This is a genomic window from Pseudomonas xionganensis, assembly GCF_009763245.1.
In the GTDB taxonomy this organism is placed as follows: Bacteria; Pseudomonadota; Gammaproteobacteria; order Pseudomonadales; family Pseudomonadaceae; genus Aquipseudomonas; species Aquipseudomonas xionganensis.
In genome coordinates this window covers 562,432-620,102 of record NZ_WKJZ01000001.1, presented here as the reverse complement: position 1 = coordinate 620,102, position 57,671 = coordinate 562,432, and the positions used below count along the sequence as shown (strand labels likewise).

Below are 57,671 nucleotides of genomic sequence, written 5' to 3'. Positions count from 1 at the left end.
GGTCGGACGCAATGCGGAAAATCGCCTGCGGGTGCTGGCCATCGAGGTGGAGCTGCAACTGGGCAGCCCGGCCGAGGGCCTGGAGCACCTGGGGCGCATCCTCGATCAGTTCGAGGGCTTCTGCACCGTGTCGCAAAGCGTGGCCGGAGCCATTCCCATCCAGCTGCGCGTGCTGGACAGCCAGGGGCAGCTGCTTAAGGGACCCAAGGCGTAGGCAGGCGAACAGGCCAGAACGCGGATGCAAAAAGCCCGGCGCAAAGGCCGAAATGCGGTTCAGTTAAGGTCGAGCGCGTTTCGCTCCCCTCGCCCATTCATGGGAGAGGGGCCGGGGGAGAGGGTTGAAAACGCCGCGAGCCTGGCCGTTTTCCCCTCTCCCTAACCCTCTCCCCATAGGGGCGAGGGGACTTTCGCGGCCGACCGAAGCTTATGTGAACAGCATGACGGCACAGAGGCCGGGCTTCGCTCCTGGGCATAGCCACCGCACAAAGGATGCAGCAGAGCACGGCGGCCCGAGCCTCAGAAAAGCGGCAGGGTATAGCTGACGATCAGGCGGTTCTCATCGGCATTGGTGCCGAAGTTGGAGCGGGTGCTGGCGTTGCGCAGACGCAGGCTGAGGTTTTTCAGGGCGCCTTCCTGGAACACGTACATCAGCTCGGTGTTGCGCTCCCATTCCTTACCCTCGGAGCGGTTCGCGCCCAGTTCGACGTTATCGCCGCTCAGGTAGCGGGTCATAAAGGTCAGGCCGGGGATGCCGATGTTGGCGAAGTTGTAGTCGTAGCGCAGCTGCCAGGACTTCTCGTCCTGGTTGGCGAAATGACCGATCTGCACATAGTTGACCAGAAAGGGGTCGGTGCCATCGAGGTAGGCGAAGCCGGTATCGCCGCTCATCTGCTGGTAACCCAGGCCCAGGCCGTGACCATAGGCCGAATAGGTGAGCATGGCGCCCAGGGCCTTGTTGTCGACGTTGCTGCGGCTGCCGTCGGTGGAGCGGGCGTAGCGCAGGTCGGTCTTCAGGCTCTGCTTGTCGGCGATGGGCAGTACATGCACCAGATTCAGGGAGTGCTGCTTGTACAGGTCCTCCAGCTCGGAATAGTAGTAACCGGCGGTCAGCTCCGGGCTGATCTTGTAGCTGCCGCCGATAAAGCTGAAGGAGTCGCTGGTGGCGCCACCCGTGGTGGTGATGCCGCGACGCCCGCCGGTGGTCAGGGCGCTGTCCTGGTAATCATTGGAGTGACGGTTGTTGACCTCGCGGATATGCCCGGCGTCCAGGGTCAGGCCGTCGATCTCCTGGGACAGCAGATGGCCGCCCTGGAAGATCTGCGGCAGCAGGCGGCCGTCACTGGAGGCAATCGCCTGGTTCTTGAACTGCATCTGGCCGACGCGCAGGGTGCTCTTGGACAGCTTGGCCTTGGCCGCAACGGCCAGGCCGGAGTAGTTGTCCTGGGAGCCGCCGGAGCGATCCGGCACCAGCAGGCCGCTGCCGGCGGTGCCGTCACCGGAATCCAGCTTGAAGCCGAAGGTGCCGATGGCGTCCAGGCCGAAGCCCACGGTGCCTTCGGTGTAGCCGGACTGGGCGCGCAGGATAAAACCCTGGGCCCATTCTTCCTGCTTGTGCTGCGTGGCACCCGGCTGGCGGAAGTCGCGGTTGAAGTAGAAGTTGCGCGCTTCGACACTGGCCTTGCTGTCTTCGATAAAGGCGGCAGTGGCCACTTGGCTCAGGGACAGGCCCAGGGTGCCGGCGGCGACGGCCAGCGCCAGGGAGGTCTTTGTCATTGTCATTTCTCCAGTTGGGGTGGGTTGCATATCGGCGCGCACAGCTACGGCAGGCGCACACCGAATTCGGGAGCTGGTTGCAGCCAGGCCGGCCCGCGCAGGGCAGCGGGCCGGGAGGGCAATCAGGCAGGAATCAGCTGGGCGCGCCGGGGTAGGCGACGGAATGGGGAAGACGGGCGAAACAGGGCGGGCAGTGCGCATGCATGGTGGAGGTCTCTGCGTTCTTATTCTGGGCGGTTAAGGCCGCCATCTTGTGCAGGGCACTACGCAGATACTGTGCCAGGCCTCGGATGTGCCAAGGTGATGGCTCTATAACGGGGGTTTCAACAGTTTTGCAGCGCTCAGCCGAGGACTCGGCAGCACATTCGGTCGGCGGATACTCGCCGAGCGCCATGGGTCACTGGGCGGATATTCGCCAATACGCGCGGGGGCGCCTTAATCCACCACGATCTGATTCTTGCCCTGGCTCTTGGCCCGGTACATGGCCGCATCGGCCCGGGCATAGAGGTCATCCAGACGCTGATCGGAGGGGCGCAGGTGGGTCAGACCCTGGCTCAGGGTCAACTGAAAACTCTGCCCGGCATGACTGAAATTCAGGCGGCGCACATCGCGCTGCAGACGCTCGGCGATCTGCAGGGCCAGGGCCGGCTCGCAGCGGGGGAACAGGGCGGCGAATTCCTCGCCGCCGATACGGCCGAACAGATCACCGCGGCGCAGGGTACTGGCCCCGGTGTAGGCCAGGCGTTGCAGCACCTGATCGCCCATCTGGTGGCCATAGCGGTCGTTGATCTGCTTGAAGTCATCCAGATCCAGCAGGAGAAAGGCCAGGGGGCTGCCGTATTCCCTGGCCTGCTCGAACTCGCGCTGAGCGCATTCGAAGAAATGCCGGCGATTGCTGCTCTGGGTCAGCACATCGGTGGTGGCCAGGCGGTGCAGTTCGCCCTCCAGCTGCTTCTTTTCGGTAATGTCCTCGGCGATGCCGACGATGACGTGTACCTCGCCGTCCGGGCTTTCGCGGCTGACAAAGCACTTGTCGCTGAGCCAGCGCAGCTCGCCGTCGCCGCGGATAATGCGGTACTCCCGGGCTTCCACGGCGCCGCTCTGCAGCACCTGGGCAAAGCTTTCGGCGGCGTAGTCCAGGTCATCCGGGTAAATCGCGTTGCGCCACTGCTCGTAGCCGGCAAGCAGCAGCTCTGCCGGGCGGCCGAAGATGCGCTCATAGGCCGGGCTGACGTAGATCACCCGCTGCGCGTCCCAGTCGAAGGCCCACAACACGGCATTGACGCTGCCCAGCAGGGTACTGAACAGCTGCTCACGCGCCTGCAATCGCGCCACCTCGGCACGGCAATGCAAGAGCGCCAGGGTCAACTCCTCATGTTCGAGTCGCTGCTTGTCCGTTTCATCCATCACGGCACCCATCCCGCCAATAGCCCGGCTATCCAGTCAGCATATGCCAGAAACAACAAACCCGCCTGACAGGCGGGTTTGTTGTTGGACGCACCGATCAGGCCGCGCTGGGGCGCAACGAGTAGGTCTTGAGCTGCTCGGCGAAGTCACGCAAGGACTGGATGCCACTGGCCTCGGCCTCGTGCACCCACTGCTTGATGGCGTCGAGCATTTCATGGCCGTTGGCGCTGGTTCTGACCCAGATCTGCTGCAGGGCCAGGCGCTTTTCGTAGATCACCTTGAGGGCCTGGCTCTGCTCCAGCATCTTCTGGATGCGCTGCTGATGGCTTTCATCCAGCAGGCTCGGCTCGCGGGCCAGCAAGCGCTTGGCGCGATGGAAATGATGACGCACCGAGGCATCGGCCTTGAGCAGCTCCTGCTTGACCAGCGGGGCGATCACCAGCTTGCGGTACTGCGCCATGATCTGGAAGCGGTTGTTGAGGATGGCCATGGCGGTGTCCATGTCCAGGCTGCGCTTGCCCTCGACGCGGTGGGCGATGGGCGCCACGCGCTGCACCTCGGCCAGGCCGAAGAAGCTGAACAGCTTGATCCAGGCCCAGCCCATGTCGAACTCCCACTTCTTCACCGACAATTTGGCGCTGTTCGGGTAGGTGTGGTGGTTGTTGTGCAGCTCCTCACCGCCAATCAGGATGCCCCAGGGCAGCAGGTTGGTGGCGGCATCGCGGCACTCGAAGTTGCGGTAGCCGACGGCATGGCCGAGGCCGTTGATCACCCCGGCGGCCCACACCGGAATCCACATCATCTGGATCGCCCAGACGGTCATGCCGAGCACGCCGAACAGGGCCAGGTCGATGATCGCCATCAGGGTCACGCCGCCGATCGGATAGCGGCTGTAGACATTGCGCTCGACCCAGTCGTCCGGGCAGTTCTTGCCATAGATGCGCAGGGTTTCCTGATTCTTCGCCTCCTCCTGATAGAGTTCGGCACCCTTGCGCAGTACGGTGCCCAGGCCCTTGATCACCGGGCTATGCGGATCGTCCTCGGTTTCACACTTGGCATGGTGCTTGCGATGGATGGCAGTCCACTCGCGGGTGTTCTGGCCGGTGGTCAGCCACAGCCAGAAACGGAAGAAGTGCTTGAGCGCCGGGTGCAGTTCCAGGGCGCGGTGCGCCGAGTAGCGGTGCAGGTACACCGTGACGCTGACGATGGTGACGTGCGTCATCAGCAGGGTGACCAGGATCAGTTGCCAGACCCCGAGGTCGAGTAAGCCGTTGTACCACATGGTGTCGAGTGCCTCGTACAGAAGAAGATGCGGCTGCTCAAATAGCATGCATCGCGGTTCATTATCCCTGACTCAGGTCAGAAAACCAGTTGGTCTTTTGCATAAGAATGCCGCCCCCGTCGCAGCATCTATAATGACCGCCAATACCCAAAGGACGCGCTGCCCCCTAATGAATCTCTCACAAAGCGCCTGGCGCCTGACCCTGATCTATCTGTTGGCAGCCGGAAGCTGGGTACTGTTCAGTGACGCCATGCTGGCCTCCCTCGGCCTCAGCATCGAACAACTGGAGCGTCTGCAACTGGCCAAGGGCCTGGGCTTCGTCCTGCTCACGGGGATGCTGCTGTACGGCATCCTGCACACCTACCAGTACCAGCAGCGCCTGGCCAATCGTGCCCTGCACAACAGCGAGCGGCGCCTGCAACGCGCCCTGCAGGCGGCCGGTGATGGCACCTGGGACCTGCACCTGGGCAGCGAGACCCTGCAATTTTCCGCCGGCTATGCCGAGCTGCTGGGCCTGAGCCTGGCCGAGCTGGGCAACAGTCACAAGCACTGGCTCAGCCTGCTGCACCCGGAAGACCGCGAGCTGTACCAGTACAACCTCAGGCAACTGCTCAGCGCCCCCACGGCGCAGCCCTACGATGTCACCTACCGCATGCGCCACAAGGACGGCAGCTATCGCTGGATCCAGGCCCGCGGCCAGTTGCTGGTGGACGACAGCGGCCACCCCGAGCGCCTGACCGGCACCGCCAGCGACATCACCCAGCGGCGCAATGATGAAGACAGCCTGCGCCAGGCCGCCGCGGTATTCGACGCCACCCAGGAAGGGGTGCTGGTCACCGATGCCCAACAGCGTATCGTGCACAGCAACCCGGCCTTCAGCCGCATCACCGGCTACAGCCAGGAGGAAATCATCGGCCTGCAGCCCAGCCTGCTGAAATCCGGCCGGCATGACGCCGCCTTCTATCACAGCATGTGGCAGGCCCTGGAGAACCGTGGCGCCTGGAGCGGCGAGGTGTGGAACCGCCGCAAGAATGGCGAGGTGTACCCGCAGTGGCAGAACATCCGCGCCATCCGCGACGACAAGGGCGAGATCAGCCACTTCGTTGCGGTGTTCTCCGACATCAGCGCGCTCAAGCGCTCCCAGCGCGAACTGGACTACCTGGCCCACCACGACCCCCTGAGCAACCTGCCCAACCGCCTGCTGTTCACCGAACGGGTCGAGCATGCCCTGGAGCGGGCCAAGCGTGACGACCGCCGCGGCGCCGTGCTGCTGGTGGATCTGGATCACTTCAAGCACATCAACGAAAGCCTCGGCCACAATATCGGCGACCTGCTGCTCAAGGAGGTGGGCGAGCGCCTGGCTCTGCAGCTGAGCCCGGGTATTACCCTGGCACGTCTGGGCGGCGACGAATTCGGCCTGCTCTGCGAGGACTGCACCAGCGCCGAAAGCGCCACCGGCATGGCTCAGCTGGTGATGAGCTGCCTCAAGCAGCCCTTCAATGTCATGGGCCAGGAGCTGTTTATCAGCGCCAGCATCGGCATCAGCCTGTTCGATTGCGACAGCCAGGACGTGGCCCAGGTGCTGCGCAATGTCGATTCGGCGCTGTTCAAGGCCAAGAGCAGCGGCCGCGAGGGCTACGCCTTCTACACCGAGGAGCTGACCCAGTACGCACGCCAGCGGGTCGAGTTGGTCAGCGCCCTGCGCCATGCCCTGGAGCACGATGAGCTGCGGGTCTACTACCAGCCGCTGATCTGCCTGAAAGACCAGCGCATGATCGGCGCCGAAGCCCTGGTGCGCTGGCAGCACCCCCAGCGCGGCCTGGTGCCGCCGGGGGAATTTATCCCGATTGCCGAGGAAAGCGGCCTGATCGGTGCCATCGATGCCTGGGTACTGGAGCACGCCTGCCGGCAGATGGTGGCCTGGCAGGCGGCCGGTACGCCGCTGCGTTTTGTCGCGGTGAACGTCTCCAGCCGCATGTTCAGCCGCGGCGAGCTGGATCTGCGGGTGGCGCGGATACTGGCCGAAACCGGCCTCGACCCGGCCCTGCTGGAGCTGGAGGTGACCGAAAGCGCGGTGATGGACAACCCCGACGCGGCCCTGGCCCTGCTTGGCCGCCTGCGCGAGCTGGGTGTGCGCCTGGCCATCGACGACTTCGGCACCGGCTACAGCTCCCTGGCACGGCTCAAGCGCATGCCGGTGCACAAGCTCAAACTCGACCAGAGCTTTGTCCGCGGACTGCCCCATGATCAGAATGATGTGGCCATTACCCGGGCGGTGATTGCCCTGGGCCACAGCCTGGGGCTCAAGGTCCTGGCCGAAGGCATCGAGCAGGCCGAGCAGGTCGAGTTGCTTTTGGCCCTGGGCTGCGATCATGCTCAGGGCTACTACTTTGGCCGTCCGCAACCGGCCGGCGAACTGCTGAACCTGTCCAGCGCCTGAACACGCTCGATCTTCCCCGCTATTGGAATGGCTTATGCGCGTACTGATTCTCGAAGACGATGCCTGGATTGCCGACCTGCTCAAACAGATCGTCCACAGCCTGCGCCCCACCGCGCGCATCAGCTGCGCCGGCCGCGTGGATGAGGCCCTCAGCGAATGGCAGCGCGCGCCGGTCGATCTGGTGATCTGCGACTGGAACCTGCCCGATGGCCCCGGCACCCAGCTGCTGGAGCAGATCCGCAAGCAGGACAGCCAGATCCCTCTGGTCATGATCACCGGCCGCGCCGACCGCAACAGCGTGCTGGAAGTACGCCCGCTGCATATCAGCGCCTTTATCAGCAAACCCTTCCAGATGCCCAAGGTACTCGACTGCCTGGATCGGCTCCTGCCCTCGGTGGACCTCGATGCGCCAGCAGAGCACGCTCCCAGCAGCAGCTTTGCCGAGTTTCTCGCCAGCCGGGCCAACGATGAGCTGGATATACCCCTGCAACCCGGCACCCTGGCCAAACTCAAGGCCCTCGGCCAGCAACCCGCCGACCTGCGCCAGCTGCTCGGCCTTGGGCGTGACGAGCCGGCCATCACCGCACGCCTGCTGGCGGCGGCCAATAGCGCCCAGTACAGCAGTGGCGGCGCCCTCTGCCTGAGTCTGCCCCAGGCCCTGCAGACCCTGGGCGCGGCCACCAGCCTGAATATCGCCCTGGGCCTGAGCCTGAACCCTGTCGCCGAGCTGGAAGACGCTGAGCTCAGCCTCCAGGCCCAGGCGCAATACGAGCAGATCCAGGCCCTGTGCCGCCGCCTGGCGGAACTGGCCCAGCAGTGCCGCCTCGATCCGGCACCGCTGCACAGCGCCGCCCTGCTGCATCGCATGGGTGAGCTGTGCGTGCTGCAGCAGGCCCAGCTGTGGCGCAACAGCGGTCAGGAACTGGATCTGGAAGCGCTCGACAAGAGCCTGCGCGGCAGCAGCAGTGAACTGGCTGTTCGCCTTAAGATGCACTGGCGCCTGCCCAACTCGCTGCGTGAGCTGATCGGCGCTTGCTATGCTCTACCGACCATCAACACCAAACGCGAAGCCATTGTCATGCACCTGGCCGCCAGCGAGCTGAGCCCGCAACAGGATGGCGCCAAACTGGCGCGCCTGCGGCGCCTGGCCGGGTTGAGTTAACCATCCATAACAAGAGCCCCGCATGGGTCAGACAAACGCCACCATCCGCGCCATCGTCCTGTTCGGCAGCCTCGGCCTGACCCTGTTGTTTGTCGGCCTGGCCTGGCGTGCCCTGGACGAGCGGGAAAGCCTCTGGCAGCTGCAACTGGCCAGCCAGAGCGAACTGCAACGCATGGCCCTGCTCAGCACCCAGCAGCGCCAGGATGCCGAGGCCCTGCTGCTGGCCGAAACCCTGGCCGCCGATGCCTGGCTGGTGGAACTGGTGCGCCAGGCCCATGAACTGCAACAGCAAGGGCTGGCCGCCGATCACCCGACCCTGCAGCAGATCCGCAATCAGCTCTACACCCGTTTGCTGCCACGCTGGCGCATCCTGCAGGACAACCACCCCTTCCGCCTTTATGTGCATCTGGGCGCCCAGGGTCAGGTGCTGCTGCGGGTGCACAACCCCAATGCCTTTGGCGACCTGCAGCTGAGCCAGCGCCCCATGCTGCGCGCCGTGCTCGCCGATGGCCAGGCGCGCAGCGGCCTCAGCCTGGGCTCACGCAGCTCCGGGGTACGCGCCATCAGCCCATTGCAGATCGACAGCCTGCAGGGCAAGCGCACCATTGGCGCGCTGGAGGTGGTGGTCGAGCTTTTTGATAACCTGCCCCAACTGGACCGCGAGCTGAACGCCGGCATCGCCCTGCGCCTGGCCCAAAAGGCCCTGGAGCCGGCACGCAGTGGTGAGTCTTTACGTGGCCTGGAGCGGTCCCCGGATGCCTGGCGCCTGGCCAAGGCCTCACGGCCCCAGGCCGAACGCTGGCAGGCCGCCGGCCTGCTGCCCGCTCCCAACGCCGGCGACAGCATTCGCCTGCTGGAAGATCAGGGCCGCCACTACCTGCTCAATCAGATCGTGCTGCCCAGCCTCGGGGTGAGCCCTACCAGCACGGAAGACGCCCAGGCCATTGCCCTGCTCTGGCATGACATCAGCCCCCTGCACCAGCGCCACCTGGACGAAAGGCGCCAGCTGATGGGTAAGTGGGCGCTGGCCTGGCTCGGGGCTTTGACCCTGCTGTTGCTGATGCTCTGGGCCACCCGCACCAGCACCCGGCAACTGATGCTCAGGCACCAGGCCAAGCTGCAGGAGCGCCATCAGGAAAGCGAACAGGCGCGTCAATTGCTGGCGCTGATCGCCGATGCCCAGGCCGCCTATATCCAGACCGACAACCAGCGCGAAAGCTTCGACGCCCTGCTGACCCGCATCCTGGATCTGACCGGCAGCCAGTTCGGCTTTATCGGCGAGGTGCTGCTCGATCCGCAGCAACAGCGCTACCTGCGCACCTATGCCATCAGCAATATCGCCTGGGATCAGGCCAGCGCCGATTTCTTCGCCGAGCGCGCGCCGCTGGGTCTGGAGTTTCGCAATCTCGACAGCCTGTTTGGCCGAGTCATTCGTGACGCCAAACCACTGATCAGCAACGCCCCGGCCAGTGATCCACGACGGGGCGGCCTGCCACCCGGGCATCCACCGCTGGAAGCCTTTGCCGGCTTGCCACTGTTTGCGGGCAACCAGCTGGTCGGCATGCTCGGCCTGGCCAATCGTCCGGAAGGCTACACCGAGGACTTCCCGTCACAACTGCAGCCTCTGCTCAATACCCTCGGCCAGTTGATTGAAGCCCTGCGCCGTGACATCCAGCGCCAGCAGACCCAGCAACGCCTGGAACGCCAGCAGAAGGCGCTACGCGCCCTGAACGAAATCGCCGCCCTGTCACACCTGGACAGTCAGCAGCAGTTGCGCGCCGCCCTGCAACTGGGCGCCGATTTCTATGGCATGCCAGTGGGGCTGATCAGCCATATCGAAGGCAACGATTACCGCGTGCTGGTTCAGGTATCGCCCCCCGGCGGCCTGGAAGATGGTCAATGCTTCCCCCTGGGCGATACCTACTGCAGCCTGGCCCTGGCCAGCAAGGATGTCCTGGCCATCGAACAGATGGGCCAGAGCGCCCATGCCCGTCACCCCTGCTATTCGCTGTTTCACCTGGAGAGCTACATCGGTATTGGCATCCGGGTTGCCGGTCAGCGCTTCGGCACACTGGCGTTCTGCAACCCCGAGCCCCGACCAAGCGTCTTCGATGACAGCGAGCATGAATTTCTGCGCCTGTTCGCTCGCTGGGTAGGCGCCACCCTGGAGCGTCAGCAGCAGGAAACCGCCCGGCAACAATTGCTGCAGCGCCTCGACGAATCCCAGCGCATCGCCCGTCTGGGGCATTGGGAAGCCAACCTGGACGACGGCAGCCTGTACTGGTCTGACACCATCTACGACATCTTCGGCTTTGACCCGAGCCACTACCAACCCAGTATCGACAACTTCAAACGCTGCGTGCACCCGGAGGACAAAGCCCTGGTTGAAGCCAGTGAGGCCCGCGTGCTGGCGGGCGGCATCCACGACGTCCGGCATCGCATCATTCGCCCGGACGGGGAAGTGCGCTGGGTACAGGAGCTGGCCCACCTGCATCCGGATGAACGGGGCCACTACGTACGCCTGATCGGTACCGTGCAGGACGTGACCGAGCAGGCCCTGGCGCAAGCCCAGCTGGACGCCCAGCGCCAGCGCCTGGAAAGCATTATCGAAGGCACCCATATCGGCACCTGGGAATGGAACGTGCAAACCGGCGCCACGGTATTCAACGAGCGCTGGGCCGACATTATCGGCTACAGTCTGGACGAACTGGCCCCCGTTGATATCAACACCTGGCTGAACCATGCTCACCCGGACGATCTGACCCAGTCCGGTGCCCTGCTGAACGCCCATTTTCGTGGCGAAGCCCCTTACTACGACTACCAATGCCGTATGCGCCACAAGGCTGGGCACTGGGTCTGGGTTCATGATCGCGGCCGGGTAGTGAGCTGGACTGACGATGGCCAGCCGCTGATGATGTATGGCACCCACGCCGATATCACCGAGGTGCGTCAGCAGCAGGAGGCGGTACGCGAAGCCCGCGCCTTCCTCCAGGCGGTGCTGGACTCGGCCACCGGGGTGAGCATCATTGCCACGGACCCGAACGGACTCATCACTCTGTTCAACAGTGGTGCCGAACGCCTGCTCGGCTACCGCGCCGAGGAGATGATTGGCATACACTCGCCCGCGCTGATCCACCTGCACGAGGAGGTGCAACAGCGCGGGCACATGCTTAGTGCAGAACAGGGCCGATCAATCAGCGGCTTCGAAGTATTCGTGCATCGTGCGCGCAGCGGCGAGCCGGAAACCCGTCAATGGACCTATGTGTGCAAGGACGGCAGCCAACGCCGGGTCAACCTCACCGTCAGCGCCATGTTCGACGAAGCCGGGCAGATCAGCGGCTTTCTCGGCATTGCCAGCGACATCACCGAGCTGCAACAGGCCACCCGCGCCCTGCAGAAAAGCGAGCGACGCTTTCGCAACCTGGTGTCGAGCCTGCCTGGTGTGGTCTATCGCTGCGACAGCGACACGGACTGGACCATGCGTTATATGAGCGATGCCGTCGCACAGCTCGCCGGCTACCCGGCCTCGGACTTTATCGACAACCGCGTACGCACCTTCTCCAGCATCATTGAGCCGGAAGACCTGCCCATCACCTACCAGGCCCTGGCAGCCATTGAGCGGCGGGAAAACTTCGAGCTCACCTATCGACTGAGACACGCCGATGGACATTCGGTCTGGGTTCGGGAAAAAGGCCGCGGCGAGTACGATACCGATGGCCAGTTACTGTGGATATCCGGTTTTATCTGGGACATCAGCGATCGCAAGGCCGCCGAGGACGCCCTGCTGGTCAGTCAGCAGCGCTTTAGCAACGCCTTCAATACCGCGCCCCAGGGCATGGCCATGGTAGGGCTGGATGGCCGCTGGCTGGAGGTCAACGATGCCCTGTGCCGCATGCTCGGCTACAGCCGCGCCGAGCTGTTGCAACTGGACTTCCAGCACATCACCCACCCCGATGATCTGGCTGCGGATCTGAACCTGATTGACAAGCTCGTGGCAGGCCAGATCAACAACTACCAGATGGAGAAACGCTATTTCGACAGCCAGGGCCGCACGCTCTGGATTCTGCTCAGCGTGTCCCTGGTGCGTGATGCGCAAGGCCAGCCGCTGCACTTTGTCTCGCAGATTCAGGACTTCAGCGAACGGGTCGAAGCCGAGCGAGCCATCCGCGAACGTGAGGAGTATCTGCGCACCCTGCTTGATAACGTTATCGACGCCATCATCACCATTGACGAGCAGGGGCTGATCGAAACCTTCAATGCCGCCGCCGAAGACATCTTCGGCTATGCACTGGACGAAGTACGGGGGCGCAATGTGCGCCTGCTGATGCCCGAGCCGTATTACAGCCAGCATGACCAGTACCTGGCCCATTACCTGGCTACCGGTGAAAAGCATGTCATCGGTCAGGAGCGTGAAGTCGAGGGGCGGCGCGGCGATGGTGAGATTTTCCCTATGGAGCTGGCCGTCTCGCAGATCACCCACCAGGGCCAGCGCCGCTTTATCGCGGTGATTCGCGATATCAGCGAGCGCAAGCGCATCGAACAGATGAAAAACGAGTTTGTCTCCACCGTTAGCCACGAGCTGCGCACACCGCTGACCGCTATAGCCGGCGCCCTGGGGCTGATCAACGGTGGTGCCCTGGGTGAGGTGCCCGCCAGCATGCAGGCCATGCTGCAGATCGCCCAGGGCAACAGCCAGCGCCTCAGCGAGCTGATCAACGACCTGCTGGATATGGACAAGCTGGTGGCCGGCAAGATGACCCTTGACCTGCAGCCGCACGCGCTGCAGCCCATGCTCAAGAACGCGATCACGCAGAACCAGCCCTATGCCGATCAGCATCAGGTACACCTGCATCTGCAGCCCGTACCCGTTGACCTGCTGGTTCGGGTAGACAGCCAGCGTCTGGCTCAGGTCATGGCCAACCTGCTGTCCAATGCCGCCAAATTTTCCCCACCTGGTAGTGCAGTGACCGTCGATGTCGTCCAGCAGGGCGGTCGAGTACGGGTCAGCGTAGAGGATCATGGTTCCGGCATCCCCGACGAATTCAAACCGCGCATCTTCAGCAAGTTCTCCCAGGCTGACTCCAGCGACAGCCGCAGCAAGGGCGGCACCGGCCTGGGCCTGGCCATCAGCAAGGAGCTGATCGAACGCATGGGCGGACAAATCGGCTTCGATTCGGTCGAGGGCCAGGGCAGTACCTTCTGGTTCGAGCTGCCGTTGGAGGAGGCTCCATGAGCATCCACAATGCTCCTCGCCAGTACCTGAACTGGGGAACCAGCCTGGGCCTGCTACTGATTCTTGGGTTAGCTGTCGAGCTGCTGCTGCAGCAATATGGCCTGCGTCAGCAGCAGGCCGAGCAGCAGCGTCTGCTGGCACATGCCAACGAGGTGCGCGCCGTACTGCTCGGCGAACTCAATGCCACCCTACACCTGGCCACCGGCCTGGCCACCTATATCCCGGCCAAGGCCGGACGGATCGACCCGGCCGAGCTTGAGCCCTGGCTAAAAGGGCTGTTTCAGCAGGGCCGGCATATCCGCAATATCGGCCTGGCACCGGGCAATCGCCTGACCTTTATCTACCCCCTGGCCGGCAACGAGGCGGCTCTGGGCCTGTATTACCCGGATACCCCCAAACAATGGCCAGTCATCGAGCGCATCATCGCCAGTGCCAAGCCAATGCTGGATGGCCCCTTGCTACTGGTTCAGGGTGGCCAGGGTCTGATCTACCGGGTGCCGGTATTTCTCCCCGATCAGAGCTACTGGGGCTTGATCAGCACAGTGATCGACTTCGACAGGCTGTACGCAGAAGTCGAAGCGGTAGCCCGGCAACGGGGGCTGAGCATCAGCCTGCTGCCCCTGGATGGCGCATTACCACAACAGAGCGCAGAGGCTGAAGCCATAAACCTGGTGGTGCCGGTAGCCGGCGCCAGTTGGCAGCTGCAGGCGCGCGCCCTGGAACCGCTGCAGCCCCTACCCCTCGGGTTACGCCTGCTCGGCTGGGGCCTGGCCCTGACCGTCAGCCTGCTGATCGGCCTGGCCCTGCACAGCCAGCAGCGTCGGGCCAGTCTGTTGCTGGCCCTGAACCAGAGTCAGCGCGACTTTCTCCAGGCATTCGAGCGGGCGCCCCAGAGCATGGCACTGGTGGATAATCGCGGCTGCCTGCTGGTGGTCAACCAGGCGTTCTGCCGCCTCCTGCAGCTACATGCCACGCAACTGGTGCGCCAGCCCCTTGAGCATTTCTGCGTGCCCGAGGAGCGGGCCGATTTGCTGCAACACCTGGCCGCCATTCGCCCAGGCCCCAACCGCAGCTGGACTCAGCACCTGCTGGATGCGCACCAGCAACGCATCGCCGTGGAATGCAGTGCGGCCATCCTCGGTCCGGTGGCGGATACTGATCAGGCGCGCATCCTGCATATCCAGGACATCCGCGAGCGCCAACGCCTGCAACGCCTGCAAAATGAATTCACCGCCAGCGTCAGCCATGAACTGCGCACGCCCTTGACCGCCATTGCCGGAGCCCTCGGCCTGATCAACGGCGGCGCACTGGGTGAAGTACCGCCGGCCATGGCCGAATTGCTGCAGATCGCCCAGGCCAACAGCCAGCGCCTGCAGGCGCTGATCAGCGACCTGCTGGACATGGAAAAGCTGCTGGCCGGCCAAATGCGCTTCGAGCTGCGCGAACAACCCTTGTGGCCCCTGCTGCAGGATGCCGTGGCCCACAACCAACCCTACGCCAGCCAGCATCAGGTAACGCTGCAACTACAAGAACCTGCCGCTCCGCTTTCGGTGCGGGTCGACGCCCAACGCCTGAGCCAGGTCATGGCCAATCTTTTGTCCAACGCGGCCAAGTTTTCTCCACCTGGTAGCCAGGTCACGGTCAGCGCAGAGGATCTGGGCGACCGAGTGCGGATCGCCGTGCGCGATCGTGGCCCGGGTATCTGTGAAGAGTTCCGGCCGCGTATTTTCAGCAAATTCGCCCAGGCCGACGGCAGTGACCGCCGGCAAAAGGGCGGCACCGGATTGGGCCTGGCCATCAGCAAGGAATTGGTGGAACGTATGCAGGGTGATATCGGCTTTGATACCGCAGCGGGCAACGGTACGACCTTCTGGTTCGAACTCCCTGTCAGCACCTCTCGCCAGGAGAGCAGCACTCTATGAGCAATCACCCCGGGCACCCCGCCACGCCGCTCAATGAAAGCGAACGACTCGCTGCGCTGCTGGCCTACGAACTGCTGGATACTCCGAGCGAGGCGATGTTCGACCGCATTACCGCACTTGCCGCGCAGATTTGTGGCACCCCCATCGCCCTGATCTCGCTGATCGACGCCGAGCGCCAGTGGTTCAAGAGCCGGCATGGCCTGGATGCCGAGCAAACCCCGCGGGAAATGGCCTTCTGTGCCCATGCCATCAACGGCCAAACGCTGTTTGAGGTAGACAACACCCTGCTTGACCCAAGGTTTTGCGACAACCCGCTGGTCACCGGCGCGCCAGATATCCGCTTTTATGCGGGGGTGCCGCTCAATGATGGTCAAGGCCATAACCTGGGCACCCTGTGCGTGATCGATCGCCAGCCACGCCATCTGAATGATGCTCAACGCCAGGCTCTACACCTGCTCGCTGAACAGGCCACACAACTGTTCGAACTGCGCCTGCAAGCGCGCCGACAGCATGAACAGGCGGCCCTGCACAAGGCCATGTTCCGCAGCGCCGGCGCGGCCGTACTGGTCACTGACCTGGATGGCCTGATCCAGCAGGCCAGCCCAGGGGTTTCCACGCTGCTGGGCTACCAGCCGGCTCAGTTGCAGCAGCAACCCCTGGAGCAGCTCCTGACCAGTACCTTACGCCGGCTGCCCGAGGATTCGCTGCGCAAGCCCCTGGCCCAGACGGAAGGCCTGGGCCAGGTCCATGAAGTGCAGTTACGCCACTGTGACGGACACCCTGTCCCCGTGCTGCTGACGTTGACGCCGATCAGCCTGGAAGATCAGCCTCCGCTAGGCTACCTGTGCATCGCCCATGACCTGAGCTACCGCGAAGAGGCCCTGCAGCGCCTGCAAAAAATCGCTGAGCACCTGCCAGGGATGGTCTATCAGTTCCAACTCGATCCCGATGGCCAGAGCCACTTCCCCTACACCAGCCAGGGGGTTGAAGAGATTTATGGCCTGAGCCCAGAAGCAGTCGCTCACGACACGCTGCGGGTTTTTCAAGTTATCCACCCCGATGATCAACGACGCGTCCAGGAGGGCATCTACCTATCCGCCCGTGACCTGAGCCTGTGGCATCAGGAGTATCGCGTTATGCACCCGCGCAAGGGCCTGATCTGGGTCGAAGGCCGCGCCTCACCCCAGCGCCAGCGCGATGGCAGCGTGCTGTGGCACGGTTTTATCAACGACATCAGTGCACGCAAGCAGATGGAGCGCCTCAAGAGCGAGTTTGTCTCCACCGTCAGCCATGAATTGCGCACGCCACTGACTTCTATCGCCGGCTCCCTGGGCCTGGTCAACGGTGGTGCCCTGGGCGAGGTGCCGCCATCGATGGCCGATATGCTGAAAATTGCCGAGCAGAACAGCCAGCGCCTACGTCAACTGATCGACGACCTGCTGGATATGGACAAGCTGATCGCCGGCAAGATGACCTTCAACCTTCAGCCGCTGGCACTGGAGACCCTGCTCGCCGAATGCTGCGCCAGCCACCAGGGCTTCGCCCAGCAACATGGTATTCGCCTACTGCATAGCCCCGGCCCCGGATTGCAGGTGTTGGCCGATCCCTTCCGCCTGCAGCAGGTGCTGAGCAACCTGCTCTCCAACGCCTTGAAGTTCTCGCCCGCCCAGGGCGAGGTGTTGCTGTCCAGCCAGCTGCACGGCGATGTCGTGCGTATCCTGGTCAGCGACCAGGGCCCCGGTATTTCGGCGGATTTTGCCGGGCGTATCTTCGAGAAATTCTCCCAGGCCGATGCCAGTGACCGCCGGCAGAAAGGCGGTACCGGCCTGGGCCTGGCCATCAGCAAGGAACTGATTGAGCGAATGGACGGACAGATCGGCTTCGACTCCACGCCGGGACAGGGCAGTACCTTCTGGATCGATATCCCCCTGCACAGGGAGGGCAATGCACCATGAGGCGGCTACAACAGACTCTGCAGCAGCGCCCAAGGCTGATGCCCGTGCTGGTACTGCTGGGCAGTCTGCTGGCGACCCTGTATGCCTGGCACAGCCTGCGCCAGTCCCAACAATCGGCGGCCGAATTGCATTTCCAACAACTCGGCGAGGAAGTGCTCGATGCCATCGAGCGGCGCATGAATAACCAGCGGCAGATCCTGCTCGGCACCGCCGGCCTGTTCGAGGCCAGTGAACAGGTCAGTCGCGAGGAATGGCGCCGCTATGTCACGCGCCTGGAGCTGGCCGTCCACTACCCGGGCATTCAGGGTGTCGGCTACAGCCAGGTCATTGCGCCCCAGCAGTTGCAGGACTTCGAAGCAGCACGGCGCCGAGAGGGCTTTCTCAACTTCGCTGTACGCCCGGCCGGCGAGCGGCCGCTGTATACCTCCATTCTCTACCTGGAGCCGTTCAGCGGGCGCAACCTGGCGGCCTTTGGCTTTGACATGTACTCCGAGCCGGTACGCCAGGCGGCCATGCTCAAGGCCGCGCGCAGCGGCCAGGCCCGCCTGACCGGTAGGGTCACCCTGGTGCAGGAGACCCATGGCCCGGTGCAGGCCGGTCTGCTGATGTACATTCCGCTCTATCAAAAGGGTCGGCCGACACATACGGTGATGGAACGACTCGAGGCCCTGCAGGGCTTTGTCTACAGCCCCTACCGGGTCAACGACCTCATGGCCGGCATCCTCGACGGGCGCAAGCTTGAGGTCGACTTCGCCATTTTCGCCGGCCCCACGGCCGACCCTGCACAGCTGCTGTTTACCAGCACCGAGCAGCTCGACCCACGGCTACCGGCACGCCATCAGGCCCAGCTGCAGCTGTTCGGCCAGACCTGGACGGTCGCCTTCCACGCCCAGCCCGGCTTTTTCAGCCGTTTCCAACAAGGGCAGAGCAGCCTGTTGCTGCTGGGCGGCACCATCAGCCTGCTGCTGTTTTTCCTGGTGCGCAGCCTGGCCCTGGGCCAGCAGCAGGCACAAAGCCTGGCCCTGGATATGACGGCCCAGTTGCGTCAGCGCGAAGTCGAATTGCGCTTGAGCGCCGAGCGCCTTGATCGGGTCCTGCAGGGCGGCCATGACGGCTGGTGGGATCTGGACATGGCCAGCCAGCAGTTTTTCGCCTCCCCCCGCGCCTGGCACATGCTCGGCTACCCTGAAGACGGCCCTAATCCTCCGTTGAAAGGCTGGCAGCAGCTTATCTGCCCGGATGATCTGCCCGCCCTGCTGGCCCGCCTGCAACCCCCGCAGGGCCAGCTTGAGCATCTGCTCAGCTACGAGTGCCGGCTGTTGCAGTGCAACGGTGAAAGCCTGCCCGTGCTACTGCGTGCCCTGGTCGAGTGTGCACCCGATGGTCAGGTGCTGCGGGTCAGCGGCACGGCCATGGACCTGAGTGAGCAAAAGCGCATCGAGCGGCTGAAAAACGATTTCGTCTCCACCGTCAGTCACGAGTTGCGCACCCCGCTGACCTCCATTGCCGGCTCCCTCGGCCTGGTCAACGGCGGCGCTCTCGGCGCGGTGCCCGACACCATGCGGCCGATGCTGGAAATCGCTCAGCAGAACAGCCTGCGCCTCAGCCACCTGATCAATGACCTGCTGGATATGGACAAGCTGGCAGCCGGCAAGCTCACGCTGGAGTTGACGCCCCTTGAACTGGATCAACAACTGCGCGATAGCGTGCAAAGTAACCAGGCCTATGCGGCCCAGCAGCAAATCCAATTGCTCCTTGATCCTGGCCTGAACGTGCAGGTGCGGGCCGATGCCCTGCGCTTGCAGCAGGTACTGGCCAACTTTATCTCCAACGCCATCAAGTTTTCCCCGCCCGGTGGCCAGGTGCGCCTGCACAGTACCCTGCGCGACGGCCGTGTGCGAATCAGTGTCAGCGACCAGGGCCGCGGGATTCCTGAGCACTTCCAGAACCATATCTTCCAGAAGTTCGCCCAGGCCGAGAGCGGTGATCAGCGCCAGAAGGGCGGCACCGGCCTGGGGCTGGCCATCAGCAAGGAACTGGTCGAGCGCATGGGCGGCCAGATCGGCTTTGATTCCCATGAAGGCCAGGGCAGCACTTTCTGGTTCGAGCTCCCGATACTGGACGACGGCAGATCCGCATTACATCAGCAGCGACCCGGCATTCTGGTGGTAGAGGACGACCCCGATATCGCCCGCCTGGTGCAACTGTTGCTGCAACGCGCCGGTTACCGCGTGCACCTGGCACACAGCCTGAAACAGGCCCGCCGAGTGTTGCAACGTGAATCCATTGATGCCATCACGCTGGATCTGGGGTTGCCAGACGGCCACGGCATGGAACTGATCCAGGAACTCAATCAGGATGTCGTCCTGCAGGCCCTACCGGTTCTGGTCATCTCGGCCAGCAAGGGGCAAGGGCAGAAACAACTCAGCCTGCAAGGTAGCCTGCATATCGTTGACTGGCTGGATAAACCCATTGACCCCAAGCGCCTGCTGAGCGGCTTGCACCAGGCACTCCGTGGTCTGGAGGCCAAACCACGCGTCCTGCACGTAGAAGATGACACCGACCTGCGTAGAGTGATTGCCGAACAGGGCCGCGAACTGGCCGATTTCATCCCCGCCAACAGCCTGGCCGAAGCACGCGAACATCTGGTCAGAGGTGATCTAGACTTGGTTCTGCTGGACCTTGGCCTGCCCGATGGCGATGGCCTGGAACTGCTTGCTGATATCCACCAGCTATATCCGGGGTTGCCGGTAGTGGTACTGTCTTCCTCGGAACTGTCCAGCGATCAACTGCAACTTGTGCAGGCGGCTCTGGCCAAGTCGCGCACCGATACCCAGCACTTCCTCGATATTCTGGCCCGCCTACTGCCTGCCAAGGAGACCTACCATGCCTGAACTCAAGCGCATCCTGCATGTGGAGGACGACCCCTCGATCCAGGCCGTGGCACGGGTCGCCCTGGAGGCCGTGGGCGGCTTTCAGGTGCTCAGCTGCTGCTGCGGCCAGGATGCCCTGGATCAGGTACAGGGATTTGCCCCCGACTTTATCCTGCTGGATGTGATGATGCCGGGCATGGACGGGCCGCAAACCCTCGAAAAACTGCGCCAGCTGGTGGATATCGGACAGATCCCAGTGGCCTTTATGACCGCCAAGGTGCAACCCAGCGAGATCGAGCACTACCGCAGCCTCGGCGCCCGCGACGTGATCATCAAGCCCTTCGACCCCATGCAACTGGCCACGCAGATCCGCGCCATCTGGAGCCAAGCCCATGGATAAACGGCAACAGCAGCTGGCGGATCTTCAGCAACACCTGCAACTGCTGGGCGAACAGTTTGCCCAGCGCCTGCGTGAGGAGCTGCCCCAACTGGCAGACAAGGCCGCGCAACTGCAACTAGCCGCCGATCCCAGCGAACAACTGCAACACCTCGGTGAGCTGCGCGAGCAACTGCACAAGCTGGCCGGCAGCGCCGGCACCTTCGGGTTTGCCGAGCTGGGCCAGCGCGCCCGCGAGCTGGAACTGCAGACCCAGCAATGGCTGAGCAGCCTGCAGCTGCAGCAACAGGGCCTGCAGGCCTTTGTCCAGGAACTGCAGCAACTCGCCAGTAGCCATGAGCAGCCGGCCACAGCCAACCCGGTGGCACCGACCAGCAGCGGGCTGAGCAAGGCGCCGCGCAGTGAAAGCGCCTACCGTATCTATATCCTCGAAGACCAGGCCAAGGTCGGCGAAACCATTCGCCTGACCCTCAACACCTTCGGCTACCAGGCCCGCCACTTTCTCACCACCGCCGAACTGGATACCGCGCTGGCCGAACAGTTGCCCGACGCCCTGATCGTCGACGTCAACCTGGGCAACAGTCAGCAGACTGGCCTGGACTACGCCGAAGCCCTGCAGAAGCGCCTGGAAGAGCCGCTGCCGCTGCTGGTGATCACCACCCAGAACGACTTTCATACTCAGCTGCAGGCCGCCCGTATCGGGGCCATGGGCTTTTTCAGCAAGCCGGTGGACGTGGCCAAGCTGGAAAGCCGCCTGGAGCGCTGCTTTGCCCAGCAGAATGGTGAGCCCTACCGGGTGCTGATCGTCGACGACGACCGTGATCTGTCAAGTCGCTACAGCCTGGTGCTGCGCGGCGCCGATATGCTAGTGGAGGTGGTCAACGATCCGCAGCAGCTGTTCGAGGCCATGGGCCGCTTCAACCCGGAAGTGCTGCTGCTGGACGTCAATATGCCCGACTGCTCCGGCCCCGAGCTGGCGCAGATGGTGCGCTTCAATGACGACTGGCTGCGCGTGCCGATCATCTACCTGTCGGCGGAAACCGATATCGCCCGGCAGATGAGCGCCCTGATCAAGGCCGGTGACGACTTCGTTACCAAGCCGATTTCCGACAACAGCCTGATCGCCACGGTGTTCGCCCGTGCCCAGCGCGCCCGCCTGCTCAGCACTGCCCTTGCACGTGACAGCCTGACCGGGCTGCTCAAGCACGCCGACATCAAGGAGCAGGTGGTCATCGAACAGGAACGCGCCCAGCGCAATGGCAAGCCGGCCAGCGTGGTGATGCTGGATATCGATCACTTCAAGCAGGTCAACGACAGCCATGGCCACGCCATTGGCGACAACGTCATCCGCGCCCTGGCCAACCTGCTGCGCCAGCGCCTGCGCCGTATCGACAGCCTGGGCCGCTATGGCGGCGAGGAATTTATGGCGGTGCTGCCGGACTGCAGTGGCGAGCAGGCCCTGCGCATCATTGATGAGATCCGCCAGCAGTTTTCGGCCATCCGCTTTGCCGGCGAACACAGCGAGTTCAGCGTCAGCCTCAGCGCCGGCATCGCCTGCGCTCAGGGGCAAAGCCCGGACGCGCTGATGGAGCAGGCCGACCGTGCCCTCTACCTGGCCAAGCACAGCGGCCGCAATCAGGTGCGGCTGGCGAGTTAGGCTATCGCCTGGCTATGGCAGCGCATCGGTTGGCTGCACTACGCGAACAGCCTGTAGGGCGGATGACGCTTTACCCATCCGCCAGCGCGGTAATGAATAACCCCAGCGTTTCCACCCTGCCCGCCAAGGCCGCTGCAACCTGCTCTGCCATGGCCTGTGGTGGATGTAAAAAGCGCCATCCACCCTAGCCTCTGGGCGCAGTCCGTAGGGTGGGCAACCGCGCAGCGTTGCCCACCACATCCCGCATAAAACGACCATCGCCTACTGCAGCAGCTGCCACCCCAGTCCCGCCAGGGCGCAGGCCCCCAGCACCTCGATCACCCCGCGCTTGAACACGAACAGGGCAATGGCCGCCGCCAGGGCGATCAAGGCCGCCGGCCAGTCGAAGCTGCCGGCAAAGCCCTGGGGCCAGAGCACGTGGTAAGCAAAGAACAGCGCCAGGTTGAGGATCACCCCCACCACCGCGGCGGTGATCCCGGTCAGCGGCGCGGTGAACTTCAGCTCGCCATGGGTCGACTCCACCAGCGGCCCGCCCGCGAGAATAAACAGGAAGGACGGCAGAAAGGTGAACCAGGTAACCAGGCAGGCCGCCAGCACCCCGCTGGCAAAGGCCGCCTCGGCGCCGAACACCGGCTGCAGATAGGCGCCGACAAAGGCGACAAAGGCGACCACCATGATCAGCGGCCCCGGGGTGCTTTCGCCCAGGGCCAGGCCGTCGATCATCTGGCTCGGGCTTAGCCAGCCATAGTGGCCGATGGCGCCCTGGTAGACATAGGGCAGCACCGCATAGGCGCCACCGAAGGTCAGCAGCGCCGCCTTGGTAAAGAACCAGGCCATCTGCGTCAGCTGCCCATCCCAGCCATACAGGCCGGTCAGCAGCGCCATGGGCAACAGCCACAACAGCGCCCCCACCGCCAGCAGCAGGGCCAGGCGCGACGCACGAAAGCGGGTGTGGGCGGCGGGCGGCGTATCGTCGTCGAGCAGCGCCGGGCCATAGGACTTGCCTGCCGCGCCATGCCCGCCGCCCAGGCTGAACTGCTGCGGCAACCAGCGCCCACCGAGATAACCCAGCAGAGCGGCGCCCAGTACGATCAATGGAAAAGGCAGGTTGAAGGCAAAGATGGCGACAAAGGCCGCCGCCGCCAGGCCCCACAGCCAGTTGTTTTTCAGCGCCCGCGAGCCGATGCGCCAGGCCGCCTGGGCCACGATGGCGGTAACCGCCGGCTTGATCCCGTAGAAGATCCCCGCCACCAGCGGCACATCACCATAGGCGATATACACCCAGCTCAGGCCGATCAGGATAAACAGCGAGGGCAGCACGAACAGCACCCCGGCGATCACCCCGCCCCAGGTGCGATGCAGCAACCAGCCGATATAGGTGGCCAGCTGCTGGGCCTCCGGGCCGGGCAGCAGCATGCAGTAGTTGAGCGCATGCAGAAAGCGCCGCTCGGACAGCCAGCGGCGCTTCTCCACCAGTTCCTCGTGCATGATGGCGATCTGGCCGGCCGGGCCGCCGAAGCTGATCAGGCCCAGCTTGAGCCAGAACAAGAAGGCTTCGAACAGACCAACGGAACGGGGCGGCTGGTCATCCGGCAAGGCAGCAGACATGGACGGCGCTCGCAACAACAGGGGGGCCAGGCACTATAGCGCTGGCAAGTGACAATTCAAGGGCAGTCCCAAGCGGCCAGACGTATACTGAGCAGGCTGCAGGCAGGCCCTGTCAGCCCCCTCCAACCAACCCGTGAAGGCCCCCGTGAACATCCGTGATTCGATCGTAAGCCTGCTGCTGATCTGCAGCTGCGTTGTCGTTGCATCGAACAGCCATGCCAGTACTAAACCCCCAGCCAAGCAGGAGTTGGCCGCCGGCAGCGCCCTGCTGGTGGATCTGAACAATGGCGAGGTGCTCTACGAGCGCAACGCCGATACCGTGGTGGCCATCGCCTCGCTGACCAAGCTGATGACCGCCATGGTCACCCTGGACGCCAAGCAGCGGCTGGATCAGCAGCTGCCCATCCGTATCGCCAGCAACCCGGACATGCGCGGGGTGTTCTCGCGGGTGCGCGTCGGCAGCGAACTCAGCCGCCGCGATATGCTGCTGTTGGCGTTGATGGCCTCGGAAAACCGTGCTGCCAATAGCCTGGCCGAACATCACCCAGGGGGCTATGGCGCCTTTATCCGCGCGATGAACGCCAAGGCCAAGGCTCTGGGCATGCGCCATACCCGCTTTACCGAACCCACCGGGCTGTCTGCGGGCAACCGCTCCAACGCCCGCGACCTGGTGCTGCTGCTCAAGGCAGCACGGCAGTACCCGCTGATCGAGCAGTTCAGTAGCCAGTCCGAGCAGGTGCAGCGCTTTCGCAAACCCAACTACAGCCTGGGCTTTCGCAACACCAATGCCCTGGTGCGCAAGGCCAACTGGAGCATTCAGCTGAGCAAGACCGGCTTTACCAACGAGGCCGGCCGCTGCCTGGTGATGAACACGCGGATGAACAATCGCCCGGTGGCCTTTGTCGTGCTGGACGCCTTCGGCAAGTACACCCATATGGCCGATGCCAACCGCCTCAAGCGCTGGCTGGAAACCGGCCGAGTAACTCCGGTACCGGCTGCCGCCATCAGCTACCGCGAACAGAAACTGGCCGAACGACGTCAGCAGGGACAGTAGGCCGCCGGCTCAGATATCGACGCCAGGCGCCCAGGGATTCTTGCCCGGGCGCCTGTCCTTGCCACTGCGCCGTGGCTCCTCGAAGCGCACCGAACTGCGTCGGTCTTCCAGCTGACGGCGATCTTTGCCCTTGGCCCGGGTATCAACCTGAAACTTGGCGGCATGGGGGCTGGGTTCGGCGGCTGGGGCGGCGGCTTCGGGCTGATCCTCAAGGGGTTCGAGCATCAAATCGTCGAGGCTCAGCTCCGCCAGGGACAGGCTGGGTTTTTCCTGATTATCCATGGACCTACTCCATTGCCCCGTGTTCGGGGTCGGTTCTGCGCGGGCAATGATCAGGCATTGCCCTTCTGCACAGATTAGTAGGCTTTGCCCCGCTGCGGCGAGCAGACGACCAAAGGCCGGCCTGGCAGCGGGTCGGGGTCAGGCGCGGGCGCCGCGTACCCCTTCGGCCAGAGCCGCGCACAGACTCAGCACGCCATCCACTGCCTGCTCGCTGCTGGCAGCGTTGGCGATCTGATCGATCAGTGCAGAACCCACCACCACGCCATCGGCCAGACGGGCAATGGTGGCGGCGTGCTCGGGCGTGCGGATGCCGAAGCCGATGCACAGCGGCAGGTCGGTGTGCCGGCGCAAACGGGTGACCGCTTCCTGCACATGCTCGAGGGTGGCGCTGCCGGCGCCGGTCACGCCGGCGACCGAGACGTAGTAAACGAAGCCGGAGCTGCCGTTGAGCACCTTGGGCAGGCGCTTGTCGTCGGTGGTCGGGGTGGTCAGGCGGATAAAGTCGATACCCGCAGCCTGGGCCGGGTCACAGAGGTCGGCGTTATGCTCGGGCGGCAGATCGACCACGATCAGGCCATCGACGCCGGCTTCCTTGGCATCGGCGATAAAGCGCGACACCCCGTACTTGTGGATCGGGTTGAAGTAGCCCATCAGCACCAGCGGCGTGGCCTGCTCGTCCTGGCGGAACTCGCGCACCATCTGCAGGGTCTTGGCCAGATCCTGCCGGCCTTCCAGGGCACGGATATTGGCCAGCTGGATCGCCGGGCCGTCGGCCATGGGGTCGGTGAAGGGCATGCCCAGTTCGATCACGTCGGCGCCAGCCTTGGGCAGCCCCTTGAGGATGGCCAGGGAGGCGTCGTAGTTGGGGTCGCCGGCAGTGACGAAGGTCACCAGGGCGGCGCGGTTCTGCTGCTTCAGCTCGGCAAAACGGGTTTGCAGGCGGCTCATGCGTGTTTCTCCTGTTCGCCCATGTGGTGCATCACGGTTTGCATATCCTTGTCGCCACGGCCGGACAGGTTGATCACCATCAGGTGCTCCTTGGGCAGCGTGGGCGCGCGCTTGAAGGCTTCGGCCAGGGCATGGGAGCTTTCCAGGGCCGGGATAATGCCCTCCAGGCGGCAGCAGGTGTGGAAGGCGGTCAGGGCTTCGTCGTCGGTCACCGAGGTGTATTCGACCCGACCGATATCGTGCAACCAGGCGTGTTCCGGGCCGATACCGGGATAATCCAGACCCGCCGAGATGGAGTGGGCGTCGATAATCTGGCCGTCGTCGTTCTGCAGCAGGAAGGTGCGGTTGCCGTGCAGCACGCCCGGTACGCCGCCATTCAGGCTGGCAGCGTGCTTGCCGGTGGCGATGCCGTAACCGGCGGCTTCGACGCCGACGATCTGCACATCCTTATCATCAAGGAAGGGGTGGAACAGGCCGATGGCGTTGGAGCCGCCACCGATGCAGGCCACCAGGCTGTCGGGCAGACGGCCTTCCTGGGCGAGGATCTGTTCGCGGGTTTCCTTGCCGATCACCGCCTGGAAGTCGCGCACCATCGCCGGATAAGGGTGCGGGCCGGCGACGGTGCCGATCATGTAGAAGGTGTTGTGCACGTTGGTCACCCAGTCGCGCAGCGCTTCGTTCATCGCATCTTTCAGGGTGCCGGTGCCGGCGACCACCGGGATCACGGTGGCGCCCAAGAGCTTCATGCGGAATACGTTGGCCTGCTGGCGATCGATATCGGTGGTGCCCATAAAGATCACGCATTCCATGCCGAAGCGCGCCGCAACGGTAGCGGTGGCCACGCCATGCATGCCGGCGCCGGTCTCGGCGATGATGCGCTTCTTGCCCATGCGCTTGGCCAGCAGGGCCTGGCCGATGCAGTTGTTGATCTTGTGCGCGCCGGTGTGATTGAGCTCTTCGCGCTTGAAATAGATCTTGGCGCCACCGCAATGCTCGGTCAGGCGCTCGGCAAAATACAGCGGGCTGGGACGGCCGACGAAGTCACGCTGGAAGTAGGCCAGCTCCTTCTGGAATTCGGGATCGAGCTTGGCCTTCTCGTATTCCTCGGCCAGGTCGTGAATCAGCGGCATCAGGGTTTCGGCAACATATTGGCCGCCGAACGAGCCGAACAGGCCGTTGGCGTCGGGACCAGCGCGGAAGGAAGTCATGGCGTTCTCCACTGGGAAACTAAGGGTCGTGAGCGCGGGCAAGCCCGCACCTACGGCAATGGCCACAGGATAAGGCTATGGGCCTTTGGGTAAAAGCGATAAGATCGCTGCAACCTGTCAGGAAATCTCACAGATGAGTCAGGACCTTCCGCCCCTTAACGCCCTGCGTGCCTTCGAGGCCACAGCCCGCCTGGGCAGCGTCAGCCTGGCAGCCAAGGAACTGCATGTGACCCATGGCGCGGTCAGCCGGCAGCTCAAGAGCCTGGAAGAACAGCTGGGCAGCGCCCTGTTCGTCAAGGACGGTCGCGGCCTTAAACTCACAGATTCAGGCAGCCGTCTGCAGGATGCCAGCAGCGAGGCCTTCAATCGCCTGCGCAGCGTCTGGGCCGAGCTGCAGCGCGGCCAGGCCGAGGCGCCTTTCGTCCTGGCCTGCCCCGGCAGCCTGCTGGCGCGCTGGTTTATCCCGCGCCTGGACCGGCTGCAGCGCGACCTGCCGGAACTGCGCCTGCAACTGTCGGCCAGCGAAGGCGATCTGGACCCGCGCCGCGCCGACGTGGACGCCACCCTGTGTTTTGCCGAACCGCCCTGGCCGGCGGACATGCAGGTGATCGAGCTGGCCGAGGAACGCATCGGCCCGGTATTGAGCCCGCGCTATCAGGGCTATGGGCGCCTGCGGGAGGCCCCAGCCAGCGGCCTGCTCGGCGAGGCCCTGCTGCATACCAGCTCCAGACCCCAGGCCTGGCCCAGCTGGGCCGCCGGCCAGGGCCTGGACAGCCGGGTGCTGCGCCTGGGTCAGGGCTTCGAGCACCTCTACTACCTGCTGGAAGCCGCCGCTGCGGGCCTGGGCGTGGCCATCGCCCCGCAACAGCTGGTGGCCGACGACCTGGCGGCCGGCCGGCTGGTGGCGCCCTGGGGCTTTATCCCCACCCAGGCCCGCCTGTGCCTGTGGCGCCCGCTGCGCAGCCGCGACCCCAGGGCCGAGCGACTGGCGCAGTGGCTCCAGCATGAGCTGTGCAGCGTGCAGTGATGCGCTTGTAGGAGCCAGCCTTCCGCTTCAGGCAGCAGGTCGCGCCACACGCCTGGCATTTCTCGTCTAGCGTGAAGAGACAACCGCCAAGGAGCACTGTCATGTCCGATCATCACACCTACAAGAAAATCGAAATCGTCGGCTCGTCCAAGACCAGCATCGAGAACGCCATCGAAAACGCCCTGGCCGAATGTGCCAAGTCGGTGCGCAATATGGACTGGTTCGAGGTGGTGGAAACCCGCGGTCATATCGTCGATGGCAAGGTCGGTCACTATCAGGTCACCCTGAAGATCGGCTTTCGCCTGAGCAACAGCTAAGGCTCGTCCGTAGGGTGCGCCATGTGCACCAGCAGCACCCTAGAAGGTGCCGCAGCGCATCACCCGCCCCCGCGCCAGCACGTTACGCTGCTCGTCATACAGCCAGGCCTGGGCCTTCATGGCCAGGGGCCGGGCTTCGATGCGGTAGCGCTGGCCGGCGACAAAATTGTCATGGCGCAGGCGGATCTGGCAGGTGATCTGCCGCGGCTCGGTGTCGACACCAAAACCGCCACGGTTCACTTCATACTGAAAGCGCACCAGCAGTTCATGGGCGCCGCCAGGCACCTGAAAGTAGCGCCCGTCATTCAGCCGTTCGCCGTTCAGCCGATCCGCCATCAGCAGGGTGCCGGCGCTGCTATAGAGTTCGACCCAGGCCTGGCCCGGATCGCGGGGCGGCACGGGCGCTGCACAGGCCCCCAGCAGCATCAGCGTCAGTAGTACGGTCATATAACGCATGTCGGTGTCCTCACGTGCCCATGTCCAAAGCCTACGCCCATTTGAGCCTGGAGGCAGCCCGGGCAATCAGGTAGCGTGGCGGCCATGAAAAGCTCACTGCGCCCTCTGCTGCTTCTGACCCTGCTAAGCCTGAGCGGTTGCAGCACCCTGGACTATTACAGCCATCTGGCCACCGGTCAGCTGCAGCTGCTCAAGGCCCGCCAGCCCATCGAGCAATTGCTCGGCGATCCCCAGACCGCCCCCGAACTGCAGCAGCGCCTGGATCTGGCCCTGCAGGCGCGGGCCTTTGCCAGCGCCGAGCTGGGTCTGCCGGATAACCGCAGCTATCGCCTGTATGCCGATATCCGGCGGCCCTTCGTGGTGTGGAACCTGTTCGCCACCGAGGAGTTTTCCCTGCAGCCCAGGCTGCACTGCTTCCCCATCGCCGGCTGCGTGGCCTACCGCGGTTATTACGATCAGGGTCGTGCCCGTGGCGCCGCGGCGCTGCTGGCTGCGCAGGGCCTGGACACCCATATCGGCGGGGTCGAGGCCTATTCCACCCTGGGCTGGTTCGCTGACCCCATCCTCAACACCATGCTGCGCTGGAGCGATGAGCGCCTGGTGGCGGTGATCTTCCATGAGCTGGCCCACCAGCAGCTTTATGTGGCCGATGACACCGCCTTCAATGAATCCTTCTCCAGCTTTGTCGAACGCGAGGGCCTGCGCCAATGGCGCGCTGCCCGCAACCTGACGGCCCTGGACCCCGAAGGTGAACAGCAGCGCGAGCAGTTTATCGCCCTGGTCCTGGCCAGCCGTGAACGCCTGCAGCAGCTGTATGCCAGCGACCTGCCCGAAACCGCCATGCGCCAGGCCAAGCAGGCCGAATTTGCGCGCCTGCGCCGCGACTACGCCGCGCTGCGCGAGCAGCAGTGGAACGGCATGGGCCGCTATGACGGCTGGATGGCCGCACCACTGAACAACGCCCGGCTGCTGCCCTTCGGCCTGTATGACCAGTGGATCCCCGCCTTTGCCCAGCTGTTCGAGCAGGTGCAGCGCGACTGGCCGCGCTTCTACCAGGCGGTTGCCGAACTGGGCCGGCTCGATGCTCAAGAGCGCCAGCAACGCCTGCAGGCCCTGCAGCCCTAGCAGGCCCCGATCACAACACAGTTGTTAACCCTGAAAGGCCTGACGCAGCTGCCCCAGGGTGTGGAAGTGATAGGTCGGCGCTTCGGCCTGCAACTCCTCGGCACTGCCGAAGCCATAGCCCACCGCTGCCGCATCCAGGCCATTGCGCCGGGCGCCGATCAGGTCATGCTTGCGGTCGCCGATCATCAGCGTGGCGGCGCGGGGCAGGCGCTCCTGCTCCAGCAGATGAGCCAGCAGCTCCACCTTGTCGGTGCGGGTACCATCCAGCTCGCTGCCGTAGATCAGCCGGAAGTGCCCGGCAAAACCGAAGTGTTCGGCGATTTTCTCGGCAAATACCCGCGGCTTGCTGGTGGCGATATACAGGCCGCGCCCCTGCTCGCCGAGCAGTTGCAGCAGCTCGGGCACCCCGTCGAACAGACGGTTCTCGTACAAGCCCACCTCGGCAAAACGCTCGCGGTAATGCTGCACCGCCTGCCAGGCGGTGGCTTCGTCGAAGTCGTAGCTGTGCATAAAGCACTGCAGCAAGGGCGGGCCGATAAAGTGCTCCAGGGCCGTCAGGTCCGGCTCCTCGATGCCCAGCCGGGCCAGGGCGAACTGCACCGAACGGGTGATGCCCTCGCGCGGGTCGGTCAGGGTGCCGTCGAGGTCGAAGAGGATATGCTGATACTGCTGCATCACCCGGCATAGCCCTCCATCAGGTGCTGATCCTTCAGGCGCACATAGTTGTCGGCGCTGTAGCGGAAGTAGCTGCGCTCCTTCTCGGTCAGCTCACGGGCCTGCCTGGCCGGGCTGCCGACGTAGAGGTAGCCGCCTTTCAGCTGGCTGCCCGGGGTCACCAGGCTGCCGGCGCCAAGCATCACCTCGTCTTCGATCACCACGCCATCCATGATGATGCTGCCCATGCCGATCAGCACCCGGTTGCCGATCTCGCAGCCGTGCAGGGTGACGTTATGGCCGATGGTCACATCGTCGCCGATATTCAGCGGGTAGCCGCGCGGGTTGAAGGGGCCGGCGTGGGTGATATGCAGCACGCTGCCGTCCTGAATGCTGGTGCGCTCGCCGATACGGATGCTGTGCATATCGCCGCGGATCACCACCAACGGCCACACCGAGCTGTCGGCGCCGATCTCCACATCGCCCAGCACCACCGCCGAGGCATCGACAAAGGCCCGCGGCCCGAGCAGCGGGGTGAATTGTTGGTAAGTTCGAATGGCCACGATAGAAACCTCCAGGCTGCGTCTTGCCTTGATTGTAATTAAGATGGGCCCCATGTTCAGGTCATCAGGCGCTTTTCTTCGCGCCCGGCCTCTTTCAGCCTGCGCCGCAGCGCTGCAACCTTATCGAGTGACAGGTGATTTCCGTGACTGCCCATAACCCGCTGCTGCAAGCCTTCGACCTGCCGCCCTACAGCCTGATCAAGCCGGAGCATGTCGAGCCGGCCATCACCCAGATCCTGGCCGACAACCGCGCCGCCATCGCCGAACTGCTCGAACAACAGGCTGCCAACCCGAGCTGGGATGGCCTGGTACTGGCCCTGGACGAACTGGGCGCGCGCCTGGGCCAGGCCTGGAGCCCGGTCAGCCACCTCAACGCCGTATGCAACAACGCCGAGCTGCGCGCCGCCTATGAGGCCTGCCTGCCCAAGCTGTCGGAATACTGGACCGAAATCGGCCAGAACCAGACCCTGTGCCAGGCCTACAAGACCCTGGCCGCCAGCCCTGCTGCCGCCGGTTTCGAGGTGGCGCAGAAGACCATCCTGGAGCACGCCCTGCGCGACTTCCGCCTGTCCGGTATCGACCTGCCGGCCGAGCAGCAGAAGCGCTATGGCGAGATCCAGATGAAGTTGTCCGAGCTGACCAGCAGCTTCTCCAACCAGCTGCTGGACGCCACACAGGCCTGGACCAAGCACATCAGCGACGAAGCGCTGCTGGCCGGCATCACCGACTCGGCCAAGGCGCAGATGCGCCAGGCCGCCGAGGCCAAGGGCCTGGACGGCTGGCTGATCAGCCTGGAATTCCCCAGCTACTACGCGGTGATGACCTACGCCGACGACCGCGCCCTGCGCGAAGAGGTGTATGCCGCCTACTGCACCCGCGCCTCCGATCAGGGCCCGAATGCCGGCCAGTTCGACAACGGCCCGCTCATGGCCGAGATCCTCGATTTGCGCCAGGAACTGGCCCATCTGCTGGGCTTTGCCCACTACAGCGAACTGTCCCTGGCCAGCAAGATGGCCGAGTCCACCGAGCAGGTGCTGCACTTTTTGCGTGACCTGGCGGTGCGCAGCAAGCCCTTCGCCGAGCAGGATCTTGCCGAACTCAAGGCCTTCGCCGCCGCCCAGGGCGTATCCGCTCTGCACAGCTGGGATGTCGGCTACTACAGCGAGAAGCTGCGCCAGAGCCGCTACAACCTGTCCCAGGAAGAGGTGCGCGCCTGGTTCCCGATCGACAAGGTACTCAGCGGCCTGTTCGCCATTGTCGAGAAGCTCTATGGCATCCAGATCAGGGAGCTGTCCGGCTTCGACAGCTGGCACCCGGATGTGCGCCTGTTCGAGATCGAGGAGAACGGCAAGCACGTTGGACGCTTCTTCTTCGACCTCTACGCCCGTGCCAACAAGCGTGGTGGCGCCTGGATGGACGGTGCCCGCGACAAGCGCCGCGCCGCCGATGGCACGCTGATCAGCCCGGTGGCCAATCTGGTGTGCAACTTCACCCCGGCCAGCCCCGGCAAGCCGGCGCTGCTGACCCACGACGAAGTCACCACCCTGTTCCACGAATTCGGCCACGGCCTGCACCACCTGCTGACCCGCGTCGAGCATGCCGGCGCCTCGGGCATCAACGGCGTGGCCTGGGATGCGGTGGAGCTGCCCAGCCAGTTTATGGAGAACTGGTGCTGGGAGCCGGAAGGCCTGGCGCTAATCTCTGGCCACTATGAGAGCGGCGAGCCGCTGCCCCAGGACCTGCTGGACAAGATGCTGGCGGCCAAGAACTTCCAGTCTGGCCTGATGATGGTGCGGCAGATCGAGTTCAGCCTGTTCGACTTCGAACTGCACGCCAGCCACGGCGACGGCCGCAGCGTACTCGACGTACTGGAAAGCATCCGCGACGAGGTCTCGGTGATGCGCCCGCCGGCCTACAACCGCTTCGCCAACAGCTTCGCCCATATCTTCGCCGGGGGTTACGCCGCCGGTTACTACAGCTACAAATGGGCCGAGGTGCTCAGCGCCGACGCCTTCTCGCGCTTCGAGGAAGAAGGCGTGCTCAACCCGGCCACCGGCCGCGCCTTCCGCGAAGCCATCCTGGCCCGTGGCGGCTCGCAAGAGCCCATGGCGCTGTTTGTCGACTTCCGCGGCCGCGAGCCGAGCATCGACGCCTTGCTGCGCCATAGCGGCCTGAGCCAGGAGGCTGCATGATGAACGCACCGAAGAAGCGCTTTATTGCCGGTGCGGTATGCCCGGCCTGCAGCGAGCAGGACAAGATCCAGATGTGGGACGAAGACGGCGTGCCGCACCGCGAATGCGTGGCCTGCGGCTATGCCGACACCCTGGATGCGCGGGGCAACTCGGTACCCAAGGAAATCCCCACACGGGTCAACGTCAGCGGCCTGAAACCCAAGGCCGCCGACCCCAAGGTACAGGCCGTACAGTTCTTCCCCAACCCCAAACTGAAAAAATGACCGGGAGTCATTTTTAATGTTGCGCAACAACGGCCCCGCAGGGGTGGCCGCCAGGGATGGCGGGCCATAAAAAATAGCCGGGAGCTATTTTTAACGTCGCCTAGCGACGGCCCACAGAGGTGCCACCAAGGATGGCGGACCATAAAAAATGACCGGGAGTCATTTTTAACGTTGCGCAGCGACGGCCCGCAGGGTGGCCGCCAGGGATGGCGGGCCATAAAACCCCCAGCAAGCCCACACAGCGCTCGCTTCCTGGCTGTCACCTGGCGCTTGAGTGGCCAGGTTACAGTGGCTAGGCGCTGCCTTATCAGCCGTTCGGTGCTATCGGCTCACCCGCTTACGTTTTAATCGACTAACTCAGCCGACCAGTGACCCGACCTCGGCCTTCTCACCTTCCATAATTAGCAGCTGGGATCTGCCACCCATGCTTCCCTGGGTTTGCCGGGCACCTCCATCTTGGCGTGGTTGCCAAACCCGAGCACGGCCCAGCCATGGAAGCAGTGGCGTGAGTTCAGCTCAACCATGCAGTGAAAGATGTTGCATGCGCTCTGGGTGCGGCTAATGCAGACGCACCCACTCTCATGGCCCATTTGCCAAACGCCAGGGGGCGACTCGCTCCACTCGATATGAGCCGGATGAGTTTGTCGGGGGCTTTAGCTGGAGGGTACATGCACGCGGTGAGTGTGCCCTGGAGATCGACGGAGTTCGCTGTATGTTGCGCCCTCCCCGCCCGGAGCAACAGGCGCCAACAGCGAACTTCCCTGGCCATGCCGCAGCTACTTTTTGCGCAGGAGAGCTATCATGCACAACATTCGCAAAACCTTGGTCGTGGTGGACCCCGATCAAGATCAGGAGCCACTCCTGGATAAAGCCAGGATGATCGCAAGCGCCACTCGCTCGCACCTGCATCTACTGATTTGCGATAGACAGCTTAACCATACCTCCCTCCTCGAAACCCTCGAAGCGGAGCTCACCGAGCAAGGCTTCAGCATCACGGCTCAGCACGCCTGGCATGGTTGCCCGGCCAACACCACCATCACGGTCGCTGCCGCAGAAAGCTGTGGCCTGGTGATCAAGCAACACCGCCCGGACAACCCGCTGCTCAAGACCATCCTCACTCCGGATGACTGGAAACTGCTGCGCGACTGCGCCTGTCCAGTACTGATCGTGAAAAACGCAGCCCCCTGGTCTGGCGGGATCATCCTGGCCGCAATCGACGTAGGCAATACGGATGTCCAGCACCGCCTGCTCCAGGCCGGCATTGTCAGCCACGGTTACGATATCGCCCGGCTGATGGGTGGCACCTTGCATCTGATGAGTGCCCACCCTTTCCCCACGCTGGCCGCAGCCGACCCTGTCTTTCAGCTCAAGGACAGCCTGGCAGCCTTCTACCGGGAGGAGTGCACAACCTTCCAGGAAGAGTTCGGCATCGACGACCCACAACTGCACATTGAAGAGGGCCCCGCCGAGCTGCTGATTCCTCAGGTGGCACACACGCTCAGGGCTGCCGTCACCGTAGTGGGTGATGTAGGCCGGCGCGGACTGGCCGGCGCATTAGTCGGCAATACCGCCGAGATGATTCTGGACAGCCTCGATACCGACTTGCTGGTGATCAAGCCCGGCGATGTGATCGCCCATCTGGAAGAGTTGGCCGCCCCCATGCCCGCCACTGTCGATCCGGCACTGGTGCACTCCTGGCCCTACCACCACCATCACCGGGCCTAACCTGAGGCAGTCGTCAGCAGGCCGCCGCGTCTGCGTGTGAAACATGATGCGGCCGCAGCCATGGTCGCCGGCACCAGAGGCTCAGCGCTGTGGACATCTCGGCATGATGCTGTATATTTAACCAGTATCATGCCGAGACTCTCCCATGCGCACCTCCCTGCTGCCCCGCGGCCGCGGTACCGCCAGTAATCCGCCCAACCGCTTCGCCCCAACCCGCATCATCGCCAGCGATGACGGCTGGCAGGAGGAAGTGCCACCGTGCGGTGCCACCGAGGTGCGCCAGGAAACCGCCAAGTCGATTATCAGCCGCAACCAGTCGCCGGATCTGCCGTTCGACCGTTCACTCAACCCCTACCGCGGCTGCGAGCATGGCTGCATCTACTGTTACGCCCGGCCCAGCCATGCCTACTGGGACCTGTCGCCGGGGCTGGATTTCGAAACCAAATTGATCGCCAAGCACAACGCCCCAGCCCTGCTTGCCCAGGCGCTGGGCAAGCCCGGTTATGCCTGTGCGCCGATCAATCTGGGGGCCAATACCGACCCCTACCAGCCCATCGAACGCCAGCAGCAACTGACCCGACGCTGCCTGCAGGTACTGCTCGATCATCGCCATCCGCTGACCATCGTCACCAAGGGTGCGCTGATCCTGCGCGACCTGGATCTGCTCAGCGAACTGGCGCGCCAGCGTCTGGTGGCGGTGTATATCAGCCTGACCAGCCTGGATGATGAGCTCAAACGCATCCTCGAACCCCGGGCGGCGGCGCCTGCTGCGCGTCTGCGGGCGATCCGCGTGCTGCGCGAGCAGGGCATTCCCGTTGGGGTGCTGTGCGCACCGATCATTCCCATGATCAACGATATGGAGCTGGAGGGCCTGCTCCAGGCAGCCAGGCAGGCCGGGGCACAAAGCGCCAGCTATATGCTGCTGCGCCTGCCGCGTGAGGTGGCGCCGCTGTTCGAGGACTGGCTGCACGCCCATTACCCGCAGCGCGCCGAGCATGTGCTCAGCCTGATCCGCCAGAGCCGTGGCGGCGCCCTGTACGACAGCCGTTTCGGCCAGCGCTTTCGCGGCGAGGGGGCGTTTGCCGAGCTGCTGGCCCAGCGCTTCAAGCTGGCCAGCAAGCGTCTGGGCCTGGATCGACGGGAAGCCTTCGAGCTGGACTGTTCGCGCTTCTGCCCACCCGGCGGTCAGCTGGCATTGCTGTGAATGTGACTTGGTGGGGCTGTTCGCTGTCCGCATGCCAGGTTGATAATTCGCCCAGCGCAACGCTTCAGCATGAGGTCGTGACAATGCCCTACAAACACAACGCCATTCCCCTCCAGGCGCGCACCGGCCAGGAAAGCGCCGACGAGGCCCTGGGCAAGATAGTCGAAGGCTTCAAGCGCTTTCGCACCGAGGTCTTCCCCCAGCAGGAGGAGCTGTTCAAGGCTCTGGCCACCGCGCAAAACCCGCGCGCGATGTTTATCACCTGCGCCGACTCGCGCATCGTCCCCGAGCTGATCACCCAGAGCGCCCCGGGTGATCTGTTCGTCAGCCGCAACGTGGGCAACGTGGTGCCGGCCTACGGGCAGATGATGGGCGGTGTCTCCACCGCCATCGAGTACGCGGTGATGGCCCTGGGCGTGCAGCACATCATCGTCTGCGGTCACTCCGACTGTGGCGCGATGAAGGCGGTGCTCAACCCCCAGAGCCTGGAACGCATGCCCACGGTCAAGGCCTGGCTGCGCCATAGCGAGGTGGCGCTGCGGGTGGTGGAAGAAAACTGCGGCTGCAGAAGCGACGACACCCTCGGCATCCTCACCGAAGAAAATGTGGTGGCCCAGCTCAACCACCTGTGCACCCACCCCTCGGTGGCCGCGCGCCTGGCCAACGGTCAGCTGTTTATCCACGGCTGGGTGTATGACATCGAAACCAGCGAGATCAAGGCCTATGACGCGGAGAAGGGCGAGTTCCGCCTGATCGGCGAGGGCCCGCTGCCCATGGCCACACCCCGGGCCCGCTATCTGCCGGTATAACTGACCTGCCACCCTACTGAAGCGCAGTGGGTAGGCTGGAAAGCCGCGCCGCGTTTTCCACCGGGCCGGCTCGCACGGGCATTCAGCTTGCGGCGCGCTGGCTGTCCAGCTGCAGCTCCACTCCCAGCCGCTGCGACAGGCAGGGCCAACGGCGCCAGGCCGCTTCGGTCTGCGGGTCGCTCAGGCGCTCGCGGTAAGCAGCCACTGAGGCCTGGGCGAAACTCTGCTCATCGAGCATGCCATCGACCGCATGATGCACCGCTTCATCCAGCTGATTGGCGAAGGGTTCGCCGATCAGCTGATGGGCAATCAGGTTGGCCACGGTGGTGTCTAGCGGGATCAATGGCTGGCCCAGATGGCGGATATAGCGGTCGTTGACCTCCTCCACCAGACGATGGGCCAGGTAGGCCTCGTCCAGCAAGCCTTCAAGGCCCTCGTGCCCGGCCATCAAGGCTGGCGGTTGCAGGAAGAACTGCTCGGCCACCTTCAACACCGGCTTGATCTGCGCCTCAATGCCGGCCTCCCGCGCCACCTGATTGGCCGCCTCCAGCACCTCGGGCACTTGCTCGATATAGGCCGCAACAAAGCGCTGCAACACGCCAAGGCCATCTTCCTGGGGCAGGCGGATGGCCGGATGCAGGCTCTCCAGCTGGGTTTGCAGCTGTTGCGCCAGACGCTGGCTGCCAGCTTCGTGCTGGCGCGCACGCAGGATCAGTTCCTGCAGAGCGGAAATATTCATGACAACTCCTGAGAAAAGGACATGGGCGAGAACCTTAGCTGGCTATGGCCTCCCGCTAAGACCCAATTGTCATAATTATTTAATAGTTATGCATCTGGGCTATAACTCCACCCACTTCGCCGGCTGTAGACCGCAGCGCGCCTGATCTCCCCGACCAGCGGCGGCGCCTTGACGTCATTTTGCTTTTCGCGTTGCCAGTTGCCAGCCCCTGTCTATACTCGAACTCGAAAGGCAGTACCTGATAACACCGGGGAACCTTCGGCACGGATCAGCCGCACCAGCGTTTCAGCCTTGCAGTCGGTGCAGTTGCAGCCACGGGCCTTCCCGGCGGGATAACAAGAAAAATTAAGGGGAACCCGCAATGACGCAACATCCACGAGCCTGGGTGGGCCTTCTGCTGTCGTTGGCATTCAGCCCGGCCTATGCCGGCTGGACGGTCAACATGGCGCCCGGCGTCACCGAAGTCAGCCGCTCAGTCTTCGACCTGCACATGACCATTTTCTGGATCTGCGTCGTGATCGGCGTGATCGTATTTGGCGTGATGTTCTGGTCGATGCTGATCCATCGCCGCTCCACCGGCCAGAAACCCGCCCACTTTCACGAAAGCACCACGGTGGAAATTCTCTGGACCGTGGTGCCCCTGGCCATCCTTATCGTCATGGCCATTCCCGCCACCAAGGTGCTGATCGAGATCTACGACACCAGCGAGTCCGAGCTGGATATCCAGATCACCGGCTACCAGTGGAAATGGCACTACAAGTACCTGGGCGAAGACGTCGAATTCTTCAGCAACATGTCCACGCCCAAGGCGCAGATCGACAACCGCGCAGCCAAGGGTGAGCACTACCTGCTGGAAGTGGACGAGCCGCTGGTGGTGCCGGTGGGCACCAAGGTGCGCTTTCTGATCACCGCCGCCGATGTGATCCACTCCTGGTGGGTGCCGGCTCTGGCAGTGAAGAAGGACGCCATCCCCGGCTTTATCAACGAATCCTGGACCCGTATCGAGGAGCCTGGCATCTACCGCGGCCAGTGCACCGAACTGTGCGGCAAGGATCACGGCTTTATGCCCGTGGTGGTCGAGGCCAAGTCCAAGGAGGACTACGCCGCCTGGCTGGCCGAGCGCAAGCAGGTCGCTGCCGCCGAGCGCGAGCTGACCAGCAAACAATGGTCCATGGACGAGCTGATGGAGCGCGGCGAGAAGGCCTATGCCACCGCCTGCGCCGCCTGCCACCAGGTGGGTGGCGAAGGCCTGCCGCCGATGTTCCCGGCACTCAAGGGCTCGGCCATCGCCATGGGCCCAGCCGAGGGACATATCGACATCGTGATCAACGGCAAGCCGGGCACCTCCATGGCCGCCTTCGGCAAGCAACTGTCACCGGTCGACCTGGCCGCCATCATCACCTATGAACGCAATGCCTGGGGTAACAAGGTCGGTGACATGGTCACCCCGCAGGACATCGTTGCCTTCCAAAAGGCTCAGGAGTAAGGACATGAGTGCAGTGATCGACCACGGTCATGCCGGGCATGACCATCACCACGGCCCGGCCAAGGGCCTGATGCGCTGGGTGCTGACCACCAACCATAAAGATATCGGCAGCATGTACCTGTGGTTCAGCTTTGCCATGTTCCTGCTCGGCGGGTCCATGGCCATGGTGATCCGCGCCGAACTGTTCCAGCCGGGTCTGCAGATCGTGCAGCCGGAGTTCTTCAACCAGATGACCACCATGCACGGCCTGATCATGGTCTTCGGTGCGGTGATGCCGGCGTTCGTCGGCCTGGCCAACTGGATGATCCCGCTGATGATCGGCGCGCCGGACATGGCCCTGCCACGGATGAACAACTTCAGCTTCTGGCTGCTGCCGGCGGCCTTCGGCCTGCTGGTCAGTACCCTGTTCATGGAGGGCGGCGGGCCGAACTTCGGCTGGACCTTCTACGCGCCGCTGTCGACCACCTATGCGCCGGAATCGGTGACCTTCTTTATCTTCGCCGTGCACCTGATGGGCATCAGTTCGATCATGGGGGCGATCAACGTGGTTGCCACCATTCTCAACCTGCGCGCCCCCGGCATGACCCTGATGAAGATGCCGCTGTTTGTCTGGACCTGGCTGATCACCGCCTTCCTGCTGATCGCGGTGATGCCGGTACTGGCCGGCTGCGTGACCATGATGCTGATGGACATCCACTTCGGCACCAGCTTCTTCAGTGCCGCCGGTGGCGGTGACCCGGTGCTGTTCCAGCATGTGTTCTGGTTCTTCGGTCACCCCGAGGTGTACATCATGATCCTGCCGGCCTTCGGTGCGGTCAGCTCGATCATCCCGGCCTTCGCGCGCAAGCCGCTGTTCGGCTACACCTCGATGGTCTACGCCACGGCGTCCATCGCCTTTCTGTCCTTTATCGTCTGGGCCCACCACATGTTCACCGTGGGCATCCCGCTGACTGGCGAGCTGTTCTTCATGTACGCCACCATGCTGATCGCCGTGCCCACCGGGGTGAAGGTGTTCAACTGGGCCAGCACCATGTGGCGCGGTTCGATGACCTTCGAGGCGCCGATGCTGTTCTCGGTGGCCTTCGTCATTCTGTTCACCATTGGCGGCTTCTCCGGGTTGATGCTGGCCATCGCCCCGGCGGACTTCCAGTACCACGACACCTACTTCGTGGTCGCGCACTTCCACTACGTGCTGGTGCCGGGTGCGATCTTCGGCATCTTCGCCTCGGCCTACTACTGGCTGCCGAAGTGGACCGGCTACATGTACGACGAAACCCTGGCCAAGCTGCACTTCTGGATGAGTTTCATCGGCATGAACCTGGCGTTCTTCCCCATGCACTTCGTCGGCCTGGCCGGCATGCCGCGGCGCATCCCCGACTACAACATGATGTTCGCCAACTTCAATATGGTGTCGAGCATCGGTGCCTTTATGTTCGGGGTCACCCAGCTGCTGTTCCTGTTTATCGTCATCAAGTGCATTCGCGGCGGCAAGCCGGCCGGGGCCAAGCCCTGGGATGGTGCCGAAGGCCTGGAGTGGACGGTACCGTCACCGGCGCCCTACCACACCTTCAGCACCCCGCCGGATGTGAAGTAGGAGCAGGCCCGTGAGCGAGGGAATCAGTACCCGCACCCTGGTCGGCCGCCTGTTGCTGGTGGTAGTGGCGATGTTCTGCTTCGGCGTCTTCGTCCTGCCACCCTTCTACGAGGCGATGTGCCAGGTGTTCGGCATCAATGGCAAGACGGCTGGCGCCTACCAGGGTACGCAGACGGTGGATGAATCGCGCCAGGTGCGCGTGCAGTTTCTCGCCACTAATGCCGCGGGCATGGTCTGGAGTTTCGGCCCCATGGCCGACGAGCTGAACGTTCATCCCGGGGAGCCTCGCGACATGCTGTTTGTCGCCCATAACCCCACGGATCAGCCCATGACCGCCCAGGCCATTCCCAGCGTATCGCCGGCACGGGCCGCCGCCTTCTTTCACAAGACCGAGTGCTTCTGCTTTACCCAGCAGGTGTTGCAGCCGGGCGAGCGCATCGAAATGCCGGTGCGCTTTATCGTCGATCGCGATTTACCGGCGGATGTGCACCACCTGACTCTGGGCTACACCCTGTTTGACATCACGGCGAGCAAACCGCCGGTTGCCCAAGCGACTCCATAAGGAGAACAAGAAATGTCGAGTCATGAGCACTATTACGTACCCGCACAAAGCAAGTGGCCGATCATTGCCACCCTCGGTCTACTGATCTCGGTGTATGGGGTCGGCACCTGGTTCAACGACCTCTCGGCCAACCGCGAAGGCTCCAACGGCCCGCTGATCTTCTTTATCGGCGGCCTGTTTCTGGCCTATATGCTGTTCGGCTGGTTCGGCAATGTGATCAAGGAAAGCCGCAGCGGCCTGTACAGCGCGCAGATGGACCGTTCGTTCCGCTGGGGCATGAGCTGGTTTATCTTCTCCGAGGTGATGTTCTTCGCCGCCTTCTTCGGCGTGCTGTTCTATGTGCGCACCTGGGCCGGACCCTGGCTCGGCGGGGAAGGCGACAAGGGCATCAGCAATATGCTCTGGGAAGGTTTCGAATACACCTGGCCGTTGCTCAACACCCCGGATCCCAAGCTCTATCCCGCACCCAGCGGGGTGATCGGCGCCTGGGGCCTGCCGCTGATCAATACCATCCTGCTGGTATCCTCCAGCTTTACCCTGACCTTTGCTCACCACGCCCTGCGCAAGAACCAGCGCAAGCCGCTGACCCTGTGGCTGGCCCTGACCGTGCTACTGGGGGCGGCCTTTCTGGTGCTGCAGATCGAGGAATATATCCACGCCTATACCGAACTGGGCCTGACCCTAGGTTCGGGCATCTACGGCGCCACCTTCTTTATGCTCACCGGCTTTCACGGTGCCCACGTGACCATGGGCGCGATCATCCTCACGGTGATGCTGATCAGGGTGATGCGCGGCCACTTTACCGGTGAGCAGCACTTCGGCTTCGAGGCCGCCGCCTGGTACTGGCACTTCGTCGACGTGGTGTGGATCGGCCTGTTTGTCTTTGTCTATGTGCTTTGAGGTTGGTCGCTACCAGGTGACGTGGGACACCAGTTGGCCTGAATAGAAGCCCCAGGCAATCAGGCCGACGGTGATGGCGGTCAGCACGACTCGGACGGTCAGGGCATTGACCACGCGGTTGCCATGGCCATCGTCCTTGACCAGAAAGAACAGCCCGCTAAAGAGGCTGACCACAGTAGCCAGCAACATCAGGACGATCGCGATTTTCAGCATGCGTGACTCCGGGGGAAGGAAATGGGGGCTTTTTGCAGTATAGCCAGCCACGTGCAGAGGGAATGGCCATGAAGGCCTTTCGTCCCGGCCTGCTGCCCAGCATTCTGGTGCTGGCGCTGTTGCCTGGCCTGGTCAGCCTGGGCTTGTGGCAACTGAGCCGCGCCGAAGAAAAGCGCCAACTGCTCGACGCCCATCAGGCCCGCCAGCAGGCAAGCCCCATCAGCCTCGACACACTGGAACAGCAGGCAGAGCCCGCTTATCGGCGGGTCCGCCTGCAGGGCTATTTCGAACCACGTCACAGCCTGCTGCTGGATAACCGCCTGCGTGACGGCCAGGTCGGCGTGGAGTTGCTGCAGCCCTTCTATGACCAGCCCAGCGGCCTCTGGGTGCTGCTCAATCGCGGCTGGCTGGCCTGGCCTGATCGGCGCCAGGCACCGCAATTCAGCACCCCCGATACCCCCCTGCAGCTCACCGCCTGGGTCTACAGGCCCCTGGGCGAAGCCTTTCAGCTGGCCGGTGGCAGCACCGACAAGGGCTGGCCACGGTTGATCACCGAGGTGCAGATCGGCGAACTCTGGCAGGAGCTGGGACGCGGCGGCCTGCCCTATGAGTTGCGCCTGGAGCCCGGCCCGGCTTCGCTGCGCCTGGACTGGCCGGTGGTGGCCATGAGTCCGGACAAACACCTGGGATACGCCGTGCAATGGTTCGCCATGGCCCTGGTACTGCTGATCCTGTTTATCTATTTCGGTTTACACAATGCGCGGGAGACTCGCCATGAACCCAGCCATCACTCAGTCTGAAATTCCGCTCGACCAGCGCCGCCGCGGGCGTCTGCAACTGATCATGATCCTCGCGGTGGTGATCGCCCCCATGCTGCTGGCCAGCGCCATGTACCAGTGGCGCTTCTGGGTACCGGAAACCCGCAGCTACCACGGCGAGCTACTCGGCACCGGGCAGACCCTGCAGGATCTGGGTATCCGTGGCGCCAACACAGAACGCTGGCAGCTGCTGGTGACCGCACCTGGCGCCTGCGAGCGCGACTGCCAGGAGCTGGTGTTTCTCGCCCGACAGATCCATATCGGCCTCAATCGCGAAGTCAGCCGCGCCAGCCATGGCCTGGCCACGGCCACCCCGCTGGACGCCGAGTACGACGCCAAACTGCGCCGTGAGTACCCACAGCTGGCGCGTCTGCAACTGGACACCCGGGCCTACAGCCAGCTGGCTGGTCAGAGCGGCGAGCCGCAACTGTGGCTGGTCGACCCCCTGGGCAATCTGGTGCTCCGTTATGACGTGAACAGCCAGCCCAAGGGCATCCTCGATGACCTGCGCTTCCTGCTGAAAATCTCGCAAATCGGTTGAGCCTGACCAGACGAAGGAGCTGTTATGCGCAAACCCGGATACCGTTTTGCCCTGTTTGCCACCTTGCTGGCGGTGGTGGTGGTGGTCCTTGGCGCCTATACCCGGCTGACCCACGCCGGCCTCGGCTGCCCGGACTGGCCCGGCTGCTATGGTTTTATCGGCGTGCCCATGAGCGAGCACAAGCAGGCCATCGCCGAGGCGCGCTTCCCCGAGGCACCAGTGGAAGTGGCCAAGGGCTGGTACGAGATGATCCACCGTTACTTTGCCGGCACCCTGGGTCTGGTCATCCTCGGGCTGGCCGTGCAGGCCCTGCGCCGCCGTGATCAGGACGGGCAGCCGCTGAAGCTGCCGCTGTTCCTGCTCGGCCTGGTCACTCTGCAGGCGGCCTTCGGCATGTGGACCGTCACCCTCAAGCTCTGGCCGCAGATCGTCACCGCCCATCTGCTCGGCGGTTTTGCCACCCTGAGCCTGCTGTTCCTGCTGACCCTGCGTCTGTCCGGGCGCTTTGCGCCCCTGAATTTCAGCCCGCGCCTGCGTGCCCTGGCCGCCGCCGCATTGTTGCTGGTGATCGGGCAGATCGCCCTGGGCGGTTGGGTCAGCAGCAACTATGCGGCGGTGGCCTGCGTCGACCTGCCCACCTGCCATGGCGAGTGGTGGCCGGCCATGGACTTCGCCAACGGTTTCCACCTGACCCAGCAGATCGGCCCCAACTACCTGGGCGGGCAACTGGACAGCGATGCCCGCACCGCCATCCATATGAGCCACCGCATCGGCGCCCTGCTGGTCAGCCTGGTCCTGCTGTTGCTGGCCTGGCGCCTGAAAGCCAGCGGGCTGCCACATCTGGCCGGGCTGCTGCTAATGGCTCTGACCCTGCAGGTCGCCCTGGGCATCAGTAACGTGATCTTCCATCTGCCGCTGCTGGTGGCGGTGGCGCACAACCTGGGCGGCGCCCTGCTGTTGCTGTGTCTGGTCCTGATCAACTATCAGCTGCGCCTGTCCCTGCGGCAGTCCGAGCGCTATGCCGCGCCCGAACTGGCCGCGTTGGGCAAATAACAAGAACAATCAAGGAGAGACCCTATGGCTACTCTACTGCGCGAACACCAGGCCCACGCCAGCTGGCGGGACTATCTGGAACTGACCAAGCCACGGGTGGTGGTGCTGATGCTGATCACCTCCCTGGTCGGCATGTTCCTCGCCACCCGTGCCGGGGTGCCCTGGCAGGTGCTGATCTTCGGCAATCTGGGCATCGGCCTGTGTGCCGGCGCCGCTGCGGCGGTCAACCATGTGGTGGATCGGCGTATCGACTCGATCATGGCGCGCACCCTCAAGCGCCCGGTCACCGCCGGGCGGGTGTCACCGACGGCGGCCCTGGGCTTTGCCCTGCTGCTGGCCGTGGCCGGCATGGCCTTGCTGCTGACCTTTACCAACGAACTGGCCGCCTGGCTGACGCTGGCCTCGCTGCTGGGTTATGCGGTGCTCTACACCGGCTTTCTCAAGCGCGCCACACCGCAGAATATCGTCATCGGTGGCCTGGCTGGCGCCGCGCCGCCGCTGCTGGGCTGGGTCGCGGTCACCGGGCATATCAGTGCCGAGCCGCTGCTGCTGGTGCTGATCATCTTCGCCTGGACCCCACCGCACTTCTGGGCCCTGGCCATCCACCGCAAGGCCGAATACGCCAAGGCCGATATCCCCATGCTGCCGGTGACCCACGGTGAGCACTACACCAAGGTGCATATCCTGCTCTACACCCTGGTGATGTTTGCCGTCACCCTGCTGCCCTTCGCCATCCATATGAGCGGCCTGCTGTATCTGGCCTGTGCGGTGCTGCTGGGCGGGCGCTTCCTGTTCTGGGCCTGGGTGCTGTACCGTGACAGCCGGCCGCACGCGGCGATCAACACCTTCAAGTACAGTATCTGGTACCTGTTCCTGCTGTTTATCGCCCTGCTGGTGGATCACTATCTGCTGCTCAATATCTGAGAGCCTGTCTACGATCTGCTGCGCGTCGGCCCTGCTGCGTTAAAAACAGGCTCAGAATGCTCATTTACATCAGTAAACTCCGCTTCTTCGCCTGTTTTTGCCTTGCATGGCTCTAGCTCGCGAGATCGTAAATAGACTCAGAGGCCCCATGACCCGTACCCAGATCACCGTTTTCGTCCTTGTCGCCCTGGTTGCCCTGGTGCTCGGCCTGACCGTCAACAAAGTACTGAGCAGCAAAGGCCAGGGGGATCCCACGGTACTGCTCGACGCCGGTATCGTGCTGCTGCCGCAGAGCCGCAGCCTGCCGGCCCTGGAATTGCTCGACCAGAGCGGCCAGGTGGTGCAGACCGACCAGCTCAAGGGCCAGTGGAGCCTGCTGTTCTTCGGCTATACCTACTGCCCGGATATCTGCCCGGCCACCCTGGCCCAGCTGCGCCAGCTGCAAGGCCAGCTGCCGGAAGAAACCCGTGAACGCCTGCGTATGGTGCTGGTCAGCGTCGACCCCAAGCGTGATACCCCGGAGCAGCTGAAGAAATACCTGGACTACTTCGATGCCGGCTTCCTCGGCCTCACCGGAGAAGAAGCCAACCTGCAGAAATTCGCCAACGCGGTGAGCATTCCCTATATCCCCGCCGATACCAGCCAGGACAACTACACCGTGGATCACAGCGGCAACCTGGTGATCATCGACCCGGACGGCCGCCAGCGCGGCTTTATCCGCGCGCCGATCAACAACGCCAAGCTGGCCGCCCAGCTACCCGGGCTGATCTCAGGTTCCTGAGGCGCCCGGAAAAGAAAAAACCCGAAGCCATGGCTTCGGGTTTTTTGTTTAACGCAGCGGATCGATCAGCCGTTCTGGCGGATACCGGCTACCAGCCAGGGCTGGTTTTCACCCACTTCGCGCTCCAGGCGCCAGCTTTCGCTGAAGGCTTCGCCCTGGTCGAAACGCGAGGTCTTGGCCACACCGGTAAAGGTCAGGGTGGCCACGGTCTTGTCGCTCAGGTCATCCACACCGTCCAGCTGTACATCGAGGTTGTCGATATAGGTGGACTGGAAGCCATCACCGAGATCGGCGCGCTCACGCATGAGGAAGGCCAGCAGTTGCGGGGTGACGAACTCGGCAATCTTGTCCATCTCGTTGGCATCCCAGTGCTGCTGCAGGCTGAGGAAATGCTCACGACCGGCGCTGACAAAGCTCTGCTCGTTGAACCAGGCCGGGGCATTGATCACCGGTTTGATCGCTGCGGCACTGCCACCGAAGATCGAGCCGGATGCGGCCTGGCCCGGCATTTCCCGCTGCAGCGGTGCGCCATTGGCTGTAGCGGCCTGCTGGCGACGCGCGGCGAGGAAGCGGAACAGCAGGAAGGCGATCAGACCGAAGATCAGCATGTCCATGATCTGCAGCCCTTCGAAGCCGTCACCGAAGAGCATGGCGGCCAGCAGGCCACCGGCAGCGATACCGGCCAACGGGCCGAGCCAGCGCGATGCACCGCTGGCGGCAGCAGGCTGCTGGCGAGCGGTGCTGTTGGTGGCTGCGCTCTGCTGCTGAGTGGGGGCCTGACGGGCCTGGTGGCTGGGCGCCGAACCAAAGGATTTACCGCCACCCAGGCGCTTGGCCTCGGCGTCGAAACTGGCGGTACCGAGTCCCAGGCCAAGGAACATGGCCAGGGCGAAGCTAAGGAAACGCTGCATGCTTGTGCTTCTCTTGATGAATGGAACACTGCGCGGCATCTTGCCCGGCTCACTCGGCCCTGGCTAGCCACAGAATGTTTCGGCCTTTTGCCCGCCTGAGCGCTGGGGCTTACAACGCGCGGCAATACGCCTGGCAGAGCCTTGCCGCGCAGCTGGCCTAAATCAGAAGGCCGGTACCACGGCGCCCTGATATTTCTCCTCGATAAAGGCTTTGACCTCGGCGCTGTTCAGGGCCTTGGCCAGTTTCTGCAGGGCAACGTTGTCCTGGCTGTCGGCGCGGGTGACCAGGATATTCACATAGGGCGAGTCGCTGCCTTCGATCACCAGGGCGTCCTGGGTCGGCTTGAGCTTGGCTTCCAGGGCGTAGTTGGTGTTGATCAGCGCCAGGTCGACCTGGGTCAGCACCCGCGGCAGGGTGGCCGCTTCCAGCTCACGTACCTTGATGGCCTTGGTGTTCTCCACGATGTCTTTCGGCGTGGCGAGGATACCGGCTTCAGGCTTGAGGCTGATCAGCCCGGCCTTCTGCAGCAGGAGCAGGGCGCGGCCGCCATTGGTGGCGTCATTGGGGATCACCACATTGGCGCCCTGGGGCACGTCGGCCAGGCTCTTGTGCTTGTGCGAATAGGCGCCGAACGGCTCGACATGCACGCCGGCGATGCTCACCAGCTGGGTGCCGCGGCTCTTGTTGAACTCATCCAGGTAGGGCTGGTGCTGGAAGAAGTTGGCGTCCAGACGCTTCTCGGCCACCTGCACGTTGGGCTGCACATAGTCGGTGAACACCTTGATATTCAGCTCCACGCCCTCGGCGGCCAGGGCCGGTTTGACGAATTCGAGGATTTCCGCGTGGGGTACGGCGGTGGCGGCGACATTCAGGCTTTCGGCTTGAGCCGAGAAAGCGGCCAGGGCCGCAACGGCGGCGATCAGTTTTTTCATCATCAGACTCCTTGTGGGATCGGTTGGGAGCGGCGGGTGGCCGCGGTCTAAACGCTTTACTTACGGGAAAAATGCACCACCAGCTTGTCGCCGACGCTCTGCAGCACCTGCACCAGCACCAGCAGCAGAATCACGGTGACGGCCATCACGTCCGGCTGATAACGCTGGTAACCGTAGCGCACCGCCAGGTCGCCCAAGCCGCCGCCGCCGATCAGGCCGCTCATGGCGGTGTAGGACACCAGGGTAATGGCGGTTACGGTGATGGCCGCGATAATCCCGGGCAGCGCCTCAGGCAGCAGGGCGTTGACCACGATCTGCCGGGTGGTCGCACCCATGGCCTGGGTCGCCTCGATAATGCCGCGGTCCACCTCGCGCAGGGCGGTTTCCACCAGGCGCGCGAAGAACGGCGTGGCCCCCACCACCAGCGGCGGGATGGCGCCGGCGACACCCAGGGAGGTGCCGGTGAGGATCACGGTGAAGGGGATCATCACGATCAGCAGGATCACGAACGGCACCGAGCGCAGGATATTTACCAGCAGCGACAGCACCCCGTAGAGGGCCTTCTGTTCAAACATCTGCCGGGGGCTGGTCAGGAACAGCAGCACCCCCAGCGGCAGGCCCAGCAACACGGTAAACAGCATGGAGCCGCCGAGCATGCTCAGGGTATCCAGGCTGGCGTAGCCGATTTCCGTCCAGTCGACGTTGGGTAAGAAGCGAGTCAGTAGGGCGTCCATCAGCGCAGCACCTCCAGATGCACGTCGGCGGCTTCAAAGCGCGCCAGCGCGGCGTCGAGGTCGCCGCCGGTCAGGGCCAGGGTCAGCTGGCCGTAGGGGGTGTCCTTGATCCGGTCGATGCGCCCGGCGAGGATGCTGTAATCCACCCCGGTCTCACGCGCCACGGTGCCCAGCAGCGGTGCGTAGGTGGCTTCGCCCTGGAAGGTCAGGCGCAGGATACGCCCGGCGACATGGGCAAAATCATCGCGTTGCTCGTTCTCATCGATCTGCTCGGCTTCCTGCACGAAACGCTTGGTGGTGGCGTGCTGCGGGTGCAGAAAGACCTCGGCCACCGGGCCGGATTCGACAATCACCCCGGCATCCATCACCGCCACGCGGTCACAGACGCGGCGGATCACGTCCATCTCGTGGGTGATCAGCACGATGGTCAGGTTCAGCTCGCGGTTGATCTCGGCCAGCAGTTGCAGCACCGAGGCCGTGGTCTGCGGGTCGAGGGCGCTGGTGGCCTCGTCGCACAGCAGAATCTTCGGCTTGGTGGCCAGGGCCCGGGCAATGCCGACGCGCTGCTTCTGTCCACCGGAGAGCTGCGCCGGGTATTTATCGGCGTGATCCTGCAGGCCAACCCGGGCCAGCAACTCGGCCACACGGGCATTGATGGCGCTGCGCGGCAACTCACCGGCCAGTTTCAGTGGCAGGGCAACATTGTCCGCCACGGTCTTTGAAGACAGCAGATTGAAGTGCTGGAAGATCATCCCGACCTGTTGACGGAAGCGGCGCAGGCCGCTGGCGTCGAGGGCGGTGACGTCCTCGCCATCGATCAGGATGCGCCCGCCGCTGGGCTGCTCCAGGCGGTTGATCAGGCGCAGCAGGGTGCTCTTGCCGGCGCCGGAGTGGCCGATCAGGCCGAACACTTCGCCCCGGGCGATCTGCAGGTCGGTGGCGTGCAGGGCAGGAATGTCCTGCTTGCCGACACGGTAGGCCTTATGGACTTGTTGAAAGTCGATCACGAAAAAACCTTTTGGGTTCGTTACCAGGCCGGGTAGGCCGCTGCCTCGGGCGTCGGTCACCGACAGCGGCGGTGTTCGGGCGAGGCTGTTAAGGGGCGCTAGTCTAGCTGGCGCCGTTTAGGTCGCAAAAATCTTTGTGGCGCTATGGTTATAACCAGGTTGCATACCTATGCCGCTAACCGCCCTCGTCCAGCCATTCAGGCCCGGCGCCTGGGCCAGGCAAAGCTCAGCAAAAACAACGCGGCGGCACTCACCACGATGGACGGGCCGGCAGGACTGTCCTGATACCAGGATAGACTCAGGCCACCACAGACCGCGACGATGCCCAGCAGGCTGGCACCGAAGGCCATCTGCTCCGGGGTGCGGGCATGGCGTTGAGCCGCCGCCGCGGGAATGATCAGCAGGGAGGTGATCAGCAGCACGCCGACAATCTTCATGGCCACGGCGATCACCACGGCGATCAGCAGCATCAGGCTCAGGCGAATTGCGGCCACCGGCAAGCCTTCGACCCGCGCCAGTTCCTCGTGCACGGTGATCGCCAGCAGCGGCCGCCACAGCAGCGTCAGCAGCACCAGCACCAGGGCGCTGCCGCCGATGATCCAGGCCAGGTCCGTGGGGCCGACGGCCAGCAGGTCGCCGAACAGGTAGCCCATCAGGTCGATGCGCACATCCTGCATAAAACTCAGCACCACCAGGCCCAGGGACAGGGTGCTGTGGGCGAGGATGCCGAGCAATGTGTCCGAGGCCAGCGGTTGGCGGCTTTGCAGGGTCACCAGCAGCACCGCCAGCAACACGCAACCCACCGTCACCGCCAGGGTCGGGCTGACATCCAGCATCAGGCCCAGAGCCACGCCAAGCAGCGCGGCGTGGGACAGGGTGTCGCCGAAATAGGCCATACGCCGCCACACCACGAAGGAACCCAGGGGGCCGGCGACCAGCGCCAGAGCCAGGCCGGCGAGCAGGGCGTTGAGGAGAAAATCAGCCATGCTTGCAGCCATCTCCGTGGATATGGGGTTTGACCGGGCCTTTGATGCTCAGGCCTGCGGGTGCATCGCTGACCACCGCGCCATGCAGGTCGTGTTCATGGTCGTGATGGTGGTGGTAGATGGCCAGGCTCTTGGCATCCTGGCCGAACAGCTCGACAAAGGCAGGGTCACCGCTGACCTGTTCCGGGTGGCCGGAGCAGCACACATGGCGGTTGAGGCAGACCACCTGGTCGGTGGTGCTCATCACCAGATGCAGATCATGGGACACCATCAGCACGCCACAGCCATGGCGGTCGCGCAGCTGGGTGATCAGCCGGTACAACTCGGCCTGGCCGGCCACATCGACCCCCTGCACCGGTTCGTCCAGCACCAGCAACTCGGGCTCGCGCAGCAGGGCGCGGGCCAGCAGCACGCGCTGCAACTCGCCGCCGGAGATGCTCTGCAACGGGCTGTCGATCACCTGCTCGGCGCCCACCTCGGCCAATGCCGCCAGGGCCTGTTCACGCCGCACTCCAGGTACCAGGCGCAGAAAGCGCAGCACCGAGAGCGGCAGGGTGGCGTCCACATGCAGTTTTTGCGGCATATAGCCGATGCGCAGCCTGGGCTTGCGCCAGACGCTGCCACTGTCGGGCTTGAGCAGGCCGAGTACGGCCCTCACCAGGGTGGTCTTGCCGGCGCCATTGGGGCCGATCAGGGTGACGATTTCGCCGGGTTTTACGCTCAGCTGCACGTCCTGCAGCACCGCCTGACCGGCAAAGCTCACGCCGACACCCGCCAGACGAATCAGTGACTCGCTCATAGAGGCCCCCGACAGCCGGCACAGAGGCCGATCACTTCCACGGTTTGCCCTTCCACGGCAAAGCCAACCCCGGCGGCGCCGGCGACAATGGCCTCGCTGATGGCGGCCTGCTCCAACTCGATGGCCGCATGGCAACTGCGGCAGATGAGGAACTGACCCTGATGGGCATGCTCCGGGTGGCTGCAGCCGATAAAGGCATTGAGCGAAGCGATGCGATGCACCAGGCCATGTTCCAGGAGGAAATCCAGGGCCCGGTAGACCGTCGGTGGCGCGGCGCGGCGACCATCGGCCTCGCTCAGCACGGCGAGAATATCGTAGGCACCCAGGGGCTTGTGGCTGGCCCAGACCAGTTCCAGCACGCGTTTGCGCAGGGCGGTCAGACGCAGGCCCTGGCGCGCACAGATGTGCTCGGCCTCGGCCAGGGCATGGTGGACGCAATGGGAATGGTCGTGGGGGCGCGAAGCCAGAGGGGGCTGGGTCATGGGCAGGGACGGCGCAGGCAAGAGACGTTATTATATTACTCTTTCCTGCCCCTCAGAGTGTTCCCCGTGTCGCGTCTTTTTGTCACCCTAGGCCTTCTTTTCCTCAGCCTGAGCGCCAGCGCCCAGGATCAACCTCGCGTGCTGGTCAGTATCAAGCCGTTGCAGCTGATTGCCGCGGCCGTGCAGGACGGTCTTGGCAGCCCGGATGTACTGCTGCCGCCAGGCGCTTCGCCGCATCACCATGCCCTGCGCCCCTCGGATGTGCGCCGCCTGCGCGAAGCCGAGCTGTTCTACTGGATCGGCCCGGATCTGGAGAGCTTTCTACCCAAGCTGCTGGCCAGCCGCGACAAGCCCGCTGTAGCCGTACAGGGGTTGGCGGATATAAGCCTGCGCCATTTCGGCGACAGCCATACTGAACATCAGCACGGCCATGACGAGAATGGCCTGCACGCCGACAATGATCATCGCCCCGGCAGCCTGGATGCCCACCTCTGGCTGCTACCGGCCAATGCCCGGGTGATCGCGGCGCAGATGGCGGCCGATCTGAGCCGCCTTGATCCGGCCAACGCCCCCCGTTACCAGGCCAATCTGCAGGCCTTTGCCGAACGCCTGAGCACCCTGGACAAGCAGCTGCAAGCGCGCCTTGAGCCCCTCAAGGGCAAGCCCTACTTCGTCTTTCACGAAGCCTACGACTATTTCGAAGCCGCCTACGGCCTAAAGCATGCCGGGGTGTTCAGCGTACTGACGGAAATCCAGCCCGGCGCCCGCCATGTCGCCGCCATGCGCGAGCGTCTGCAACAGGCCGGCCCTAGCTGCGTGTTCAGTGAGCCGCCGCTGCGCCCGCGCCTGGCCCAGACCCTGAGCGCCGGTCTGCCGGTAACCCTGGCCGAACTGGACGCCATGGGGGGCGAGCTACAGGTGGATTCCCGGGGCTATGAGCAGCTGCTGGAAAACCTGGCCAAGGGGCTGGAAACCTGCCTGGGGCCACTCTAAGGCGAGCAATGGATAAGGGTGGAAACCGCTGCGCGACTTTCCACCCCGCCGCCTACAGGGCGAAAGGCAGCCCGATCTCGACCCGCTGACGCTGCGCCAGGCGCCGCTGGAACTCATCCGGATCATGGATCAGCACCTGCTGGCCGGCGAAGGACTGGGCCGCGATCAGCCGTGACAGCCAGAAACGCACGCAGGCGATGCGCAGCATGGCCGGCCACAGCTCGGCCTCGGCCGCAGTAAAGGGCCGCAGCGCCGCATAGGCGCCGAGCAGGGCCTGGGCGCGCTTGCCGTCCAGGCTGCCGTCCGCCTCGGAACACCAGTCGTTCAGGGCAATGGCCAGGTCATAGAGCATGGGCCCGGAACAGGCATTGTAGAAATCGATCACCCCGGCCAGGTGGTTGCCGTCGAACAGCACGTTGTCGCGGAACAGGTCGGCGTGCAGATTGGCGCGCGGCAAGGCGAGGATGCGCAGCTTGAGGCTGTGGATCTCGCCCAGGGCATCGCGCAGCAGCGGCAGTTGCGCCTCCGGCAGCTGCAGCGCCAGGCTCGGGCCCTCGCTGAGCATCCAGTCCAGGCCCCGGTCGCTCTGCCGCTCCAGCACCTGCTCGCGGGTGGCCAGGTGGATACGCGCCAGCAAGGCGCCCACTTCCTGGCAATGGTGCGGGTTGGCGGCCTGCACATGCTTGCCGGCCAGGCGCGGCTGCAACAGCGCGGGCTTTTCCGCCAGGCTGCGCAGCGCCTCGCCCTTGTCCGTGCGCAGGGCATAGGGCACCGGCAGACCAGCCTCATGCAACACATCCAGCAGTTCGATAAAGAACGGCAGATCGCTGCTGGGGCCGCGTTCGATCAGGGTCAGGACAAACTCGCCCTGTTCCAGGCTAACGAAGAAATTGCTGTTCTCGCTGCCTGCGGCAATGCCCTGGAAGTCACGCAGACGTCCCAGACCGTAAGGGGCGAGAAAGTCCTCAAGCTCATGGCGCTCAAGGGGGGTAAAGACTGACATCAGGAATTACCAGCTAAAGATTTCCCAGGCCGGAATCAACATATCCGGGCTGTCGGAGCGGACGAAATTACCTTCGCTACCATCGGCGCGCACCAGGAAGTAGGGCTTGCCGTTTTTCGGAATGACCTTGACCGCATAGAGGAAACCATTGACCCGGTATTCCTCGATGGTGCGGTCGCCGTCCTGGCGAATGGTTACATCAGGGTCGGCCGACACCGGGTCTTCGGCCTGCACGGCCAGAGTGGTAAAGGCCAACAGGCTGGCCAGCAACAGGCGATTGAGTGCGCGCATGGTAACCTTGCTCCTTTGATTGATGCGGCCATTCTACCGCCGCCACCGCCGAAAAGGTTGATCCCGCGCATGTCAAACGCTCCCCTGGTTCTGGTCGACGGTTCCTCCTACCTGTACCGCGCCTTCCATGCCCTGCCGCCGCTGACCACCTCCAAGGGCCTGCCCACCGGGGCGGTCAAGGGCGTGCTGAATATGCTCAAGAGCCTGCGCAAGCAGTACCCGCACAGCCCCTTTGCCGTAGTGTTCGACGCCAAGGGGCCGACCTTTCGCGACGCCATGTTCGAGCATTACAAGTCGCATCGCCCGCCCATGCCGGACGAGCTGCGGGTGCAGATCGAACCGCTGCATGCCAGCGTCAAGGCGCTGGGTTATCCGCTGCTGTGCGTGGACGGGGTGGAGGCCGACGATGTGATCGGCACCCTGGCGCGCCAGGCCGCCGCGGAAAAACGCGACGTGGTGATCTCCACCGGCGACAAGGACATGGCCCAGCTGGTCTGCCCCCACGTCACCCTGGTCAACACCATGACCGGCAGCGTCTATGACGTGGAAGGGGTGAAGGCCAAGTTTGGCGTCGGTCCCGAGCTGATCATCGACTACCTGGCCCTGATGGGCGACAAGGTGGACAACATCCCCGGCGTGCCGGGGGTCGGCGAGAAAACCGCCCTGGGCCTGCTGGTCGGCGTTGGCGGCGGCCTGGATGTGCTCTACGCCAACCTGGACAAGGTGCCGGGCCTGCCGATCCGCGGCGCCAAGACCTTGCCGGCCAAGCTCGAAGAGCACCGCGAGATGGCCTATCTGTCCTATGAGCTGGCCACCATCAAGCTGGACGTGCCGCTGGCCATCGAGATCGACAGCCTGCACCCGGGCGAGGCCGATGTGCCGGCCCTGGTCGAGCTCTACAGCGAGCTGGAGTTCAAGACCTGGCGCGACGAGTTGCTGCGCAGCAACCCGGCCGCCGCGGTCAAGCCCCAGGCGGTGCCGGCAGCCGATGATCTGTTTGCCCTAGCCCCCAGTGCCAGCGCCCCAAGCACGGCCCCGGCAACTGCCGCCGCCGCTCCCGAGCCGGCCGCCGAGGCATTGCCGGCACAGGCCCTGGGCGATTATCAGTGCATCCTCGACCAGGCCCAGTTCGACGCCTGGCTGGAGAAGCTCAAGCAGGCCAAGCTGATCGCCTTCGACACCGAAACCACTGGCCTGGATGCCCAGCAGGCGCAGCTGGTGGGCCTGTCCTTCGCGGTCAAGGCAGGCGAGGCAGCCTATATCCCGGTGGCACACAGCTATATGGGGGTGCCGACCCAGCTGGATCGGGACACTGTGCTGACCGCGCTCAAGCCGATTCTGGAAGACCCGGCCAAGGCCAAGGTCGGCCAGCACGCCAAGTACGATATCAATATCCTCGCCCATGCCAGCACGCCGATTACCGTGCAGGGCGTGGCCTTCGACACCATGCTTGAATCCTATGTGCTGGACTCCACCGCCACCCGTCACGATATGGACAGCCTGGCGCTCAAGTACCTGGATCACAGCACCATCCGTTTCGAAGACATCGCCGGCAAGGGCGCCAAGCAGCTGACCTTCGACCAGATCCCCCTGGAGCAGGCCGCGCCCTATGCCGCCGAAGATGCCGACGTGACTCTGCGCCTGCATCAGCAGCTTTGGGCCAAACTGCAAGCCCAGCCGAGCCTGGCCAAGGTGCTGCGCGAGATCGAGATGCCCCTGGTGCCGGTGCTGGCGCGGATCGAACGCCAGGGCGCCCTGGTGGATGCCAAGCTGCTGGGCGAGCAAAGCGTCGAGCTGGGCGACAAGCTTGTGGAGCTGGAGCGCCAGGCCTTTGCCATCGCCGGCGAGGAATTCAACCTGGCCTCGCCCAAGCAGCTGGGGGTGATCCTCTACGAGAAGCTCGGCCTGCCGATTCTCAGCAAGACTGCCAAGGGGCAGCCCTCCACCGCCGAGGCGGTGCTGCATGAACTGGCCGAGCAGGACTACGAGCTGCCCAAGGTGCTGATGCAGTACCGTAGCTTAAGCAAGCTCAAGAGCACCTACACCGACCGCCTGCCGGAGCAGATCAACCCGCGCACCGGGCGCATCCACACCAGCTACCACCAGGCGGTTACCGCCACTGGGCGCCTGTCCTCCAGTGACCCGAACCTGCAGAACATCCCGATCCGCACCGCCGAGGGCCGGCGCATCCGCCAGGCCTTCGTCGCGCCCAAGGGCTACAAGCTGCTGGCCGCGGACTACTCGCAGATCGAGCTGCGCATCATGGCCCACCTGGCCCAGGATGCCGGCCTGCTGGACGCCTTCCGCCATGACCGCGACGTGCACAAGGCCACCGCCGCCGAAGTGTTCGGCGTGGCCCTGGAAGAGGTCAGTACCGAGCAGCGG

At 64.0% G+C, this 57,671-nt stretch carries 49 protein-coding genes and 1 pseudogene (2 of these 50 only partly in view); 29 read left to right on the top strand and 21 right to left on the bottom strand.

The genetic code is table 11. The features are described from left to right. On the top strand, nt 1–214 hold the final stretch of the coding sequence (locus tag GJV18_RS02810) for an OsmC family protein (RefSeq protein WP_160343202.1). Its footprint begins 248 nt before the window's first position; the window shows 214 of its 462 coding nt (coding positions 249–462); the start codon falls outside the window, past its left edge; it ends in the stop codon at nt 212–214. 302 nt (nt 215–516) lie between these two features. Here the strand turns inward: GJV18_RS02810 and GJV18_RS02805 are convergent, their stop codons facing one another. The 3 genes from GJV18_RS02805 to desA all read right to left on the bottom strand — a co-directional run bounded on the left by GJV18_RS02805 (nt 517) and on the right by desA (nt 4,462). Continuing rightward, on the bottom strand, nt 517–1,773 hold the full coding sequence (locus GJV18_RS02805) for an OprD family porin (RefSeq protein WP_160343201.1): 1,257 nt from the start codon (nt 1,771–1,773) through the stop codon (nt 517–519). 435 nt (nt 1,774–2,208) lie between these two features. Further along, a complete protein-coding gene (locus tag GJV18_RS02800) occupies nt 2,209–3,180 on the bottom strand; it encodes a GGDEF domain-containing protein (protein ID WP_160345949.1) in 972 nt (323 codons plus the stop codon). A 97-nt stretch (nt 3,181–3,277) separates the two neighbouring features. Then, nucleotides 3,278–4,462, bottom strand: coding sequence for a delta-9 fatty acid desaturase DesA (desA, locus tag GJV18_RS02795; protein ID WP_160345948.1), 1,185 nt, complete (start codon nt 4,460–4,462; stop codon nt 3,278–3,280). Between the two features lie 169 nt (nt 4,463–4,631). On the opposite strand from desA, the gene dibA reads away from it, so the two are divergent. The 8 genes from dibA to GJV18_RS02755 are packed head-to-tail and all read left to right on the top strand — an operon-like array spanning nt 4,632 to nt 22,101. Beyond that, nucleotides 4,632–6,902: a phosphodiesterase DibA gene (gene dibA, locus GJV18_RS02790; RefSeq protein ID WP_160343200.1), complete on the top strand. Its 2,271-nt coding sequence runs from the start codon at nt 4,632–4,634 to the stop codon at nt 6,900–6,902. A gap of 34 nt (nt 6,903–6,936) precedes the next feature. Then, the gene (locus GJV18_RS02785; RefSeq protein ID WP_160343199.1) at nt 6,937–8,064 is read left to right on the top strand and encodes an HDOD domain-containing protein; all 1,128 of its coding nucleotides are present in this window, start codon (nt 6,937–6,939) and stop codon (nt 8,062–8,064) included. A gap of 22 nt (nt 8,065–8,086) precedes the next feature. Further along, nucleotides 8,087–13,297 carry a PAS domain S-box protein gene (locus GJV18_RS02780; protein ID WP_160343198.1) on the top strand — a complete coding sequence of 1,737 codons (5,211 nt, stop codon included), beginning with the start codon at nt 8,087–8,089 and terminating at the stop codon, nt 13,295–13,297. After that, nucleotides 13,294–15,219, top strand: a complete 1,926-nt coding sequence (locus GJV18_RS18750; protein WP_160343197.1) for an ATP-binding protein — start codon at nt 13,294–13,296, stop codon at nt 15,217–15,219. The genes GJV18_RS02780 and GJV18_RS18750 overlap by 4 nt, the downstream gene beginning before the upstream one ends. Further along, a complete protein-coding gene (locus GJV18_RS02770) occupies nt 15,216–17,174 on the top strand; it encodes an ATP-binding protein (RefSeq protein ID WP_160343196.1) in 1,959 nt (652 codons plus the stop codon). The genes GJV18_RS18750 and GJV18_RS02770 overlap by 4 nt, the downstream gene beginning before the upstream one ends. After that, entirely contained in the window at nt 17,171–20,068 is a 2,898-nt protein-coding gene (locus GJV18_RS02765; RefSeq protein ID WP_160343195.1) for a hybrid sensor histidine kinase/response regulator, read from the top strand. The genes GJV18_RS02770 and GJV18_RS02765 overlap by 4 nt, the downstream gene beginning before the upstream one ends. Beyond that, a complete protein-coding gene (locus GJV18_RS02760; RefSeq protein ID WP_160343194.1) occupies nt 20,061–20,447 on the top strand; it encodes a response regulator in 387 nt (128 codons plus the stop codon). Before GJV18_RS02765 ends, GJV18_RS02760 begins: the two co-directional genes overlap by 8 nt. Further along, nucleotides 20,440–22,101: a diguanylate cyclase gene (locus tag GJV18_RS02755; protein ID WP_160343193.1), complete on the top strand. Its 1,662-nt coding sequence runs from the start codon at nt 20,440–20,442 to the stop codon at nt 22,099–22,101. The genes GJV18_RS02760 and GJV18_RS02755 overlap by 8 nt, the downstream gene beginning before the upstream one ends. 261 nt (nt 22,102–22,362) lie before the next feature. On the opposite strand, the gene chrA is transcribed toward GJV18_RS02755, so the two are convergent. Further along, nucleotides 22,363–23,709, bottom strand: a complete 1,347-nt coding sequence (gene chrA / locus GJV18_RS02750; RefSeq protein WP_160343192.1) for a chromate efflux transporter — start codon at nt 23,707–23,709, stop codon at nt 22,363–22,365. A gap of 145 nt (nt 23,710–23,854) precedes the next feature. Between chrA and pbpG the strand changes: the two genes are divergently transcribed. Further along, complete coding sequence (gene pbpG / locus GJV18_RS02745) at nt 23,855–24,763, top strand: D-alanyl-D-alanine endopeptidase (RefSeq protein WP_160343191.1); 909 nt, start codon at nt 23,855–23,857, stop codon at nt 24,761–24,763. Nucleotides 24,764–24,772: 9 nt separating this feature from the next. On the opposite strand, the gene GJV18_RS02740 is transcribed toward pbpG, so the two are convergent. The 3 genes from GJV18_RS02740 to trpB form a co-directional block, all read right to left on the bottom strand. After that, the gene (locus GJV18_RS02740) at nt 24,773–25,045 is read right to left on the bottom strand and encodes a hypothetical protein (protein ID WP_160343190.1); all 273 of its coding nucleotides are present in this window, start codon (nt 25,043–25,045) and stop codon (nt 24,773–24,775) included. A gap of 138 nt (nt 25,046–25,183) precedes the next feature. Next, a complete protein-coding gene (gene trpA / locus GJV18_RS02735) occupies nt 25,184–25,993 on the bottom strand; it encodes a tryptophan synthase subunit alpha (RefSeq protein ID WP_160343189.1) in 810 nt (269 codons plus the stop codon). Then, the gene (trpB, locus tag GJV18_RS02730) at nt 25,990–27,201 is read right to left on the bottom strand and encodes a tryptophan synthase subunit beta (protein ID WP_160343188.1); all 1,212 of its coding nucleotides are present in this window, start codon (nt 27,199–27,201) and stop codon (nt 25,990–25,992) included. The genes trpA and trpB overlap by 4 nt, the downstream gene beginning before the upstream one ends. Nucleotides 27,202–27,334: 133 nt before the next feature. On the opposite strand from trpB, the gene GJV18_RS02725 reads away from it, so the two are divergent. Then, the gene (locus tag GJV18_RS02725) at nt 27,335–28,228 is read left to right on the top strand and encodes a LysR family transcriptional regulator (protein WP_160343187.1); all 894 of its coding nucleotides are present in this window, start codon (nt 27,335–27,337) and stop codon (nt 28,226–28,228) included. A gap of 101 nt (nt 28,229–28,329) precedes the next feature. After that, entirely contained in the window at nt 28,330–28,545 is a 216-nt protein-coding gene (locus GJV18_RS02720; RefSeq protein ID WP_160343186.1) for a dodecin, read from the top strand. 39 nt (nt 28,546–28,584) lie between these two features. On the opposite strand, the gene GJV18_RS02715 is transcribed toward GJV18_RS02720, so the two are convergent. Further along, entirely contained in the window at nt 28,585–29,001 is a 417-nt protein-coding gene (locus GJV18_RS02715) for a PA0061/PA0062 family lipoprotein (protein ID WP_160343185.1), read from the bottom strand. Nucleotides 29,002–29,085: 84 nt separating this feature from the next. Between GJV18_RS02715 and GJV18_RS02710 the strand changes: the two genes are divergently transcribed. Then, nucleotides 29,086–30,126, top strand: coding sequence for an aminopeptidase (locus tag GJV18_RS02710; protein WP_160343184.1), 1,041 nt, complete (start codon nt 29,086–29,088; stop codon nt 30,124–30,126). A gap of 24 nt (nt 30,127–30,150) precedes the next feature. Here the strand turns inward: GJV18_RS02710 and GJV18_RS02705 are convergent, their stop codons facing one another. Then, nucleotides 30,151–30,801 carry an HAD family hydrolase gene (locus tag GJV18_RS02705; RefSeq protein ID WP_160343183.1) on the bottom strand — a complete coding sequence of 217 codons (651 nt, stop codon included), beginning with the start codon at nt 30,799–30,801 and terminating at the stop codon, nt 30,151–30,153. Further along, the gene (locus tag GJV18_RS02700; RefSeq protein WP_160343182.1) at nt 30,801–31,343 is read right to left on the bottom strand and encodes a gamma carbonic anhydrase family protein; all 543 of its coding nucleotides are present in this window, start codon (nt 31,341–31,343) and stop codon (nt 30,801–30,803) included. Before GJV18_RS02700 ends, GJV18_RS02705 begins: the two co-directional genes overlap by 1 nt. Nucleotides 31,344–31,486: 143 nt before the next feature. Here GJV18_RS02700 and prlC point away from each other — a divergent pair, with 143 nt between their 5' ends. From prlC to GJV18_RS02675, 5 genes are all read left to right on the top strand, one after another. Continuing rightward, on the top strand, nt 31,487–33,535 hold the full coding sequence (prlC, locus tag GJV18_RS02695; protein WP_160343181.1) for an oligopeptidase A: 2,049 nt from the start codon (nt 31,487–31,489) through the stop codon (nt 33,533–33,535). Continuing rightward, nucleotides 33,535–33,798, top strand: a complete 264-nt coding sequence (locus GJV18_RS02690; RefSeq protein ID WP_160345947.1) for a YheV family putative zinc ribbon protein — start codon at nt 33,535–33,537, stop codon at nt 33,796–33,798. Before prlC ends, GJV18_RS02690 begins: the two co-directional genes overlap by 1 nt. An 801-nt stretch (nt 33,799–34,599) precedes the next feature. Then, nucleotides 34,600–35,523 carry a universal stress protein gene (locus tag GJV18_RS02685; RefSeq protein ID WP_160343180.1) on the top strand — a complete coding sequence of 308 codons (924 nt, stop codon included), beginning with the start codon at nt 34,600–34,602 and terminating at the stop codon, nt 35,521–35,523. Between the two features lie 145 nt (nt 35,524–35,668). After that, nucleotides 35,669–36,727: a PA0069 family radical SAM protein gene (locus GJV18_RS02680; protein ID WP_160343179.1), complete on the top strand. Its 1,059-nt coding sequence runs from the start codon at nt 35,669–35,671 to the stop codon at nt 36,725–36,727. A gap of 83 nt (nt 36,728–36,810) precedes the next feature. Then, complete coding sequence (locus GJV18_RS02675) at nt 36,811–37,536, top strand: carbonic anhydrase (protein ID WP_160343178.1); 726 nt, start codon at nt 36,811–36,813, stop codon at nt 37,534–37,536. Between the two features lie 82 nt (nt 37,537–37,618). Here GJV18_RS02675 and GJV18_RS02670 read toward each other — a convergent pair whose 3' ends face one another. Further along, nucleotides 37,619–38,275, bottom strand: a complete 657-nt coding sequence (locus GJV18_RS02670) for a hypothetical protein (RefSeq protein ID WP_160343177.1) — start codon at nt 38,273–38,275, stop codon at nt 37,619–37,621. A 361-nt stretch (nt 38,276–38,636) separates the two neighbouring features. Between GJV18_RS02670 and coxB the strand changes: the two genes are divergently transcribed. Genes coxB through GJV18_RS02650 form a run of 4 tightly spaced genes read left to right on the top strand, consistent with a single transcriptional unit; the run spans nt 38,637 to nt 42,817 of the window. Further along, complete coding sequence (gene coxB, locus GJV18_RS02665) at nt 38,637–39,761, top strand: cytochrome c oxidase subunit II (RefSeq protein ID WP_160343176.1); 1,125 nt, start codon at nt 38,637–38,639, stop codon at nt 39,759–39,761. Nucleotides 39,762–39,765: 4 nt separating this feature from the next. After that, nucleotides 39,766–41,355 carry a cytochrome c oxidase subunit I gene (gene ctaD / locus GJV18_RS02660; protein ID WP_160343175.1) on the top strand — a complete coding sequence of 530 codons (1,590 nt, stop codon included), beginning with the start codon at nt 39,766–39,768 and terminating at the stop codon, nt 41,353–41,355. A 10-nt stretch (nt 41,356–41,365) separates the two neighbouring features. Continuing rightward, nucleotides 41,366–41,917 (top strand): cytochrome c oxidase assembly protein, encoded by a 552-nt coding sequence (locus GJV18_RS02655; protein ID WP_160343174.1) that lies wholly within the window; start codon nt 41,366–41,368, stop codon nt 41,915–41,917. Between the two features lie 12 nt (nt 41,918–41,929). Beyond that, nucleotides 41,930–42,817 carry a cytochrome c oxidase subunit 3 gene (locus GJV18_RS02650; RefSeq protein WP_160343173.1) on the top strand — a complete coding sequence of 296 codons (888 nt, stop codon included), beginning with the start codon at nt 41,930–41,932 and terminating at the stop codon, nt 42,815–42,817. Nucleotides 42,818–42,826: 9 nt separating this feature from the next. Here the strand turns inward: GJV18_RS02650 and GJV18_RS02645 are convergent, their stop codons facing one another. Then, a complete protein-coding gene (locus tag GJV18_RS02645) occupies nt 42,827–43,030 on the bottom strand; it encodes a twin transmembrane helix small protein (RefSeq protein WP_160343172.1) in 204 nt (67 codons plus the stop codon). 68 nt (nt 43,031–43,098) lie between these two features. Between GJV18_RS02645 and GJV18_RS02640 the strand changes: the two genes are divergently transcribed. The 5 genes and pseudogenes from GJV18_RS02640 to GJV18_RS02620 all read left to right on the top strand — a co-directional run bounded on the left by GJV18_RS02640 (nt 43,099) and on the right by GJV18_RS02620 (nt 47,147). Further along, nucleotides 43,099–43,830, top strand: coding sequence for an SURF1 family protein (locus GJV18_RS02640; RefSeq protein WP_160343171.1), 732 nt, complete (start codon nt 43,099–43,101; stop codon nt 43,828–43,830). Continuing rightward, complete coding sequence (locus tag GJV18_RS02635) at nt 43,805–44,389, top strand: hypothetical protein (RefSeq protein ID WP_160343170.1); 585 nt, start codon at nt 43,805–43,807, stop codon at nt 44,387–44,389. The genes GJV18_RS02640 and GJV18_RS02635 overlap by 26 nt, the downstream gene beginning before the upstream one ends. Before the next feature lie 24 nt (nt 44,390–44,413). Beyond that, nucleotides 44,414–45,405: pseudogene (locus tag GJV18_RS02630) on the top strand (COX15/CtaA family protein); the annotation flags it as partial. Nucleotides 45,406–45,466: 61 nt separating this feature from the next. Beyond that, complete coding sequence (cyoE, locus tag GJV18_RS02625; RefSeq protein ID WP_160343168.1) at nt 45,467–46,366, top strand: heme o synthase; 900 nt, start codon at nt 45,467–45,469, stop codon at nt 46,364–46,366. 148 nt (nt 46,367–46,514) lie between these two features. Beyond that, nucleotides 46,515–47,147, top strand: coding sequence for an SCO family protein (locus GJV18_RS02620; RefSeq protein ID WP_160343167.1), 633 nt, complete (start codon nt 46,515–46,517; stop codon nt 47,145–47,147). A 65-nt stretch (nt 47,148–47,212) separates the two neighbouring features. Here the strand turns inward: GJV18_RS02620 and GJV18_RS02615 are convergent, their stop codons facing one another. The 7 genes from GJV18_RS02615 to zur form a co-directional block, all read right to left on the bottom strand. Continuing rightward, on the bottom strand, nt 47,213–48,058 hold the full coding sequence (locus tag GJV18_RS02615) for a Tim44 domain-containing protein (protein WP_160343166.1): 846 nt from the start codon (nt 48,056–48,058) through the stop codon (nt 47,213–47,215). A gap of 162 nt (nt 48,059–48,220) precedes the next feature. Next, nucleotides 48,221–48,991 carry a MetQ/NlpA family ABC transporter substrate-binding protein gene (locus GJV18_RS02610; protein WP_160343165.1) on the bottom strand — a complete coding sequence of 257 codons (771 nt, stop codon included), beginning with the start codon at nt 48,989–48,991 and terminating at the stop codon, nt 48,221–48,223. Nucleotides 48,992–49,047: 56 nt separating this feature from the next. Beyond that, entirely contained in the window at nt 49,048–49,725 is a 678-nt protein-coding gene (locus tag GJV18_RS02605; protein ID WP_160343164.1) for a methionine ABC transporter permease, read from the bottom strand. Next, nucleotides 49,725–50,732, bottom strand: a complete 1,008-nt coding sequence (locus GJV18_RS02600) for a methionine ABC transporter ATP-binding protein (protein WP_160343163.1) — start codon at nt 50,730–50,732, stop codon at nt 49,725–49,727. The genes GJV18_RS02605 and GJV18_RS02600 overlap by 1 nt, the downstream gene beginning before the upstream one ends. Before the next feature lie 197 nt (nt 50,733–50,929). Continuing rightward, nucleotides 50,930–51,718, bottom strand: coding sequence for a zinc ABC transporter permease subunit ZnuB (znuB, locus tag GJV18_RS02595; RefSeq protein ID WP_160343162.1), 789 nt, complete (start codon nt 51,716–51,718; stop codon nt 50,930–50,932). Further along, the gene (znuC, locus tag GJV18_RS02590) at nt 51,711–52,517 is read right to left on the bottom strand and encodes a zinc ABC transporter ATP-binding protein ZnuC (protein ID WP_160343161.1); all 807 of its coding nucleotides are present in this window, start codon (nt 52,515–52,517) and stop codon (nt 51,711–51,713) included. The genes znuB and znuC overlap by 8 nt, the downstream gene beginning before the upstream one ends. After that, the gene (gene zur, locus GJV18_RS02585; RefSeq protein ID WP_160343160.1) at nt 52,514–52,999 is read right to left on the bottom strand and encodes a zinc uptake transcriptional repressor Zur; all 486 of its coding nucleotides are present in this window, start codon (nt 52,997–52,999) and stop codon (nt 52,514–52,516) included. The genes znuC and zur overlap by 4 nt, the downstream gene beginning before the upstream one ends. Before the next feature lie 66 nt (nt 53,000–53,065). Between zur and GJV18_RS02580 the strand changes: the two genes are divergently transcribed. Beyond that, nucleotides 53,066–53,992, top strand: coding sequence for a zinc ABC transporter substrate-binding protein (locus GJV18_RS02580; RefSeq protein WP_407692329.1), 927 nt, complete (start codon nt 53,066–53,068; stop codon nt 53,990–53,992). A gap of 52 nt (nt 53,993–54,044) precedes the next feature. Here GJV18_RS02580 and GJV18_RS02575 read toward each other — a convergent pair whose 3' ends face one another. Beyond that, nucleotides 54,045–54,995: a homoserine kinase gene (locus GJV18_RS02575; RefSeq protein ID WP_160343159.1), complete on the bottom strand. Its 951-nt coding sequence runs from the start codon at nt 54,993–54,995 to the stop codon at nt 54,045–54,047. A 6-nt stretch (nt 54,996–55,001) separates the two neighbouring features. After that, a complete protein-coding gene (locus GJV18_RS02570) occupies nt 55,002–55,286 on the bottom strand; it encodes a DUF2782 domain-containing protein (RefSeq protein ID WP_160343158.1) in 285 nt (94 codons plus the stop codon). A 69-nt stretch (nt 55,287–55,355) separates the two neighbouring features. Here GJV18_RS02570 and polA point away from each other — a divergent pair, with 69 nt between their 5' ends. Beyond that, nucleotides 55,356–57,671: the 5' portion of a DNA polymerase I gene (gene polA / locus GJV18_RS02565; RefSeq protein ID WP_160343157.1), read on the top strand. It continues 525 nt past the right edge of the window; 2,316 of the gene's 2,841 nt are visible here — the first part of the coding sequence; the start codon lies at nt 55,356–55,358; its stop codon lies beyond the right edge, outside the window.

Coding starts and splice junctions, on each gene's coding strand:
- GJV18_RS02805 (WP_160343201.1), bottom strand. CDS start 1,773: ATGACAAAGACCTCCCTGGCGCTGGCCGTCGCCGCCGGCACCCTGGGC.
- GJV18_RS02800 (WP_160345949.1), bottom strand. CDS start 3,180: ATGGATGAAACGGACAAGCAGCGACTCGAACATGAGGAGTTGACCCTG.
- desA (WP_160345948.1), bottom strand. CDS start 4,462: ATGTGGTACAACGGCTTACTCGACCTCGGGGTCTGGCAACTGATCCTG.
- dibA (WP_160343200.1), top strand. CDS start 4,632: ATGAATCTCTCACAAAGCGCCTGGCGCCTGACCCTGATCTATCTGTTG.
- GJV18_RS02785 (WP_160343199.1), top strand. CDS start 6,937: ATGCGCGTACTGATTCTCGAAGACGATGCCTGGATTGCCGACCTGCTC.
- GJV18_RS02780 (WP_160343198.1), top strand. CDS start 8,087: ATGGGTCAGACAAACGCCACCATCCGCGCCATCGTCCTGTTCGGCAGC.
- GJV18_RS18750 (WP_160343197.1), top strand. CDS start 13,294: ATGAGCATCCACAATGCTCCTCGCCAGTACCTGAACTGGGGAACCAGC.
- GJV18_RS02770 (WP_160343196.1), top strand. CDS start 15,216: ATGAGCAATCACCCCGGGCACCCCGCCACGCCGCTCAATGAAAGCGAA.
- GJV18_RS02765 (WP_160343195.1), top strand. CDS start 17,171: ATGAGGCGGCTACAACAGACTCTGCAGCAGCGCCCAAGGCTGATGCCC.
- GJV18_RS02760 (WP_160343194.1), top strand. CDS start 20,061: ATGCCTGAACTCAAGCGCATCCTGCATGTGGAGGACGACCCCTCGATC.
- GJV18_RS02755 (WP_160343193.1), top strand. CDS start 20,440: ATGGATAAACGGCAACAGCAGCTGGCGGATCTTCAGCAACACCTGCAA.
- chrA (WP_160343192.1), bottom strand. CDS start 23,709: ATGTCTGCTGCCTTGCCGGATGACCAGCCGCCCCGTTCCGTTGGTCTG.
- GJV18_RS02740 (WP_160343190.1), bottom strand. CDS start 25,045: ATGGATAATCAGGAAAAACCCAGCCTGTCCCTGGCGGAGCTGAGCCTC.
- trpA (WP_160343189.1), bottom strand. CDS start 25,993: ATGAGCCGCCTGCAAACCCGTTTTGCCGAGCTGAAGCAGCAGAACCGC.
- trpB (WP_160343188.1), bottom strand. CDS start 27,201: ATGACTTCCTTCCGCGCTGGTCCCGACGCCAACGGCCTGTTCGGCTCG.
- GJV18_RS02725 (WP_160343187.1), top strand. CDS start 27,335: ATGAGTCAGGACCTTCCGCCCCTTAACGCCCTGCGTGCCTTCGAGGCC.
- GJV18_RS02720 (WP_160343186.1), top strand. CDS start 28,330: ATGTCCGATCATCACACCTACAAGAAAATCGAAATCGTCGGCTCGTCC.
- GJV18_RS02715 (WP_160343185.1), bottom strand. CDS start 29,001: ATGCGTTATATGACCGTACTACTGACGCTGATGCTGCTGGGGGCCTGT.
- GJV18_RS02710 (WP_160343184.1), top strand. CDS start 29,086: ATGAAAAGCTCACTGCGCCCTCTGCTGCTTCTGACCCTGCTAAGCCTG.
- GJV18_RS02705 (WP_160343183.1), bottom strand. CDS start 30,801: ATGCAGCAGTATCAGCATATCCTCTTCGACCTCGACGGCACCCTGACC.
- GJV18_RS02690 (WP_160345947.1), top strand. CDS start 33,535: ATGAACGCACCGAAGAAGCGCTTTATTGCCGGTGCGGTATGCCCGGCC.
- GJV18_RS02685 (WP_160343180.1), top strand. CDS start 34,600: ATGCACAACATTCGCAAAACCTTGGTCGTGGTGGACCCCGATCAAGAT.
- GJV18_RS02680 (WP_160343179.1), top strand. CDS start 35,669: ATGCGCACCTCCCTGCTGCCCCGCGGCCGCGGTACCGCCAGTAATCCG.
- GJV18_RS02675 (WP_160343178.1), top strand. CDS start 36,811: ATGCCCTACAAACACAACGCCATTCCCCTCCAGGCGCGCACCGGCCAG.
- GJV18_RS02670 (WP_160343177.1), bottom strand. CDS start 38,275: ATGAATATTTCCGCTCTGCAGGAACTGATCCTGCGTGCGCGCCAGCAC.
- coxB (WP_160343176.1), top strand. CDS start 38,637: ATGACGCAACATCCACGAGCCTGGGTGGGCCTTCTGCTGTCGTTGGCA.
- ctaD (WP_160343175.1), top strand. CDS start 39,766: ATGAGTGCAGTGATCGACCACGGTCATGCCGGGCATGACCATCACCAC.
- GJV18_RS02650 (WP_160343173.1), top strand. CDS start 41,930: ATGTCGAGTCATGAGCACTATTACGTACCCGCACAAAGCAAGTGGCCG.
- GJV18_RS02645 (WP_160343172.1), bottom strand. CDS start 43,030: ATGCTGAAAATCGCGATCGTCCTGATGTTGCTGGCTACTGTGGTCAGC.
- GJV18_RS02640 (WP_160343171.1), top strand. CDS start 43,099: ATGAAGGCCTTTCGTCCCGGCCTGCTGCCCAGCATTCTGGTGCTGGCG.
- GJV18_RS02635 (WP_160343170.1), top strand. CDS start 43,805: ATGAACCCAGCCATCACTCAGTCTGAAATTCCGCTCGACCAGCGCCGC.
- cyoE (WP_160343168.1), top strand. CDS start 45,467: ATGGCTACTCTACTGCGCGAACACCAGGCCCACGCCAGCTGGCGGGAC.
- GJV18_RS02620 (WP_160343167.1), top strand. CDS start 46,515: ATGACCCGTACCCAGATCACCGTTTTCGTCCTTGTCGCCCTGGTTGCC.
- GJV18_RS02615 (WP_160343166.1), bottom strand. CDS start 48,058: ATGCAGCGTTTCCTTAGCTTCGCCCTGGCCATGTTCCTTGGCCTGGGA.
- GJV18_RS02610 (WP_160343165.1), bottom strand. CDS start 48,991: ATGAAAAAACTGATCGCCGCCGTTGCGGCCCTGGCCGCTTTCTCGGCT.
- GJV18_RS02605 (WP_160343164.1), bottom strand. CDS start 49,725: ATGGACGCCCTACTGACTCGCTTCTTACCCAACGTCGACTGGACGGAA.
- znuB (WP_160343162.1), bottom strand. CDS start 51,718: ATGGCTGATTTTCTCCTCAACGCCCTGCTCGCCGGCCTGGCTCTGGCG.
- znuC (WP_160343161.1), bottom strand. CDS start 52,517: ATGAGCGAGTCACTGATTCGTCTGGCGGGTGTCGGCGTGAGCTTTGCC.
- zur (WP_160343160.1), bottom strand. CDS start 52,999: ATGACCCAGCCCCCTCTGGCTTCGCGCCCCCACGACCATTCCCATTGC.
- GJV18_RS02575 (WP_160343159.1), bottom strand. CDS start 54,995: ATGTCAGTCTTTACCCCCCTTGAGCGCCATGAGCTTGAGGACTTTCTC.
- GJV18_RS02570 (WP_160343158.1), bottom strand. CDS start 55,286: ATGCGCGCACTCAATCGCCTGTTGCTGGCCAGCCTGTTGGCCTTTACC.